The 56,528-nt window shown below is 70.6% G+C and carries 55 protein-coding genes and 1 tRNA gene (1 of these 56 only partly in view); 36 read left to right on the top strand and 20 right to left on the bottom strand.

The window, feature by feature from the left end; genetic code table 11:
- Positions 1–13: 13 nt before the first annotated feature.
- Positions 14–1,123: a ferritin-like domain-containing protein gene (locus IE277_RS31540; protein WP_189957115.1), complete on the top strand. Its 1,110-nt coding sequence runs from the start codon at positions 14–16 to the stop codon at positions 1,121–1,123.
- Between the two features lie 49 nt (positions 1,124–1,172).
- A complete protein-coding gene (locus IE277_RS31535; RefSeq protein ID WP_308433438.1) occupies positions 1,173–2,006 on the top strand; it encodes a hypothetical protein in 834 nt (277 codons plus the stop codon).
- Here IE277_RS31535 and IE277_RS31530 read toward each other — a convergent pair.
- The 5 genes from IE277_RS31530 to IE277_RS31510 form a co-directional block, all read right to left on the bottom strand.
- On the bottom strand, positions 1,990–2,487 hold the full coding sequence (locus IE277_RS31530; protein ID WP_189957113.1) for a DUF3291 domain-containing protein: 498 nt from the start codon (positions 2,485–2,487) through the stop codon (positions 1,990–1,992). The genes IE277_RS31535 and IE277_RS31530 overlap by 17 nt on opposite strands.
- A gap of 44 nt (positions 2,488–2,531) precedes the next feature.
- Positions 2,532–3,989, bottom strand: a complete 1,458-nt coding sequence (locus tag IE277_RS31525; protein ID WP_189957139.1) for a penicillin-binding transpeptidase domain-containing protein — start codon at positions 3,987–3,989, stop codon at positions 2,532–2,534.
- 23 nt (positions 3,990–4,012) lie between these two features.
- Complete coding sequence (locus IE277_RS31520; RefSeq protein ID WP_189957112.1) at positions 4,013–5,374, bottom strand: FtsW/RodA/SpoVE family cell cycle protein; 1,362 nt, start codon at positions 5,372–5,374, stop codon at positions 4,013–4,015.
- 119 nt (positions 5,375–5,493) lie between these two features.
- Positions 5,494–6,744 carry an ATP-binding protein gene (locus IE277_RS31515; RefSeq protein ID WP_189957111.1) on the bottom strand — a complete coding sequence of 417 codons (1,251 nt, stop codon included), beginning with the start codon at positions 6,742–6,744 and terminating at the stop codon, positions 5,494–5,496.
- On the bottom strand, positions 6,741–7,487 hold the full coding sequence (locus tag IE277_RS31510) for a hypothetical protein (protein ID WP_189957110.1): 747 nt from the start codon (positions 7,485–7,487) through the stop codon (positions 6,741–6,743). Before IE277_RS31510 ends, IE277_RS31515 begins: the two co-directional genes overlap by 4 nt.
- A gap of 206 nt (positions 7,488–7,693) precedes the next feature.
- Here IE277_RS31510 and IE277_RS31505 point away from each other — a divergent pair, with 206 nt between their 5' ends.
- The gene (locus tag IE277_RS31505) at positions 7,694–8,497 is read left to right on the top strand and encodes an NERD domain-containing protein (protein ID WP_189957109.1); all 804 of its coding nucleotides are present in this window, start codon (positions 7,694–7,696) and stop codon (positions 8,495–8,497) included.
- 74 nt (positions 8,498–8,571) lie between these two features.
- Here the strand turns inward: IE277_RS31505 and ligD are convergent, their stop codons facing one another.
- A complete protein-coding gene (gene ligD / locus IE277_RS31500; protein WP_189957108.1) occupies positions 8,572–9,453 on the bottom strand; it encodes a non-homologous end-joining DNA ligase in 882 nt (293 codons plus the stop codon).
- A 72-nt stretch (positions 9,454–9,525) separates the two neighbouring features.
- On the opposite strand from ligD, the gene ku reads away from it, so the two are divergent.
- Positions 9,526–10,524, top strand: coding sequence for a non-homologous end joining protein Ku (gene ku, locus IE277_RS31495; RefSeq protein ID WP_444544849.1), 999 nt, complete (start codon positions 9,526–9,528; stop codon positions 10,522–10,524).
- 303 nt (positions 10,525–10,827) lie between these two features.
- On the opposite strand, the gene IE277_RS31490 is transcribed toward ku, so the two are convergent.
- A tRNA-Arg gene (locus IE277_RS31490) sits at positions 10,828–10,899 on the bottom strand.
- 151 nt (positions 10,900–11,050) lie between these two features.
- On the opposite strand from IE277_RS31490, the gene IE277_RS31485 reads away from it, so the two are divergent.
- The 25 genes from IE277_RS31485 (at position 11,051) to IE277_RS31365 (ending at position 37,318) form a co-directional block, all read left to right on the top strand.
- Entirely contained in the window at positions 11,051–11,617 is a 567-nt protein-coding gene (locus IE277_RS31485) for a response regulator (protein WP_189957138.1), read from the top strand.
- Between the two features lie 162 nt (positions 11,618–11,779).
- Positions 11,780–12,817 carry an ArgS-related anticodon-binding protein NrtL gene (gene nrtL, locus IE277_RS31480; protein WP_189957106.1) on the top strand — a complete coding sequence of 346 codons (1,038 nt, stop codon included), beginning with the start codon at positions 11,780–11,782 and terminating at the stop codon, positions 12,815–12,817.
- Between the two features lie 54 nt (positions 12,818–12,871).
- A complete protein-coding gene (gene lysA / locus IE277_RS31475; protein ID WP_189957105.1) occupies positions 12,872–14,263 on the top strand; it encodes a diaminopimelate decarboxylase in 1,392 nt (463 codons plus the stop codon).
- Between the two features lie 168 nt (positions 14,264–14,431).
- Positions 14,432–15,724, top strand: a complete 1,293-nt coding sequence (locus IE277_RS31470; RefSeq protein ID WP_189957104.1) for a homoserine dehydrogenase — start codon at positions 14,432–14,434, stop codon at positions 15,722–15,724.
- A gap of 6 nt (positions 15,725–15,730) precedes the next feature.
- Positions 15,731–16,789 carry a threonine synthase gene (gene thrC, locus IE277_RS31465; RefSeq protein ID WP_189957103.1) on the top strand — a complete coding sequence of 353 codons (1,059 nt, stop codon included), beginning with the start codon at positions 15,731–15,733 and terminating at the stop codon, positions 16,787–16,789.
- Positions 16,790–17,042: 253 nt separating this feature from the next.
- Positions 17,043–17,960 carry a homoserine kinase gene (gene thrB / locus IE277_RS31460; protein WP_189957102.1) on the top strand — a complete coding sequence of 306 codons (918 nt, stop codon included), beginning with the start codon at positions 17,043–17,045 and terminating at the stop codon, positions 17,958–17,960.
- Between the two features lie 406 nt (positions 17,961–18,366).
- A complete protein-coding gene (gene rho / locus IE277_RS31455) occupies positions 18,367–20,370 on the top strand; it encodes a transcription termination factor Rho (protein ID WP_189957101.1) in 2,004 nt (667 codons plus the stop codon).
- Between the two features lie 424 nt (positions 20,371–20,794).
- Positions 20,795–21,928, top strand: a complete 1,134-nt coding sequence (locus IE277_RS31450; RefSeq protein WP_189957137.1) for an LCP family protein — start codon at positions 20,795–20,797, stop codon at positions 21,926–21,928.
- A gap of 171 nt (positions 21,929–22,099) precedes the next feature.
- A complete protein-coding gene (gene rpmE, locus IE277_RS31445; protein ID WP_014675000.1) occupies positions 22,100–22,324 on the top strand; it encodes a 50S ribosomal protein L31 in 225 nt (74 codons plus the stop codon).
- A 106-nt stretch (positions 22,325–22,430) separates the two neighbouring features.
- Entirely contained in the window at positions 22,431–23,507 is a 1,077-nt protein-coding gene (prfA, locus tag IE277_RS31440) for a peptide chain release factor 1 (protein ID WP_189957100.1), read from the top strand.
- A 39-nt stretch (positions 23,508–23,546) separates the two neighbouring features.
- The gene (prmC, locus tag IE277_RS31435) at positions 23,547–24,392 is read left to right on the top strand and encodes a peptide chain release factor N(5)-glutamine methyltransferase (protein ID WP_189957099.1); all 846 of its coding nucleotides are present in this window, start codon (positions 23,547–23,549) and stop codon (positions 24,390–24,392) included.
- Between the two features lie 52 nt (positions 24,393–24,444).
- Positions 24,445–25,092 (top strand): L-threonylcarbamoyladenylate synthase, encoded by a 648-nt coding sequence (locus tag IE277_RS31430; protein ID WP_189957098.1) that lies wholly within the window; start codon positions 24,445–24,447, stop codon positions 25,090–25,092.
- Positions 25,089–25,766, top strand: a complete 678-nt coding sequence (locus IE277_RS31425) for an arsenate reductase/protein-tyrosine-phosphatase family protein (RefSeq protein WP_189957097.1) — start codon at positions 25,089–25,091, stop codon at positions 25,764–25,766. Before IE277_RS31430 ends, IE277_RS31425 begins: the two co-directional genes overlap by 4 nt.
- A gap of 115 nt (positions 25,767–25,881) precedes the next feature.
- Entirely contained in the window at positions 25,882–27,120 is a 1,239-nt protein-coding gene (glyA, locus tag IE277_RS31420; RefSeq protein ID WP_189957096.1) for a serine hydroxymethyltransferase, read from the top strand.
- Positions 27,121–27,270: 150 nt separating this feature from the next.
- Positions 27,271–28,602: an MraY family glycosyltransferase gene (locus IE277_RS31415; RefSeq protein WP_189957095.1), complete on the top strand. Its 1,332-nt coding sequence runs from the start codon at positions 27,271–27,273 to the stop codon at positions 28,600–28,602.
- 303 nt (positions 28,603–28,905) lie between these two features.
- A complete protein-coding gene (locus tag IE277_RS31410) occupies positions 28,906–29,343 on the top strand; it encodes a Cg1360 family ATP-synthase-associated protein (RefSeq protein WP_189957094.1) in 438 nt (145 codons plus the stop codon).
- A gap of 207 nt (positions 29,344–29,550) precedes the next feature.
- Positions 29,551–30,387 (top strand): F0F1 ATP synthase subunit A, encoded by an 837-nt coding sequence (gene atpB, locus IE277_RS31405; RefSeq protein WP_506005347.1) that lies wholly within the window; start codon positions 29,551–29,553, stop codon positions 30,385–30,387.
- A gap of 76 nt (positions 30,388–30,463) precedes the next feature.
- Positions 30,464–30,712 (top strand): ATP synthase F0 subunit C, encoded by a 249-nt coding sequence (gene atpE / locus IE277_RS31400; protein WP_069778692.1) that lies wholly within the window; start codon positions 30,464–30,466, stop codon positions 30,710–30,712.
- A 39-nt stretch (positions 30,713–30,751) separates the two neighbouring features.
- Positions 30,752–31,303 carry a F0F1 ATP synthase subunit B gene (locus IE277_RS31395; RefSeq protein WP_189957093.1) on the top strand — a complete coding sequence of 184 codons (552 nt, stop codon included), beginning with the start codon at positions 30,752–30,754 and terminating at the stop codon, positions 31,301–31,303.
- Positions 31,300–32,115, top strand: a complete 816-nt coding sequence (locus tag IE277_RS31390) for a F0F1 ATP synthase subunit delta (RefSeq protein ID WP_189957092.1) — start codon at positions 31,300–31,302, stop codon at positions 32,113–32,115. The genes IE277_RS31395 and IE277_RS31390 overlap by 4 nt, the downstream gene beginning before the upstream one ends.
- Before the next feature lie 133 nt (positions 32,116–32,248).
- Entirely contained in the window at positions 32,249–33,841 is a 1,593-nt protein-coding gene (gene atpA, locus IE277_RS31385) for a F0F1 ATP synthase subunit alpha (RefSeq protein WP_189957091.1), read from the top strand.
- Between the two features lie 21 nt (positions 33,842–33,862).
- Positions 33,863–34,780 (top strand): F0F1 ATP synthase subunit gamma, encoded by a 918-nt coding sequence (locus IE277_RS31380; RefSeq protein WP_189957090.1) that lies wholly within the window; start codon positions 33,863–33,865, stop codon positions 34,778–34,780.
- A complete protein-coding gene (gene atpD, locus IE277_RS31375) occupies positions 34,780–36,216 on the top strand; it encodes a F0F1 ATP synthase subunit beta (RefSeq protein ID WP_189957089.1) in 1,437 nt (478 codons plus the stop codon). Before IE277_RS31380 ends, atpD begins: the two co-directional genes overlap by 1 nt.
- Positions 36,217–36,345: 129 nt before the next feature.
- On the top strand, positions 36,346–36,720 hold the full coding sequence (locus IE277_RS31370; protein ID WP_189957088.1) for a F0F1 ATP synthase subunit epsilon: 375 nt from the start codon (positions 36,346–36,348) through the stop codon (positions 36,718–36,720).
- 151 nt (positions 36,721–36,871) lie between these two features.
- Positions 36,872–37,318 (top strand): DUF2550 domain-containing protein, encoded by a 447-nt coding sequence (locus IE277_RS31365; protein ID WP_189957087.1) that lies wholly within the window; start codon positions 36,872–36,874, stop codon positions 37,316–37,318.
- A gap of 18 nt (positions 37,319–37,336) precedes the next feature.
- Here the strand turns inward: IE277_RS31365 and IE277_RS31360 are convergent, their stop codons facing one another.
- The 3 genes from IE277_RS31360 to IE277_RS31350 form a co-directional block, all read right to left on the bottom strand.
- Positions 37,337–39,163 (bottom strand): glycoside hydrolase family 18 chitinase, encoded by a 1,827-nt coding sequence (locus tag IE277_RS31360; RefSeq protein WP_189957086.1) that lies wholly within the window; start codon positions 39,161–39,163, stop codon positions 37,337–37,339.
- A gap of 132 nt (positions 39,164–39,295) precedes the next feature.
- Complete coding sequence (locus IE277_RS31355; RefSeq protein WP_189957085.1) at positions 39,296–39,937, bottom strand: response regulator; 642 nt, start codon at positions 39,935–39,937, stop codon at positions 39,296–39,298.
- Positions 39,934–41,112 carry a sensor histidine kinase gene (locus IE277_RS31350; protein ID WP_189957084.1) on the bottom strand — a complete coding sequence of 393 codons (1,179 nt, stop codon included), beginning with the start codon at positions 41,110–41,112 and terminating at the stop codon, positions 39,934–39,936. The genes IE277_RS31355 and IE277_RS31350 overlap by 4 nt, the downstream gene beginning before the upstream one ends.
- A 152-nt stretch (positions 41,113–41,264) precedes the next feature.
- Between IE277_RS31350 and IE277_RS31345 the strand changes: the two genes are divergently transcribed.
- The gene (locus IE277_RS31345; protein WP_189957083.1) at positions 41,265–41,798 is read left to right on the top strand and encodes a hypothetical protein; all 534 of its coding nucleotides are present in this window, start codon (positions 41,265–41,267) and stop codon (positions 41,796–41,798) included.
- Positions 41,799–41,820: 22 nt separating this feature from the next.
- Here IE277_RS31345 and IE277_RS31340 read toward each other — a convergent pair whose 3' ends face one another.
- Genes IE277_RS31340 through IE277_RS31330 form a run of 3 tightly spaced genes read right to left on the bottom strand, consistent with a single transcriptional unit; the run spans position 41,821 to position 43,997 of the window.
- Complete coding sequence (locus tag IE277_RS31340; protein ID WP_189957082.1) at positions 41,821–42,393, bottom strand: cob(I)yrinic acid a,c-diamide adenosyltransferase; 573 nt, start codon at positions 42,391–42,393, stop codon at positions 41,821–41,823.
- A gap of 13 nt (positions 42,394–42,406) precedes the next feature.
- Positions 42,407–43,156, bottom strand: coding sequence for an ABC transporter permease (locus IE277_RS31335; protein WP_189957081.1), 750 nt, complete (start codon positions 43,154–43,156; stop codon positions 42,407–42,409).
- A 19-nt stretch (positions 43,157–43,175) separates the two neighbouring features.
- Positions 43,176–43,997: an ABC transporter ATP-binding protein gene (locus IE277_RS31330; protein WP_189957080.1), complete on the bottom strand. Its 822-nt coding sequence runs from the start codon at positions 43,995–43,997 to the stop codon at positions 43,176–43,178.
- A gap of 79 nt (positions 43,998–44,076) precedes the next feature.
- Between IE277_RS31330 and IE277_RS31325 the strand changes: the two genes are divergently transcribed.
- From IE277_RS31325 to IE277_RS31310, 4 genes are all read left to right on the top strand, one after another.
- The gene (locus IE277_RS31325) at positions 44,077–44,718 is read left to right on the top strand and encodes a TetR/AcrR family transcriptional regulator (protein ID WP_189957079.1); all 642 of its coding nucleotides are present in this window, start codon (positions 44,077–44,079) and stop codon (positions 44,716–44,718) included.
- Between the two features lie 124 nt (positions 44,719–44,842).
- Complete coding sequence (locus IE277_RS31320) at positions 44,843–45,691, top strand: 3-hydroxyacyl-CoA dehydrogenase family protein (RefSeq protein ID WP_189957078.1); 849 nt, start codon at positions 44,843–44,845, stop codon at positions 45,689–45,691.
- Between the two features lie 213 nt (positions 45,692–45,904).
- Complete coding sequence (locus tag IE277_RS31315) at positions 45,905–46,228, top strand: STAS domain-containing protein (RefSeq protein WP_189957135.1); 324 nt, start codon at positions 45,905–45,907, stop codon at positions 46,226–46,228.
- A gap of 306 nt (positions 46,229–46,534) precedes the next feature.
- Positions 46,535–49,000 carry a P-loop NTPase family protein gene (locus IE277_RS31310; RefSeq protein ID WP_189957077.1) on the top strand — a complete coding sequence of 822 codons (2,466 nt, stop codon included), beginning with the start codon at positions 46,535–46,537 and terminating at the stop codon, positions 48,998–49,000.
- 261 nt (positions 49,001–49,261) lie between these two features.
- Here the strand turns inward: IE277_RS31310 and nucS are convergent, their stop codons facing one another.
- Positions 49,262–49,933 carry an endonuclease NucS gene (nucS, locus tag IE277_RS31305; protein ID WP_189957076.1) on the bottom strand — a complete coding sequence of 224 codons (672 nt, stop codon included), beginning with the start codon at positions 49,931–49,933 and terminating at the stop codon, positions 49,262–49,264.
- A 276-nt stretch (positions 49,934–50,209) separates the two neighbouring features.
- Between nucS and IE277_RS31300 the strand changes: the two genes are divergently transcribed.
- Complete coding sequence (locus IE277_RS31300) at positions 50,210–50,602, top strand: SCO5389 family protein (RefSeq protein WP_189957075.1); 393 nt, start codon at positions 50,210–50,212, stop codon at positions 50,600–50,602.
- 140 nt (positions 50,603–50,742) lie between these two features.
- Here IE277_RS31300 and IE277_RS31295 read toward each other — a convergent pair whose 3' ends face one another.
- The gene (locus tag IE277_RS31295) at positions 50,743–51,771 is read right to left on the bottom strand and encodes an LLM class flavin-dependent oxidoreductase (RefSeq protein ID WP_189957074.1); all 1,029 of its coding nucleotides are present in this window, start codon (positions 51,769–51,771) and stop codon (positions 50,743–50,745) included.
- A gap of 219 nt (positions 51,772–51,990) precedes the next feature.
- Between IE277_RS31295 and IE277_RS31290 the strand changes: the two genes are divergently transcribed.
- Complete coding sequence (locus tag IE277_RS31290) at positions 51,991–52,323, top strand: Rv1322 family protein (RefSeq protein WP_189957073.1); 333 nt, start codon at positions 51,991–51,993, stop codon at positions 52,321–52,323.
- 14 nt (positions 52,324–52,337) lie between these two features.
- On the opposite strand, the gene IE277_RS31285 is transcribed toward IE277_RS31290, so the two are convergent.
- The 5 genes from IE277_RS31285 to IE277_RS31265 all read right to left on the bottom strand — a co-directional run.
- The gene (locus IE277_RS31285) at positions 52,338–53,222 is read right to left on the bottom strand and encodes an ABC transporter permease (protein ID WP_189957072.1); all 885 of its coding nucleotides are present in this window, start codon (positions 53,220–53,222) and stop codon (positions 52,338–52,340) included.
- On the bottom strand, positions 53,219–54,502 hold the full coding sequence (locus IE277_RS31280) for an ABC transporter ATP-binding protein (RefSeq protein ID WP_189957071.1): 1,284 nt from the start codon (positions 54,500–54,502) through the stop codon (positions 53,219–53,221). Before IE277_RS31280 ends, IE277_RS31285 begins: the two co-directional genes overlap by 4 nt.
- A 131-nt stretch (positions 54,503–54,633) precedes the next feature.
- Positions 54,634–55,407: an ABC transporter permease gene (locus IE277_RS31275; RefSeq protein ID WP_189957070.1), complete on the bottom strand. Its 774-nt coding sequence runs from the start codon at positions 55,405–55,407 to the stop codon at positions 54,634–54,636.
- Between the two features lie 3 nt (positions 55,408–55,410).
- Complete coding sequence (locus IE277_RS31270) at positions 55,411–56,364, bottom strand: ABC transporter ATP-binding protein (protein WP_189957069.1); 954 nt, start codon at positions 56,362–56,364, stop codon at positions 55,411–55,413.
- Between the two features lie 152 nt (positions 56,365–56,516).
- Positions 56,517–56,528, bottom strand: partial view of a coiled-coil domain-containing protein gene (locus IE277_RS31265; protein ID WP_189957068.1) — the final stretch only. It continues 924 nt past the right edge of the window; 12 of the gene's 936 nt are visible here — the last part of the coding sequence; its start codon lies beyond the right edge, outside the window; its stop codon occupies positions 56,517–56,519.

The raw sequence follows: 56,528 nt of genomic DNA, 5'->3' as shown, positions 1-56,528 counted from the left end.
GAGCCTGCGTGGTATGCCGACCCATGACCTGTACGCCAATGAGCCGGGAGCGTCCCCCTGGCAGGTTCCCGCGACCGGCGCGGCCCGGTTCAGCTGGGAGTACGACGACGGCCGCGACCGGCTGCTCGCCCTGTACCAGAAGGGCAAGGACAAACAGTGGGACGGGCAGCAGCGCATCGACTGGGACCTGGAGGTCGACCCGCACGACGCGCTCGGCACGCCCGACGAGTCGATGACCCTCTACGGCACCCGGTACTGGGACAAGCTCACCGACAAGGACAAGGGGGAACTGCGTCTGCACTACGCCTCCTGGCAGTTCAGCCAGTTCCTGCACGGTGAGCAGGGCGCCATGATCTGCGCGGCGCGGATCGTGGAGTCGGTGCCCGACCTGGACGCCAAGTTCTACTCCGCGACCCAGACGATGGACGAGGCCCGGCACGCCGAGATCTACGGCCGGTTCCTGCACGAGAAGATCGGGCTCGTCTATCCGGTCAACGACAATCTGCAGTCGCTGCTCGGCGACACCCTGCGCGACACCCGCTGGGACATGCCCTACCTGGGCATGCAGGTCCTCATCGAGGGGCTGGCGCTGGCCGCCTTCGGGATGATCCGGGACACCACGGACAAGCCGCTGCCCCAGCAGATCCTCACCTACGTCATGCAGGACGAGGCCCGGCACGTGGCCTTCGGCCGGCTGGCGCTGCGCGACTACTACAAGCAGCTCACCGACGCCGAACTGCGTGAGCGCGAGGAGTTCGTCATCGAGGGCTGCTATCTGATGCGCGACCGGCTGCGCGGTGTCGAGGTGCTGGAGAACTTCGGCATACCCAGGGCCGAGGCGGAGGTGTTCAGCGAGCGCTCGGAGTTTCTCCAGCTGTTCCGCAAACTGCTGTTCAGCCGGATCGTGCCCTGTGTGAAGGACATCGGGCTGTGGGGCAAGCGGCTCCAGCAGGCCTATGCGGACATGGGGGTGTTCGAGCTGGGCGACGCCAATCTGGACCTGCTCATGACCCAGGACGAGGAACTGGCCGAGCAGTTGGACGCACGGCGCTTCGCCGCCGAGGAGCGGGACCGGATCGCGGAGGTGCGCGAGACGATCGAGTCGGGGGCGGCGGAGAGCTGAGACGGTGGGCGGGCCGTTCACCGGAGTGCAGTAGATTCCGGTCGTGTCCATGCCTCCGCCACCGCAGCAGCCGTATCCGAACGGTCCCCAGCAGCAGCCGCCGTACCCGTACGGCCAGCAGCCCCCGCAGCCCGCCCCCGGCCCCTACGGATCCCCGTACGCTCCGCAGCCGTACCCGTCGGGGCAGCCCTACCCGCCCCAGCCGTACGGCCAGCAGCCGAACCCCTGGGGTGCGCCGCCCCTGGCCCCGCTCCCCAGGAAGCGGCGGGTCGGGCTGATCATCGGGATCGTGGCCGGCGCCGTCGTGGCGGTCGTCGTGGTGCTGGCCGTGATCGGGATGGCGGTCGGGGGCGGCTTCCCCGAGGCGAAGAACAAGCTCACCCTGCCGAGGACCCTCCTGGACGGGAAGTACCAGCTCGCCCAGGACCTCTCCGACACCGAGGGCAAGAAGATCGAGAACGAGGCCGACGGGGCCTGGGACGCCAAGGACCTCCACGGTGTGGTCGGTTCCTATGACGTCGGCGGCGACGCGACCAAGGGCACTCTGGTGATCTCGGGCATGTACGGCCGGTTCAAGAACGCCGACGCGTCCCGCAAGAACATGATGAAGGGTGCCGCCGAGGGCGCGAACGCCACGGTCGCCGTCCCCGCGAAGGACTTCGACCTGAGCGGTGTGACCATCACGTGCGAGGTGGTCGTCCAGGCGCAGATGGGCACGAAGATCACGGTGCCCATGTGCGCCTGGGCCGACGGCAACACGGGCGCCACGGTCGCCACCGTGGACACCCCGCTCGCCTCGAAGAGCCCCTCGGACATCGACCTGGAGGCGCTCGCGAAGCAGACCCTCCAGGTCAGGTCCGAGGCGGTCAAGCCGATCGGCTGACCGCACCCGCCTCCTCGGGCGTTCCCGGCGCCGGGAACGACGTCCGCAGCGTGAAGGCGTACGGCGTCGCGCCGTGCGCCCGCAGACGCAGCAGCCGGTCCTCCGCCTCGGCCACCGTCGGGCGGTGGCCGGCCGGCACCCACCACAGCGCGGTCACCGCCTCGTCGAGCTTCTCGAACCAGTCCCTGCGTCGGGCCAGCAACTCCCGGTGCAGGCCCTGGTACATGAAGGCCGTGAGTGCGGGCAGATCCCGCCAGGTCGACATGTTGATGATGAGCCACTCGTCACCGAGTACGGGGATGTCGGTGGCGTTCCCGGTGTCGCTCTTGAGCCGCCAGACGAAGCCGTCGGAGGCGTCCGCGACCGCGTTGACCGGGTCGAGCCCGTCGACGAAGTCCTTCAACTCGGGTGATTCCAGAGGGAACTTGAGGCGGGCGATGTTCACTTCGGCGAGTTCGTACGCCGCTGCCGTATCCGTCATGACCGAACGGTAGGTCGGCCCGCCGGGTGCCGGTACCCCCCGTCTCATCTGCCGAGAACCGCCCGCATCACGCCCCGCGCGATCGGCGCCGCGTCCCCGCCGCCGCTGATCTCGCCCCGGTTCGCCGAGGCGTCCTCCACCACCACCGCGACCGCCACCTCGGGCTGCGGCGAGTCGTCGCCCTGCGCCCAGGAGACGAACCAGGCGTACGGCACACCGGAGTTGCCGACCCCGTGCTGCGCGGTGCCGGTCTTGCCGCCGACCAGCGCGCCGGGGATGGCCGCGCGCCTGCCGGTGCCCTCCTGGACCACGCCCGTCATCAGCTCCTTCAGCCGTACCGCCGTCGAGGGGGCCATCACCTGCCGCAGCGGATGCGCCCCGCTCCCGGCGAGCGTCTCACCGCCCGGCCGGCTCGTCCGCTCCACCAGGTACGGGGTGCGCAGCTGCCCGCCGTCCGCGACGGCCGCCGCCACCATCGCCATCTGCAGCGGCGTGGCCCGCGTGTTGTACTGCCCGATCGACGACAGCGCCAGCTGCGCCCGGTCCACATGGGTGTCGAAGGTGCTGGGCGCGACCGCGAAGGGGATGCGCAGCCGGGCGTCGTCGAACCCGAAGGCGGTCGCCGTGGCCGCCATGTCCTTCGCCCCGACGTCCACGCCGAGCTTGGCGAACACCGTGTTGCAGGACCACTCGAACGCCGACCGCAGCGAGGCGTCCTCGCAGCTGTCGCCCTCGTTGGTCAGCCAGGTCGTGGTGCCGGGCAGCCGATAGGGGTCGGGGGAGTCGGTCTGCGCGTCCAGGTCGGTGACCACACCCGCGTCGAGCGCCGCCGCCGCGGTGACCACCTTGAACGTCGACCCCGGCGGATAGGTCTGCCGTACCGCCCGGTTGAGCATCGGCTTCTCCGGGTCGTGGTTGAGCCGCGCCCACGCCGAGGCCGCCGCCTCGCCGTTGCCGGACAGCTGCCCGGGGTCGTACGAGGGACTCGACACCAGCGCCAGGATCCGGCCGGTCGCCGGCTCGATCGCGGCCACCGCGCCCTTGCGCCCGGCCAGCCCCTGGTACGCCGCCTGCTGCGCGTTCCGGTTCAGCGTCGTGACGACGTTTCCGACCCGGCCGGGCGCGCGCGTCACACCGCTCCACAGCGGCAGCGGCGACAGCATCGGATCCGTGCCGGAGAGCACCCCGTCCCCGGCGTGCTCCAGGAACGTCGTGCCGTACGACTGCGAGGCGAAGCCGGTGACCGGGGCGTACAACGGGCCGTCCTTGTAGCCGCGTTCGTAGCGCAGCTGCTCGCCGGTGTCCACGGAACCGGTGACCGGCTCGTCGCCGACCAGGATGTCGCCGCGCGGCTGGCCGTACCGGGCGATCGCGGCGCGCCGGTTGGCCGGATTGCCGTCGTAGACCCCGGACCGCACCACCTGCACGCGGGCCGCGTTGACCAGCAGCGCCGCCAGCAGCAGCGCGCAGAACGCCGAGGCGTGCCGGATGTAGCGGGCCATCGGCCGCCCGCCGCCGTAGTCGCTCACGGTGCCTCCGTCCCGTCGTACCGGCTGCGCGCCGAGTCGCTCACCCGGATCAGCAGCGCCACGATCGCCCAGTTGGTGACCACCGAGGAGCCGCCCTGGGCGAGGAACGGCATCGCCATGCCGGTCAGCGGGATCAGCCCGGTGACCCCGCCCGCGATCACGAACACCTGCAGGGCCAGGAGCGAGGCGAGCCCGACCGCGAGCAGCCGGCCGAAGGGCTCGCGCAGGGCGCGCCCGGTCCGGTAGCCGCGCTCGACCAGCAGCGCGTACAGCAGGAAGATCGCCGCCAGCCCCGCGAGCCCGAGTTCCTCGCCCGCCGTGGCCAGGATGAAGTCCGACTTGGCGGCGAAGCCGATGAGGATGGAGTGCCCGAGCCCGAGCCCGGTGCCGAGCACGCCGCCCGCCGCGAACGCGAACAGTGACTGCGAGAGCTGGTTGGGGCCCCGGCCCGCGTCGATGGTGGCGAAGGGACGCAGCCAGTCCTGGATCCGCTGGTTCACATGCGGCTCCAGCCGTCCCACGGCCACCGCGCCGAGCACGGCGAGCACCAGCCCCACCGCGATCCAGCCGGTGCGCCCGGTGGCGACGTACAGCAGCACCACGAACAGCCCGAAGAACAGCAGCGAGGTGCCCAGGTCCCGCTCCAGGACCAGCACCCCGACGCTCAGCAGCCAGATGGTCACGATCGGGCCCAGCACCCGCCCGGTCGGGAACTGCAGGAACCACAGCCTGCGGCCCGTGTACGCGAGCGCGTTGCGGTTGGCGGCCAGATAGGCGGCGAAGAACACCGCGAGCAGCACCTTCGCGAACTCGCCCGGCTGGATGGAGAATCCGGCGAGCCGCAGCCAGATACGGGCGCCGTTGACCGCCGGGAACAGGATCGGCAGCGCGAGCAGTCCGAGCGCGGAGGTCACCCACACATAGGAGTACCGCTGCAGGACCCGGTGGTCGCGCAGCACCAGCACCACGGCGATGAACAGCCCGACCCCGAGCGTGGACCACACGAGCTGGGCCGGGGCCGCCTGGTCGTTCGGGGTCTCCAGGTCCAGCCGGTAGATCAGCACCAGCCCGAGCCCGTTGAGCAGCACGGCGATCGGCAGGAACAGCGGGTCGGCGTACGGCGCCCGGATGCGCACCGCGATATGCGCGCACAGCGCGAGCACGCCGAGTCCGGCGCCGTAGCCCGCGGCGCCGGGCGGGACGGTGCCGGTGCGGGCCAGACCCACCGCGCAGTACCCGTACACGGACAGCAGCACGGCCAGCACGATCAGGGCGAGTTCCATGCCACGGCGCCGGGGCAGGCGACCGGCGGGAGCACGGGCCTGCGCCGCCGCCACGGTGGTTCCGGCCTTGGTCATGCCCGGAACCTACCCAAATAGGGCGCCTTGTGCGCGGGGCCCGGCACCAGCGTGGCGCGGGCCCGAGACTGCCGGTGCAGCGCGCCGGGCCGACCGGGACGGCCCACGGCCCCCGGGCGCTACCGCCGCTCCACCACCGGCAGGACCAGCGTGGCCACGGCCCCGCCGTCGATCGCGTTGGCGAAGAACAGCCTGGCCCCCAGCACCTCCGCCTGCCCGAGCGCGATGGTCAGCCCAAGGCCGTGCCCGGTCGCCCCGCCCTCCGTCCGGAACCGCTGCGGCCCATGGGCCACCAGATACTGCGGATAGCCGCCGCCGTGATCCCGTACGGTCACCACGGCGCCGTTGACCGTCAGCACCACCGGAGGGCCCCCGTGCTTGTGCGCGTTGGCCACCAGATTCCCCAGCACCCGCTCCAGCCGGCGCCGGTCGGTCTCCACCCGCGTGTCGGAGAGCACGCGTACCTCCGTGTCGGTGCCCGAGGCCCGCACCACCCGCCGGGCCAGCGCCCCCAGCTCCTCGGTGTCCACCTCCAGCTTCTCCCGGCCGGTGTCCAGCCGGGAGATCTCCAGCAGATCCTCGGTGAGGGTGCGCAGCGCCGCCACCCGGTCCCGCACGAGCTCCGTGGGCCGGCCCGGCGGCAGCAACTCCGCCGCCGCGTGCAGCCCGGTCAGCGGCGTGCGCAGCTCGTGCGCCACGTCCGCGGTGAACCGCTGCTCGCTGAGCAGCTTGCTCTGCAGGGTCGACGCCATGATGTCCAGGGCCGCCGCCACCGCGGCCACCTCGTCCTGCGGCCGGGACGCGTCCTTCGTACGGGGGTCGTCGACGCGTGCGTCCAGGTCACCGCCGCTGATCCGCCGGGCCACCCGCGCCGTGGTGTGCAGCCGGCGGGTCACCCGGGTCACCCCGAACACACCGACCAGCACGGTCGCCCCGATCGCGAGCCCGGAGGACCACAGGATCGATTTGTCGAGTCCGGCGATGGTGCGGGCCTGCTGCGAGTAGTCGACCGCCACGGCCAGCGCCCGGTGCCCGGCCGCGGGCCCCGCCGCCCACATCGTCGGCCGCCCCTGGTACGAGGAGACCATCGTGCCGCGCTCACCGGCCGCCGCCAGCGCCCGCAGCGGCGCGGGCAGCCCCGTGAGGTCCACTCCCGCGCTCGGCAGCAGCGTGTCCCCGGCCTCGTACGCCTCGGTGGCGTCCGCGAGGCGGGACAGCGCCAGATCACGGGCCTGGCCGACCGTCTGGTTCGTCACCGAGACATGCACCAGGACGCCGAGCAGCGCGGCCAGCGCACAGCACATCACCGTGATGAACGTGGCCGCCCGCACGGCGAGCGGCCCGGCCCACCGCGGGAGCGTGACCCTCATCGCGCGCTCGCCGAGGGGGGAGCGGAGGGCGTGGCGGACGGGCTCGGCGAGGGCTTGGCCGAGTGCCGGCCGGCACCGGTGTGCAGATACTCGTCGCGGGAGAACACCATCGCGCGCTGCCCCGGATCCCACACCCACGTCGTCCGGTACTCATAGCCGGAGATGTCGGCCGGCGAGCGCTCGATCAGCGACCGGCCGGCCAGCTCCACGCCGAGGATCGCGTCGTTGTCGGCCAGCACCTGCACCAGTTTGTGCTTCTCGACCGTGTAGACCCGTACGGCCGTCTGATTGGTCGGATAGAGCCGGAAGCCGAGCGTCATATCGTCCCGGCCGTCACCCGTGAGATCCCGGTAGTACGGCGTCAGCAGCGGGCAGCGGACCTCGTCGCCACCGGACCGGCAGTCCTTGATCCGGTCCACGGTCGCGTGATACGCCCCCTTCGAGCCGTAGTCGTCGGGATGCGCCTTGATCTCGGCCTCGACCACGTCCACCGGGTCCACCTCGTGGATGTCGTCGCGGGGGACCGTGATCCCCTTGACGATCTCCCTGTGCGCCACGTCGTACGGGTAGGCGGGGCTGGACGCCGGGCGCAGATCGGGCCAGAGCCTGGCGGGGCTGACGGCGGTCGGGGTCGCGCCCGCGCCCTGCAGCCCGCCGGCGTCCCCGCAGGCCGCCGCGGTCGTCGCGAGCAGGGCGACGACGGCCGAGGCGAGGGCGGTGCGCACGGTACGGCGGGCTGGCACGGTACTCCTGGAGCGTCGGGGGCGGTCGGGGCCCCGTACACCTTATGCGTAGACGAAGAATTTCGTATGTAAGTCCTTTTTGCACCCGGCCTGGCGTCCGTCCTCCCATCTGTCGGGGTGACACCGGCGCAGAGGCTACCCGGCACCGTAACCGGTCTTGCCGCGGGAGCACCCCGCCTGGTCCCATGGTCGAGGGGTGATGGCGCATGAGCGCACTGCGGGTGGTGCCGGCGGGCCGGCACGGCCGGGATCGGCTGTACGTCTGCCGGCCCGACGGAAGCAATGTCGCCTGGTACGACCGCGAGACAGGCCGCGTCAACCTGCTCGGCGAGGACAGCAGGGATGACGTACTCCACGCCCTGAAACCCTTCCTGACCGGCCCGGTGACCGTGGGCCCGCCCCCGGTCCCGACCCCCGCCGAACTCGCCCGGCTGACCCTGCACCCCGACGACGACCTGGCACCCAACCGCCCCGGCGAAGCCCTGCTCGTCGCCCTCGACCGCGACCCCGGCCCCGCCCACCGGCTGCGTCCCGACCCGCGCCGCCGCGCCCTGACCGCGGAGGAGACCGTCGGCGCGGCCCTGGACACCCTGGAGGGCGCCGGCTGCCACACCCTGCACTCCGTCCCCCTGCCCGGCGGCGACCGCATCCACCATCTGCTGCTCGGCCCCGGCGGCCTGTTCGCCGTCCACGCCCTGTACGCCCGCAAGAGCCGCGTCCTGGTCGCCGACCCCATGGTCACCGTGGGCCGCCGCGCCCCCGAGCCCCTGCTCCGCCGGCTGCGGGCCCTCACCGACCGGGCCTCCTACGCCCTGACCGCGGAGGTGCACCCGGTCCTCGCCCTGGCGGGCCCGGCCGACCTGACGGTGACCGCCCGGCCGCGCGCCGTACGGATCCTCAAGGACACGGAACTGACCGTGCTGGCCCGGCTGGGCGGGGTGCTGAAGCCGGCGGACGTGGAGGCGCTGCACGCGATGGCGAGGGACCGGAACCTGTGGGGGAGGGTGTAGGTCCGGGCTGCCGGCGTGGGTCTGTGGGTCTGTGGGTCCGTGGGTCCGTGCGGGTCCGGACGGGTGTCCGCGGGTCAGGGCAGGGGCGCCGCCGCCTGCGGATCCAGCAGCCCGGCCAGCAGATCCCCGTACCGCCGAACCCGCGGATCGATGTCCGCGGCCAGGAACTCCAGCTGGGCCGGACTGCGGCACTGCGCCACCTCCTCCCAGGTCACCGGCGCCGACACCAGCGGGGCCGGGCGGGCCCGCAGCGTGTACGGCGTGGCCGTGGTCTTGCGCGCGGCGTTCTGGCTCCAGTCGACGAACACCTTCCCCGGCCTGAGGCTCTTCGTCATCCGGTGCACCACCAGCCGCGGCAGCGCCCGCTCGGCCTCCACGGCCAGCGTCTTTGCGTACTCGCTCGCCCGTTCGGGTGAACCCCCGCGCACCGCCGCCAGCAGATGCAGCCCCTTGGAACCGGCCGTCTTCGGGTACGCCGTGATGCCGTCGCGCGCGAGCCGCTCCCGCAGCCACAGCGCCACCTCGCAGCAGTGGACGACGGTCGCGGGCGCACCGGGATCGAGATCGAAGACCAGCCGGTCGGCCTCCTCCGGCGCCTGCACCAGCCACTGATGCGTATGGAACTCGCTGACGAGGTTCGCCGCCCAGACCAGGCTCGGCAGATCCTGTACGACGACCATCCGGGCCGGCCCCTCCGACCGCGGCACCTCGGCGGTCGTGACCCACTCGGGGGTACCCGGCGGCACGTTCTTGGTGAAGAACCGCTGCCCCTGCGGGCCGTCCGGATAGCGCAGGAAGGACACGGCCCTGTCCCGCAGGTGCGGCAGCAGCACCCCGGCGCTGGTCGCGTAGTAGTGCACCAGCTCCGCCTTGGTGAAACCGGTCTCCGGATACAGCACCTTCTCCAGATTGCTGAGCGCGACCCGCCGCCCCTCCACCTCTGTGATAGGCGTCATACGATGACAATCCCAGACAGTCAGGTGAAATCGGCGGAATTGGTAAGTGGTGAGTAAGGGAAGGTGCGGCACGTGCGATCCATATGGAACGGCGCCATCTCCTTCGGCCTCGTCAGCATCCCGATCAAGCTGGTGAACGCGACCGAGAGCCACTCGATCTCCTTCCGCCAGATCCACGCCGAGGACAACGGCCGCATCCGCTACCGCAAGGTGTGCGAGCTGGAGGACCGCGAGGTCAGCCAGTCGGAGATCGGCAAGGGGTACGAGGACGCGGACGGCACGATCATCCCGATCACCGACGAGGACCTGTCCCACCTGCCCCTCCCCACGGCCCGCACGATCGAGATCGTGGCCTTCGTCCCGGCCGACCGCATCGACCCGCTCCAGATGGACGCGGCGTACTACCTGGCCGCCGGTGGCGTGCCCGCCGCCAAGCCGTACGTCCTGCTCCGCGAGGCTCTGAAGCGCAGCAACAAGGTCGCCATAGCGAAGTACGCGCTGCGCGGCCGCGAACGCCTCGGCATGCTGCGGGTGGTGGGCGACGCCATCGCCATGCACGGCCTGCTCTGGCCGGACGAGGTCCGCGCTCCCGAGGGCGTCGCCCCCGACACGGAGGTCACCGTCCGGGACAAGGAACTCGACCTCGCGGACGCCCTGATGGACACCCTCGGCGAGGTCGACCTGGACGATCTGCACGACGAGTACCGGGAGGCGCTGGAGGAGGTCATCGCCGCGAAGGCCGCCGGCGAGGCACCGCCGCAGGCGCCCGCGCCGGCCGCCGGGGGCAAGGTGCTCGACCTGATGGCGGCCCTGGAGAACAGCGTCAAGGCGGCCCGTGCCTCCCGCGAGGCGCCGCCCGGCGGCGAGGCCGAGGTCAGACGACTGCCACGCAAGAAGAAGACGGCGTCCACGTCCACGCCTGCCGCCACGCCCGAGAAGACGACGCCGAAGAAGACGACCGCGAAGAAGACGACCGCGAAGAAGACAACGGCCAAGAAGACAACGGCCAAGAAGACAGCGGCCAAGAAGACAACGGCGAAGAAGGCGACATCCCGCAAGCGGTCGGCTTGAACGCTCGCTCCTCCGGCCTGCCGGACCTGCGCGCCATCCGGACCCCGCCGGAAGGCGGCAGAGCCGACACCCTCCGGATACGCAGCACCCCCGGCTCGGTCTTCGCCCTCGTCTCCCGGGTCACCCCACAGCCCCAGGTGGACAGCGTGACCGGCACCGTCCGAGTGGAGTGGCTCACGCGCTCCTCACACACAACCAGTGAGAGACAGCAAGAAAGGGCGGGAGTCAGTGAGACTGACTCCCGCCCTTTTCTGTCGGCATCCGCCCTGGTCAGACCACTGTTTTGGGTTTCTGACCGGCGAGTGCCCCCGGCAGGATTCGAACCTGCGCACACGGCTCCGGAGGCCGTTGCTCTATCCCCTGAGCTACGGGGGCGTGTCGGCTGCGGAGCTCTTTGCTCGCGGCGACGGGTAGAACATTAGCAGGTCCGGCGGGGTGATCAGGAACCCGTTTCCCGGGGTGCGGGCGGGGTGGGGCGGGACGGGGCCGCTTCGAGGGTGGGGTAGTTCCCCTGTACGGGGTGGAAGTGGGGAAAACCCGGACGCGGTGGCCGGTCCGGACCTACTCTCGACATGTGTCAGGCGCCTCGGGCCGGGTGCTTGTTGTCGACGACAACAAGGTCATTCGGCAGCTGATCAGGGTCAATCTTGAGCTGGAAGGGCTCGAGGTGGTGACCGCGGCCGATGGTGCCGAGTGCTTGGACGTGGTGCACCAGGTCCGGCCCGATGTCGTGACGCTCGACGTCGTCATGCCCCGGCTGGACGGCCTGCGCACCGCCGCCCGGCTGCGCTCCGATCCTCGTACCCATCATCTTCCCCTCGCCATCGTCAGCGCGTGTACGCAGTACGAGGTCGACACGGGCCTCGATGTCGGCGTGGACGCCTTTCTCGCCAAGCCCTTCGAACCCGCCGAACTCGTACGGCTCGTCAAGCAACTGATCGAGCGCGGGAACGGTGACGAGGGAGAGGGCGGCGAGGGGGGCGGGGAAGGGCTTGGGGGAGAGGGAGGCCACCGAGGGGGCGGCGGCGGTGGCAGCGGTGATGGCGACGGGGTCTCCGAGGGTGTACCGGGGCGGATCTCCTCCGGCGGCTAGCAGCGGTCAGCGGCGGTTGTCGGCCGTCATCGGTCGGCAGCGGTTCGTGGTCGTAGCTCCTCCGGTGTCTCGGCGCACCGCGTTCCTCCGCGCACCTCCCGTCCCGTCCCACACTGAGAACCACCTCGCCTACCCACACCCTTCCTCCCCTACGCTTGTCCTGTGACCCCCGTCGAGCTCTCCCGCACCGTGTTGCACGCGGTGCGTTGTGCTGTCGATGACGGTGAGCTGAAGGTGACCGTGCCCGAGCGGGTCGTGGTGACCGAGCCGGGGCCCGGGGGGTGCGGGGACTACGCCACGACCATCGCCCTGCAGCTCGCCCGGCCGGCCGGGCAGCCACCGCTGCGGGTCGCGGAGATCCTGCTTCCCCGGCTCGCCGGCGCCGACGGCATCCGGGACGTCGTCATCACCGGGCCGGGCTTTCTGAACATCAGCGTCGAGGCGCCGGCCGGCCTCGTCAGCGGGCTCGTGCGGGAGATCCGGGACCGCGGTGCCGCGTACGGGCACGGTGACGCCCTCGCCGGGCAGGTCATCGCGCTGCGGGTGCCGTACGAGGTCCGGGCCGAGGTGGTCGCCGACGCCGTCGTACGGATCGTCGCGACGCAAGGGGCGCGAGGGACCGTCGAGCATGCCGAGCCCGTGAACCTGCGGCCCGTGCCCGCGCCGGAGGACCCCGCGCCGCTCGGGCCCGACGCCGCCCAGTGGGCCCTGCTCCACCCCGCTGCGCACGACCGGCCCCGGATCACCGCCGATCACCTGGCGCAGCGGGAGAGCAATCCGCTGTTCCGGGTGCGCTACGCCCACGCCCGCATCCGGTCCGTCAGCCGCAACGCCGCCCGCCTCGGCTTCACCGCCGCGCCCGGCCCTCTCCGCCTCGGCGCGGGCGACGAGGCCCGCCGTCCGGACATCGCCGCCCTCGACACCGACACGAGCGATGTCGCGCATCCTCTCCTCACCCCCCTCGCCGACCACCCCCGCATCCTCGCCGCGGCCGCCACCCACCGCGCCCCGGACCGGCTTGCCCGGCATCTCGTCACCGTCGCCGATGCCGTACTGCCTTTTCTGCCCCGCGTGCTTCCGTGCGGTGAGGAGAAACCCTCGGCCGCCCACCGCGCCCGGCTCGCCCTCGCCGAAGCCGCCGGGACGGTGCTGGCCGGCGGCCTGTCCCTGCTCGGCATCGACGCACCCGAACACCTCTGAGGAGCCTCGCCAGAGGCGCCGCGGAGAGAGACAGAGAGACTGAGAGTCACCGTCATGAGCCGTTCCGCGCACCCCGCCGGGCCCCGTCACGCCGACGTCCTGCCCGAGGGGCACTACGCCGCGCCGCCCGCCGACCTCAACACCCTCGACCCGAAGGTCTGGGCCCAGACCGTCGCCCGCGACGCCGACGGAGTCCTCACCGTCGGCGGGATCACCGCCACCCGGCTCGCCGAGGAGTACGGCACCCCGGTCTACGTCCTCGACGAGGACGACTTCCGGTCCAGGGCGCGCGCCTGGCGCACCGCCTTCGGGGCCGGCGCCGATGTCTTCTACGCCGGGAAGGCGTTCCTGTCCCGGGCCGTCGTGCGCTGGCTGCACGAGGAGGGCCTCAATCTGGATGTGTGTTCCGGCGGGGAGCTGGCCACCGCCCTGTCCGCGGGGATGCCCGCCGAGCGCATCGCCTTCCACGGCAACAACAAGTCGGTGGACGAGATCACCCGGGCCGTGGAGGCCGGCGTCGGGCGGATCGTGCTCGACTCCTTCCAGGAGATCGTGCGGGTCGCCCATGTCGCGCGGTCCCTGGGCAAGCGGCAGAAGGTCCAGATCCGGATCACCGTCGGGGTCGAGGCGCACACGCACGAGTTCATCGCCACCGCGCACGAGGACCAGAAGTTCGGGATCCCGCTCGCCGGCGGGCAGGCCGCGGAGGCCGTGCGGCGGGCCCTTCAGCTCGACGGGCTCGAACTGATCGGGATCCACTCGCACATCGGGTCGCAGATCTTCGACATGTCGGGGTTCGAGGTCGCCGCGCACCGGGTCGTCGGACTGCTCAAGGACGTCCGGGACGAGCACGGGGTCGAGCTGCCCGAGATCGACCTCGGAGGCGGCCTCGGGATCGCGTACACCAGCGACGACGATCCGCGTGAGCCGCACGAGATCGCCAAGTCGCTGACCGAGATCGTCGGCCGGGAGTGCGAGGCCGCCAGGCTGCGCACACCGCGGATCTCCGTAGAGCCCGGCCGCGCCATCGTCGGTCCGACCGCCTTCACGCTCTACGAGGTCGGCACGGTCAAGCCGCTGGAGGGACTGCGGACGTATGTGTCCGTGGACGGCGGTATGTCCGACAACATCCGGACCGCGCTCTACGACGCCGAGTACAGCGTCGCCCTCGTCTCGCGCACCAGTGACGCGGAGCCGATGCTCGCGCGTGTCGTCGGCAAGCACTGCGAGAGCGGGGACATCGTGGTCAAGGACGCGTTCCTGCCCGCCGATCTGGCGCCGGGTGATCTCGTCGCCGTACCGGCCACGGGCGCGTACTGCCGGTCCATGGCCAGCAACTACAACCATGTGCTGCGGCCGCCGGTCGTCGCCGTGAAGGACGGCGAGGCCCGGGTGATCGTCCGGCGGGAGACGGAGGAGGATCTCCTGCGTCTCGATGTCGGCTGATCCGGCTGGTCCGGCTGATTCGGCCGGGAACACCGGGGGCGGAAGATCTGCGGTCCGCCACCCCCGTACAAATGAAATAGATGTCTCACGATCCGGACGAAGGGTAGAAACTCCCGTCCGGTGAGTGAGACTGGTCCAACCGTAGACGGTAAGAGGAAACGAGGTCGGATGATGCGTACGCGTCCGCTGAAGGTGGCGCTGCTGGGCTGTGGAGTGGTCGGCTCAGAGGTGACGCGCATCATGACGACGCACGCCGACGACCTCGCGCAGCGGATCGGCGCCCCCGTGGAACTGGCCGGGGTCGCCGTACGGCGTCCGTCCAAGGTGCGCGAGGGCATCGACCCGAGCCTCGTCACCACCGACGCCACCGCCCTCGTCAAACGCGGGGACATCGACGTCGTGGTCGAGGTGATCGGCGGGATCGAGCCCGCCCGGTCCCTCATCACCACCGCCTTCGAGCACGGGGCCTCCGTCGTCTCCGCCAACAAGGCCCTCCTCGCCCAGGACGGCGCCGCGCTGCACGCCGCCGCCGAGGAGCACGGCCGGGACCTGTACTACGAGGCCGCCGTCGCCGGCGCCATCCCGCTGATCCGGCCGCTGCGCGAATCCCTCGCCGGCGACAAGGTCAACCGGGTGCTCGGCATCGTCAACGGCACCACCAACTTCATCCTCGACAAGATGGACTCCACGGGCGCCGGCTATCAGGAGGCGCTCGACGAGGCCACCGCCCTCGGGTACGCGGAGGCCGACCCGACCGCCGACGTCGAGGGCTTCGACGCCGCCGCCAAGGCCGCCATCCTCGCCGGGATCGCCTTCCACACGCGCGTGCGCCTCGACGACGTCTACCGCGAGGGCATGGCCGAGGTCACCGCCGCCGACTTCCGCTCGGCGAAGGAGATGGGCTGCACCATCAAGCTGCTCGCCATCTGTGAGCGGGCGGCGGACGGGGAGTCCGTCACCGCGCGCGTGCACCCCGCGATGATTCCGCTGACCCATCCGCTCGCCTCCGTGCGCGGCGCGTACAACGCCGTCTTCGTGGAGTCCGACGCGGCCGGGCAGCTCATGTTCTACGGCCCCGGCGCGGGCGGCGCTCCCACCGCCTCCGCCGTGCTCGGCGACCTCGTCGCCGTGTGCCGCAACCGGCTCAACGGCGCAACGGGGCCCGGTGAGTCGTCGTACGCGGCCCTGCCCGTCTCGCCCATGGGTGAGGTGGTCACGCGCTACCACATCAGCCTCGACGTCGCGGACAAACCGGGTGTTCTCGCCCAGGTCGCGACCGTGTTCGCGGAGCACGGGGTGTCGATCGATACGGTGCGTCAGCAGGGCAAGGACGGCGAGGCCTCCCTCGTCGTCGTCACCCACCGCGCGTCCGACGCCTCCCTCACCGGGACCGTCGAGGCGCTGCGCAAGCTCGACACCGTGCGGGGTGTCGCCAGCATCATGCGGGTTGAAGGAGAGTAACCAGCAATGACCCACCAGTGGCGCGGAATCATCGAGGAGTACCGGGACCGACTGCCGGTTTCCGACACCACGCCGGTCGTGACGCTCCGCGAGGGCGGCACGCCCCTCGTGCCCGCGCAGGTGCTCTCCGAGCGCACGGGCTGTGAGGTCCACCTGAAGGTGGAGGGGGCCAACCCCACCGGATCCTTCAAGGACCGGGGCATGACCATGGCCATCTCCAAGGCCAAGGAGGAGGGGGCCAAGGCGGTCATCTGCGCCTCCACCGGCAACACGTCGGCCTCCGCCGCCGCATACGGCGTGCGCGCGGGGATGGTTTCGGCCGTTCTCGTGCCGCAGGGGAAGATCGCGCTCGGCAAGATGGGCCAGGCCCTCGTGCACGGCGCGAAGATCCTCCAGGTCGACGGCAACTTCGACGACTGCCTCACGCTCGCGCGGGCGCTGAGCGAGAACTACCCGGTGGCACTGGTCAATTCGGTGAATCCGGTGCGTATCGAGGGGCAGAAGACGGCCGCCTTCGAGATCGTGGACATGCTCGGCGACGCCCCCGACATCCACGTCCTGCCGGTGGGCAACGCGGGCAACATCACCGCCTACTGGAAGGGCTACAAGGAGTACGCCGCCGACGGCATCGCCTCCAGGACGCCCCGGATGTGGGGCTTCCAGGCCTCCGGCAGCGCCCCGATCGTGCGCGGCGAGGTCGTCAAGGACCCCTCGACCATCGCCACCGCGATCCGCATCGGCAACCCGGCCTCCTGGCAGTTCGCCCTCGCCGCGCGCGACGAGTCGGGCGGTGCCATCGACGAGGTGACGGACCGTGAAATCCTGCGCGCCTACCGGTTGTTGGCCGCACAGGAGGGCGTCTTCGTGGAGCCCGCCTCCGCCGCCTCCGTGGCCGGTCTGCTGAAGGCCGCCGAGCAGGGCAAGGTGGACCCGGGGCAGCGCATCGTGTGCACGGTCACCGGCAACGGTCTGAAGGACCCCGACTGGGCCGTCGCCGGCGCCCCGCAGCCGGTCACCGTGCCGGTCGACGCGGCCGCCGCCGCGGAGCGCCTCGGGCTCGCCTGAAAGCTCGCTGGAATCCCAGGAAAACCCTGACAGGATGCACAGGGGGCATACGACACGCATCGTGCGCCTCCTGTGCGCCCTATGTCGCCACAGAACCTTCCTTCGATAGGCTGTAGTGAACCCGCCCAGTGCATATGCCTGCGCAGATGGGTGACGTCGCGCCGTCTGCGCGGCCCTGAGGGTCTTCACGTACGTATCGAATGTCATCGAATTGTCTTCGACAGTCCCGCAGCTCAAGGAGAGTCAACGAGCGATGGCCGGTCCAGCGTTCCGCGCCGCCGCCGTCCGGGTGCGCGTTCCCGCCACCAGCGCCAATCTCGGCCCGGGCTTCGATGCCCTCGGTCTCGCGCTGGGGCTCTATGACGACGTGGTCGTCCGGGTGGCCGACTCCGGGCTGCACATCGACATCGCGGGGGAGGGCAGCGAGACCCTCCCGCGTGACGAGTCTCACCTTCTCGTCCGCTCCCTGCGCACCGCCTTCGATCTGCTGGGCGGACAGCCCCGCGGCCTGGAAATCGTCTGCGCCAACCGCATTCCGCACGGCCGGGGTCTCGGTTCCTCCTCCGCCGCCATCTGCGCCGGCATCGTCGCCGCCCGCGCGGTGACCATAGGCGGCGAGGCCCGCCTCGACGACGCGGCACTGCTGGAACTGGCCACGGAGATCGAGGGTCATCCGGACAATGTGGCCGCGTGTCTGCTCGGCGGATTCACCCTGTCCTGGATGGAGTCCGGTGCGGCGCGGGCGATCAGGATGGAGCCCACCGATTCCATCGTTCCGGTGGTTTTCGTGCCCGGAAAGCCGGTCCTGACCGAGACCGCGCGCGGCCTGCTGCCGCGCACCGTGCCGCACGTCGACGCCGCCGTCAACGCGGGCCGTGCCGCCCTGCTCGTCGAGGCCCTCACCCGGCGCCCCGAGCTGCTGCTGCCCGCCACCGAGGACCGCCTCCACCAGGAGTACCGCGCCCCGGCCATGCCGGAGAGCGCCGCGCTGGTGGAGCGGCTGCGCGCCGACGGTATCCCGGCCGTCATCTCGGGCGCGGGACCCACCGTCATGGCGCTGGCCGACGCCGACAGCGCCGACAAGGTCGCTCATCTCGCGGGCGCGGGCTGGGCGGCGAACCGGCTGGACCTGGATGTCCAGGGAGCGAGCGTGCTGCCGCTTGCGACCTGACACAACACGGTTGCCGGATTTCGAGAGGGGGAATGTTTGTTGGATCCGGTAGTGTTAATCTCAAGTCTGCACCCGACCCCACCATGGCGAGGTGCTTCGTGTCCCAGTCCGGGACAGACATTCTTCCGGGAGCCTCCCACGCCACTCCGTGTTCCGTGCGCCGTACCTGGGCAGTACGTCGTATGCGGGCATTGAGCGGGCCGCCGGGCACGCGCCGGAATCGGTGCTACCACGCCAAGTGACACTGGGTGCCACGGCTCGCGGAAGCGCCATCACCGCACATTTCCTCCGCCGCTTTGGCGGACCACCGCCCCGGCACGGTTCACGGAAGACAGAACCGTAGTCGGACAGCACAACCGGTCGCCGAGCCAGACAGGCCGACGTCCGCTCCAGGGAAGGACCCTTCGTGAGCGACACCACCGATCTGATGGGCGCACGTGTCGAGGAGACCGCTGCCGCGCCCGCCACGGACGCCTCCGCGCCTGCTGCCGGTGCCGGCTCCCGGCGGCGCCGTGGTACCGGCCTTGAGGGCATGGTGCTGGCCGAGCTGCAGCAGGTCGCCTCGGGCCTCGGCATCAGGGGCACCGCGCGGATGCGCAAGAGCCAGCTGATCGAGGTCATCAAGGAGGCGCAGGCCGCCGGTGGGGGTGCCCCCGCCGGGGGAGCCGCCGCCAAGGCCGAGCCGGCCACCGAGACCAAGCCCAAGCGCCGCGCCACCTCCAAGGCCCGTACGGGTGAGGCCGCCGACGGCGAGAAGAAGGCCGAGGCTCCCGCCGAGCGAGCCGTGGCCCAGCAGCAGATCGAGATCCCCGGCCAGCCGGCCTCCGACGACGCCCCGACCGAGCGCCGTCGCCGCCGTGCCACCGCCGAGGCCGGCAGCCCCACCGCGAGCGGCGCCGAGACGGTCGCCGCCGAGGCGAAGGGCGAGGCCAAGGCCGAGGCGCCCGCCCAGCAGCCGCAGGGCGAGGCCAAGGGCGACGCCGGTGACGGCGAGGGCCGTGGCCGCCGCGACCGCCGCGAGCGCGGCCGTGACCGTGACCGTGACCGCCGCGGCAAGGGCGAGGAGCAGCAGGGCCAGGGCGGCCGGCAGGACCGTCAGCAGCAGGGTGGCCAGCAGCAGGGCGGCGGCCGACAGGACCGCCAGCGTGACAACGGCCCGCAGGACGACGACGACTTCGAGGGCGGCCGCCGTGGCCGTCGCGGCCGCTACCGCGACCGCCGTGGCCGCCGTGGCCGTGACGAGGTCGCCGAGCCGCAGCTCGCCGAGGACGACGTCCTGATCCCCGTCGCGGGCATCCTGGACATCCTCGACAACTACGCCTTCATCCGGACCTCCGGCTACCTGCCGGGCCCGAACGACGTGTACGTCTCCCTCGCCCAGGTCCGCAAGAACGGCCTGCGCAAGGGCGACCACGTCACCGGTGCGGTCCGCCAGCCGAAGGATGGCGAGCGCCGCGAGAAGTTCAACGCGCTGGTCCGCCTCGACTCCGTCAACGGCATGGCGCCCGAACACGGCCGTGGCCGCCCGGAGTTCAACAAGCTGACCCCGCTCTACCCGCAGGACCGCCTCCGCCTGGAGACGGACCCGGGCGTGCTCACCACCCGCATCATCGACCTGGTCTCGCCCATCGGTAAGGGCCAGCGCGGTCTGATCGTGGCCCCGCCGAAGACCGGTAAGACCATGATCATGCAGGCGATCGCCAACGCGATCACGCACAACAACCCCGAGTGCCACCTGATGGTCGTCCTCGTCGACGAGCGTCCGGAAGAGGTCACCGACATGCAGCGGTCGGTCAAGGGCGAGGTCATCTCCTCGACCTTCGACCGCCCGGCCGAGGACCACACCACGGTCGCCGAGCTGGCCATCGAGCGTGCCAAGCGGCTCGTCGAGCTGGGCCACGACGTCGTCGTCCTGCTCGACTCCATCACGCGTCTGGGCCGTGCCTACAACCTGGCGGCGCCGGCCTCCGGCCGCATCCTGTCCGGTGGTGTCGACTCGACCGCGCTGTACCCGCCGAAGCGGTTCTTCGGCGCGGCGCGCAACATCGAGGACGGCGGTTCGCTGACCATCCTGGCCACGGCTCTTGTGGACACCGGGTCCCGTATGGACGAGGTGATCTTTGAGGAGTTCAAGGGCACCGGCAACATGGAGCTGAAGCTCGACCGGAAGCTCGCCGACAAGCGCATCTTCCCGGCGGTGGACGTGGACGCGTCCGGCACCCGTAAGGAAGAGATCCTGCTCGGCAACGAGGAGCTGTCCGTCGTCTGGAAGCTGCGGAGGGTGCTGCACGCGCTGGACCAGCAGCAGGCGATCGAGCTGCTGCTCGACAAGATGAAGCAGACGAAGTCGAACGTCGAGTTCCTGATGCAGATTCAGAAGACGACGCCCACTCCGGGCAACGGTGACTGAGCGCCGTTGAGTCGCCCCTCAGGGAGTTGAGAAGCCCGCCCCTCGTCCATCGGTGACGGGGGGCGGGCTTTTTGGTGCCGGGTGCCGGGTGCCTCCCCCCTGCTGCCACAGCGCCGTGCCACCGCGGCCGGGGCAGGCCGACAGAGATCGGCAAAGGCGACAAGCGAGATCTATGCCACAAAGATCTCCGCGGGTAACGGATTCCAGGCGTACGGCATCCGGGGCTGAAACCGCAGGTGAGCGGGGTGCCCTCGGTCGATGCGGCTACGCAGCGTGCCCATCGCCGTACGCGGTGGGCACGCTGCGTTGTGCAACTCTTTCCCGAGTTTCTCCGTCTGACCATGCGGAGCGACGATGGAGCGGTACTGACCGCGCCCGACCCTGAAAGCAGGGGGTAATCGACCGCCGAGACCGAGGAGCGATGTTGTCCGCCCAGAGCACGCCGGAGCCCGTCATACCCGAGCCGGGCGAGACCGGCCCCCGCCAGCGTGGCAAGGGCCGCCGCCGCAAGGCCCCCAGCAAGGGCCGCAAGGCTCTGCGTATGACGGCCTGGACCGTCGCGGGCGTGGTGGTCCTGGGCGGCGCCGGCGTCGGGTACGTGTACTTCAAGCTCAACGGCAACCTCAAGAGCGTCGACATCGACCAGGCCCTCGGCAACGACCGGCCCAGGAAGATCGACAACGGCTCCCAGAACATCCTGGTCCTCGGCTCGGACAGCCGCTCCGGCTCGAACAAGAACCTCGGCGGCGGCGTCGACGACGGCAGTGCCCGCTCCGACACGGCGATGATCGTCCACGTCTACAAGGGCCACAAGAAGGCCGGCGTCGTCTCCATCCCGCGGGACACCCTGATCGACCGCCCGGCCTGCACCGACACCAAGGGCACCGCCCACCCCGCCGAGTCCGGCGCGATGTTCAACGAGTCCTACGGCACCGGCGGCGCGGCCTGCGCCGTCAAGACCGTGGAGTCGATCACCGGCATCCGCATGGACCACTATCTGGAGGTCGACTTCGAGGGCTTCCAGAAGCTCATCGACGACCTCGGCGGGGTCCAGGTCACCACGACGAAGACCATCGCCGACCCGCAGAGCCATCTGAACCTCAGGTCCGGCACCCACACCCTGAGCGGCAAGCAGGCCCTGGGCCTGGTGCGCACCCGGCACGGCGTCGGCGACGGCTCCGACCTGGGCCGCATCCAGCTCCAGCAGGCCTTCGTCAAGGCGCTGCTCAACCAGGTCAAGCACGTCGGGATCTTCACCGACCCGAAGAAGCTGTACGACCTCGCCGACACCGCCACCAAGACCGTCACCACCGACTCCGACCTCGGCTCGGTCAACTCCCTCGTCGACTTCACCGACGGTCTCAAGGGCATCAGCTCCCAGCACATGACCATGGTCACGATGCCGGTCCAGTACGACCCGGCCAACCCCAACCGGGTCCTTCTGGAGAAGGCCAAGGCCCAGCAGGTCTGGGACGCCCTGAAGAACGACCGCCCGATCCCGCGGTCGGCGACCGAAGGCACGGCGACCGGTGAGGCCAAGGGTGTCGTGAGCGGCTGAGGGGCATCCCCTCACCCTTGAGGGGCACCCCCTCACCCTCAGGAATAGAACATCCGCACCCCCGGTTTGGGTGGATGGCCCCAGTCCTGGCAGACTGGTACGTCGGCTCCGGTTCACGCTTGCGCATCCCGCGTCAGCGACCCGGCGCCCTCCCGAAATCTAGGAGACACCTTGAAGCGCGACATCCACCCCGCGTACGTCGAGACGCAGGTCAGCTGCACCTGCGGCGCGTCGTTCACCACCCGTAGCACCATCGAGTCCGGCACCATCCGGGCCGAGGTCTGCTCCGAGTGCCACCCGTTCTACACGGGTAAGCAGAAGATCCTCGACACCGGTGGCCGTGTGGCCCGCTTCGAGGCCCGCTTCGGCAAGGCTGCCGCCGGCTCCAAGAAGTAGCGAGCCCCATTTCGCCGGTCCACGGTCACGCCCTCGCGGGGGTGTGCCCGGGACCGGCGTTTTTGGTCGCCCGCCAGCCCTCCCCCCGCAGTATCAGGAGCCCAAGATGTTCGAGGCCGTCGAGGAACTCGTCGCCGAGCACGCCGATCTGGAGAAGAAGCTCGCCGATCCGTCGGTCCACGCCGACCAGGCGAACGCGCGCAAGCTCAACAAGCGCTATGCCGAGCTGACCCCGATCGTCGCCACGTACCGCTCCTGGAAGCAGGCCGGCGACGACATCGGGACCGCGCGCGAGCTGGCCGCCGACGACCCCGACTTCGCGGCCGAGGTCAAGGACCTGGAGAAGCAGCGCGAGGAGCTGACCGAGAAGCTGCGGCTGCTGCTCGTCCCGCGTGACCCGAGCGACGACAAGGACGTCATCCTGGAGATCAAGGCGGGTGCGGGCGGCGACGAGTCGGCCCTGTTCGCGGGCGATCTGCTGCGCATGTATCTGCGCTACGCCGAGCGGATCGGCTGGAAGACGGAGATCATCGACGCCACCGAGTCCGAGCTCGGCGGCTACAAGGACGTCCAGGTCGCCGTGAAGACCAAGGGCGGCCAGGGCGCCACCGAACCCGGCCAGGGTGTGTGGGCGCGGCTGAAGTACGAGGGCGGTGTGCACCGCGTGCAGCGCGTGCCGGCGACCGAGTCCCAGGGCCGTATCCACACCAGCGCGGCCGGTGTCCTCGTCACCCCCGAGGCCGAGGAGGTCGATGTCGAGATCAACCCGAACGACCTCCGGATCGACGTCTACCGCTCCTCCGGCCCCGGCGGCCAGTCCGTCAACACCACCGACTCCGCGGTGCGCATCACACACCTGCCGACCGGAGTCGTCGCCTCCTGCCAGAACGAGAAGAGCCAGCTGCAGAACAAGCAGCAGGCTCTGCGTATCCTGCGCTCCAGGCTGCTCGCCGCGGCGCAGGAGGAGGCCGAGCGGGAGGCCGCCGACGCCCGCCGCAGCCAGGTCCGCACCGTCGACCGCTCCGAGAAGATCCGCACCTACAACTTCCCGGAGAACCGCATCTCGGACCACCGCGTCGGCTTCAAGGCGTACAACCTGGACCAGGTCCTGGACGGCGACCTCGACTCGGTCATCCAGGCCTGCGTCGACGCCGACTCGGCGGCGAAGCTCGCGGCCGCGTAAGACACGCACGCACGTACGAGCACGACACGGAGGACTCGCGTGAACCTGCTGCTCGCCGAGGTGGCGCAGGCCACCCAGCGGCTGGCCGACGCCGGTGTGCCCTCGCCGCGCAACGACGCGGAGGAGCTGGCCGCGTTCGTGCACGGCGTGAAGCGCGGCGCACTGCACTCCGTGAAGGACGCCGACTTCGACGCCCGGTACTGGGAGGTCATCGCCCGGCGCGAACAGCGCGAGCCGCTGCAGCACATCACCGGGCGGGCCTACTTCCGCTACCTGGAGCTGCAGGTCGGGCCGGGCGTCTTCGTGCCCCGCCCGGAGACCGAGTCCGTGGTCGGCTGGGCCATAGACGCCGTGCGCGCGATGGACGTCGTCGAGCCCTGCATCGTCGACCTGTGCACCGGTTCCGGCGCCATCGCGCTCGCCCTCGCCCAGGAGGTCCCGCGCTCCCGGGTGCACGCCGTGGAGCTGTCCGAGGAAGCGCTGGTGTGGACCCGTAAGAACGTGGCGGGATCCAGGGTGGACCTGCGCCAGGGCGACGCCCTGACCGCCTTCCCCGACCTCGACGGCCAGGTCGACCTGGTCATCTCCAACCCGCCGTACATCCCGCTGACCGAGTGGGAGTACGTCGCCATCGAGGCCCGTGACTACGACCCGGAGCTGGCCCTGTTCTCCGGCGAGGACGGCCTGGACCTCATCCGCGGCCTGGAGCGCACCGCGCACCGGCTGCTGCGCCCCGGCGGGGTCGTCGTGATCGAGCACGCCGACACCCAGGGCGGCCAGGTGCCATGGATCTTCACCGAGGAGCGGGGCTGGGCCGACGCGGCCGACCACCCCGACCTCAACAACCGCCCCCGGTTCGCGACCGCCCGCAAGGCGCTGCCGTGAGCACCGCCCCGACTTCCATCCCGCAGTACGTGTACGAGGAGGCCCGCTAGACATGGCACGGCGATACGACACCAACGACGCGACCGACCGCACGACGGGTCTGCGCGAGGCCGCGTCCGCCGTCCGCCGGGGCGAGCTGGTGGTGCTGCCGACCGACACGGTGTACGGCATCGGCGCCGACGCCTTCTCTTCCGAGGCCGTCGCCGAACTGCTGGCCGCCAAGGGCCGGGGCCGCAATATGCCCACCCCTGTCCTCATCGGCTCGCCGAACACCCTGCACGGCCTCGTCACGGACTTCTCCGAGATGGCCTGGGAGCTGGTCGACGCCTTCTGGCCGGGTGCCCTGACCCTGGTCGCCAAGCACCAGCCGTCCCTGCAGTGGGACCTCGGCGACACCCGCGGCACGGTCGCCGTCCGTATGCCGCTGCACCCCGTCGCGATCGAGCTGCTCACCGAGGTCGGCCCGATGGCCGTCTCCTCCGCCAACCTCACCGGCCACCCGGCGCCGGAGGACTGCGACGCCGCTCAGGAGATGCTCGGCGACTCCGTCTCCGTCTACCTCGACGGCGGCCCGACCCCAGGCAACGTCCCGTCCTCCATCGTCGACGTCTCCGGCCGGGTGCCGGTGCTGCTGCGTGAGGGCGCGCTGTCGCCGGAGGAGCTGCGCAAGGTCGTACCCGACCTCGAGGTGGCGAATTGACGGCCCCTGAAGCGGGGCGTGGCATAGGCATCGGGGAGCGTCACGCGGAGCAGACGACGACGTTCGGCCTTCCGCGCGACACCTTCCGCATCCTCCATGTCAGCACCGGCAATGTGTGCCGCTCGCCCATCACCGAGCGGCTGACCCGCCATTTCGTGGCGGAGCGGCTCGGCGTGCTCGGCGGCGGGCTGATCGTGGAGAGCGCGGGCACCTGGGGGCACGAGGGTGCGCCGATGGAGGCCAACGCGGAGACCGTGCTGGGCGAGTTCGGCGCGGACGCCACCGGCTTCACCGGCCGGGAGCTGCTGGACGAACACGTCATCCGGGCCGACCTGGTCCTCACCGCGACCCGCGACCACCGCGCCCAGGTCATCTCCATGGGCCATTCGGCGGGCCTGCGCACCTTCACCCTGAAGGAGTTCACCCGGCTGGTCCGCGCCATAGACCCCGCCACGCTGCCGCCCCTGGACGACGGCGTCGTCATGCGCGCCCGCGCCCTGGTCCGCGCGGCCGCGGCCCTGCGCGGCTGGCTGCTCGCGCCCACCGCCGAGGCGGACGAGGTGTACGACCCGTACGGGGCACCCCTGACGTTCTTCCGGTCCATCGGCGACGAGATACATCAGGCACTGGACCCCGTGGTGACAGCCCTGACCGGCGTCGCGACCCGGACCTAGGGACCTCCCGCGGCCGGAGCGGCGCCGGCCGTCGGCCGGGTGTCGACACCGGGCGTCACAGACGTCCCGGGCCTACATTGGGGATACGTCACCGTCGACCGCCAGGGAGCCCGCCATGTCGGTCACCCATACCCTCGAGACCGACGTCCTGCGGCGGCAGGACCCGCAGCTCGCCGAGATCCTGCTGGGCGAGTTGGCACGCCAGTCGACGACCCTGCAGCTGATCGCCGCCGAGAACTTCACCTCGCCCGCCGTACTGGCCGCGCTCGGCTCGCCGCTCGCCAACAAGTACGCCGAGGGCTACCCCGGCGCCCGGCACCACGGCGGCTGCGAACTCGTCGACGTGGCCGAGCGGCTCGCCGTCGAGCGGGCCAAGGCGCTCTTCGGCGCCGAGCACGCCAATGTCCAGGCCCACTCCGGCTCTTCGGCCGTCCTGGCCGCCTACGCCGCCCTGCTGCGCCCCGGCGACACCGTCCTCGCCCTCGGCCTGCACTACGGCGGTCACCTCACCCATGGCTCGCCCGCGAACTTCTCCGGGCGCTGGTTCGACTTCGTCGGGTACGGGGTGGACGCGGAGACCGGGCTCATCGACCACGACCAGGTCCGCCACCTCGCCCTGGGCCACCGGCCGAAGGCGATCGTGTGCGGTTCCATCGCCTACCCCCGCCATATCGACTACGCCTTCTTCCGCGAGGTCGCCGACGAGGTCGGGGCCTATCTGATCGCCGACGCCGCGCATCCGATCGGGCTGGTCGCCGGCGGCGCGGCGCCGAACCCGGTGCCGTACGCCGACATCGTGTGCGCGACCACCCACAAGGTGCTCCGCGGGCCGCGCGGCGGGATGATCCTGTGCGGGAGCGAACTGGCCGAGCGCGTCGACCGGGCGGTGTTCCCGTTCACCCAGGGCGGCGCGCAGATGCACACGATCGCCGCGAAGGCCGTGGCGTTCGGCGAGGCGGCGACAGAGGCGTTCGGCGCGTACGCCCATCAGGTGGTCGCCAACGCGCGGGTGCTGGCCGGCCGGCTGGCCGTCGAGGGCCTCGCCGTCACCACCGGCGGCACGGACACTCACCTGATCACCGCCGACCCGGCCCCGCTCGGCGTGGACGGCCGCACGGCGCGCGGCCGGCTCGCCGCCGCCGGGATCGTCCTGGACTGCTGTGCGCTGCCGCACGGCGACGGCCGTGGCCTGCGCCTGGGCACGGCCGCGGTGACCACGCAGGGCATGGGGGAGCCGGAGATGGCGCGGATCGCGAAGCTGATGGCCGGCGTACTGCGCGGCGAGAGCGACCCTGCCCGGGTCCGGGACGAGGTGCGCGCGCTGACCGGCGATTTTCCGCCGTATCCGGCCTGAACCGGGGTACGCGGGTCCCATACGCCCCGAACTGTGCCGTGGCCCGCAGCCACGCGTGCAACCATCTTGGCTACCCGGAAGTCCCCATCCGTATACGTCCATCGCTAGGGTGTGGGGCTGTGATGGCCAGCGAGACCTGTGGGGAAGCCCGTGCGTGAATACCTGCTGACGCTCTGCATCACGGCCGCGGTGACGTACCTGCTGACAGGGCCGGTACGGAAATTCGCGATCGTGGCCGGAGCCATGCCGGAGATCCGGGCACGTGATGTGCACCGGGAGCCCACTCCGCGCCTCGGCGGTATCGCCATGTTCTTCGGCCTGTGCGCGGGCCTGCTGGTCGCGGACCACCTGACCAACCTCAACGAGGTCTTCGAGAAGTCGAACGAACCGCGCGCCCTGCTCTCCGGCGCCGCCCTGATCTGGCTGATCGGCGTCCTGGACGACAAGTTCGAGATCGACGCGCTGATCAAGCTGGGCGGCCAGATGATCGCCGCGGGCGTCATGGTCATGCAGGGTCTGACGATCCTGTGGCTGCCCATCCCGGGCGTCGGCAATGTGGCCCTGACCCAGTGGCAGGGCACCCTGCTGACCGTCGCGCTCGTAGTCATCACGATCAACGCGGTGAACTTCGTGGACGGCCTGGACGGCCTCGCCGCCGGCATGGTCTGCATCGCGGCGGCCGCGTTCTTCCTGTACGCCTACCGGATCTGGCTGTCGTACGGCATCGAGGCCGCCGCCCCCGCCACGCTGTTCGCGGCGATCCTGATGGGCATGTGCCTGGGCTTCCTGCCGCACAACATGCACCCGGCGCGGATCTTCATGGGCGACTCGGGCTCGATGCTGATCGGCCTGGTGCTGTCGGCGGGCGCGATCTCGATCACGGGCCAGCTCGACCCGGACGCCCTCGCGCTGTTCACGGGTTCCGAGAAGGCGGCGGTGCACCAGACGGTGCCGGTCTACATCCCGCTGCTGCTGCCGCTGACGATCATCGCGGTGCCGGCCGCGGACCTGGTCCTCGCGATCGTCCGGCGCACCTGGCGCGGCCAGTCGCCGTTCGCCGCGGACCGCGGGCATCTGCACCACCGGCTGCTGGAGATCGGCCACTCGCACAGCCGGGCGGTGCTGATCATGTACTTCTGGTCGGCCCTGATCGCCTTCGGCGCCCTTGCCTACTCGGTCAACTCGGCCTCGATGTGGATCGTGCTCGGTGTGGTGTTCCTCAGCGCGGTGGGTCTGGTCCTGCTGCTGCTCCCGCGCTTCACGCCGCGGGTGCCCCTGTGGGCGCAGCGGTTCGTACCGCCGCGCTACCGCCGTCGGCGCCGTACGGCCGAGGCCGCTGTGGCCATGGAGGCCGGTGCGGCGCAGGAGGCGCGCGAGACCGCCCAGGAGACCGGGGAACGCGCTCCTGTGACCGCCGGGATCTCGGGCGTCAACGGCGCGACCGCGATCGGCCCTCGTTCGCGTTTCGTTGATCGCCGATAGAAACACGCAAGGTAAGAATCTAACGAGAGCATTGCCATCTCGTGGGGGAGCAAAGTCCCCTAATACCAGACAACTGGGTCCGGTTTTTGCACAGACGGGCACTGTCACTCTCATGTGTGACAGCAAGCACACCGAGCAGGTAAAGACCTCATCAAATAGTTTGTGATACGGTTCACGAGAACCCCGGATAGAGCCGAAGGACCCTAGTGCGACGGTCCATTGGTGTGAGGTCTCGATCACTCAGCCCGGGACTACGCTCGTCCATGACGACACCCTGCCCCCTGTGAAAGCGGAGTTGCCGCCATGCCGTCCAATGACGCCCGGAACCTTCTGCAGATCGCTGTGCCCACAGCGATCGCAGGTGCGATCGCTGTCGCCGTGAGCGCAGCGGTCGCGGGGGGTAAAGGTGCGCTCGGCGCGGCCGTCGGCACGGTCCTGGCCATCCTGTTCATGGGACTCGGCCTGTATGTGCTGCAGTGGACGGCGAAAACGCTCCCCCAGCTGTTCCAGATGATGGGCCTGCTGCTCTATGTGGCCCAGCTGCTCCTCCTCCTGATCTTCGTCGCTGTTTTCAAGGACACCTCTCTCTTCAACGCGAAGACGTTCGCCGTGTCGCTCGTCGTCGCGACCGTCGTGTGGATGGCCGCGCAGGCTCGCGCGCATATGAAGGCCAAGATCTTCTACATCGACCCGGACGCCGAGAAGAGCGAGAAGCCCGAGAAGACAGGGCCGTCGTCGTGAGGGGTAGGGGCGGGATAAAGGCTTGTGAGATCTCCTGCTATCGTCCGGTGCCAACTGCGGCATCGCGGGCGCGGGCATCCGAGCTGACGCCTGCTCAATGGCGAGGCTCGACGCCCCCCAGCCGCCCCCACATCCGTAACACCAGTCCGGTGCCGATCCGCGGCCGTGTGCCGCGCCGACACAACGAGGTTGCCGTACCCATGCGTCATGCCGAAGGAGCCCGCGGTGAGTGCTGACCAGACCCAGCTCGCCTTTGACTGGAGTTGTCGGATCATGTCCGACAACGGGTGCGGCTTCCCGGCCCCGGGCCTGAACTCCTTCCTGTTCAAGCCGCTCTTCACGGTCGGGGGCTTCGAGTTCAACAAGGTGATGCTGCTCGCGCTCGTCACCACGCTGCTCGTCGTCACCTTCTTCTCGGCGGCCTTCGGCAAGGCCAAGGTCGTCCCGGGCAAGCTGCAGATGGTCGGCGAGGCCGGCTACGACTTCGTGCGCCGCGGCATCGTGTACGAGACCCTCGGCAAGCGCGAGGGCGAGAAGTGGGTGCCGCTCATGGTGTCCCTCTTCTTCTTCGTCTGGCTCATGAACATCTGGTCCGTGATCCCGCTGGCCCAGTTCCCGGTGTCCTCGGTGATCGCCTTCCCGATGGTGCTGGCCGCGATCGTCTACATCACCTGGGTCGCGCTCACCTTCAAGAAGCACGGCTTCGTCGGCTTCTTCAAGAACGTCACGGGCTACGACAAGTCGCTCGGTGCGGTGCTGCCGCTCGTCATGGTCATCGAGTTCTTCTCGAACCTGCTGGTCCGCCCCTTCACCCACGCGGTGCGACTGTTCGCCAACATGTTCGCCGGTCACCTGATGCTGGTCATGTTCACCGTGGCCTCCTGGTACCTGATGAACAGCTGGATGGTCCCGGCGGCGGGCGTGTCGTTCATCATGACGCTCGCCATGATCCTCTTCGAGCTCTTCGTCCAGGCCGTCCAGGCGTACGTGTTCGTGCTGCTGGCCTGCTCCTACATTCAGGGCGCTCTCGCCGAGCACCACTGAGCCGTACCACCCCGCCAATCCCCAGACGTCCGGTGGCCAACCCCCACCGGTCCATGAAAGAGAAGGAAGAACCGGCATGTCCGCTGCTCTTGAGACCCTCGCCGCCACCGCTGGTGTCCACGGCTCCGTCGGCTCGATCGGCTACGGCCTCGCTGCGATCGGCCCCGGCATCGGCGTCGGCATCATCTTCGGTAACGGCACGCAGGCCCTGGCCCGCCAGCCCGAGGCCGCCGGTCTGATCCGCGCCAACCAGATCCTGGGCTTCGCCTTCTGTGAGGCGCTCGCCCTCATCGGCATCGTTATGCCGTTCGTGTTCGGTCGCTAATCACCCCCTGACCGACACGTTTCGACGAAAGGCACTGATGTGATCGCCAACCTGGCACAGCTGGCGGCCGAGGAGACCGAGCAGAACCCGCTCGTCCCCGCCGGCCCCGAGCTGCTCGTCGGCACCATCGCCTTCGCCATCGTGTTCTTCTTCTTCTGGAAGAAGCTGCTTCCGAACATCAACAAGGTTCTGGAGGAGCGCCGCGCGGCGATCGAAGGCGGTATCGAAGAGGCCGACGCCATGAAGGTCGAGGCCCAGAGCGTCCTTGAGCAGTACAAGGCTCAGCTCGCCGAGGCCCGGCACGAGGCCGCGCGCCTGCGCCAGGAGGCGCAGGAGCAGGGTGCCGCGCTCATCGCCGAGATGCGGGCCGAGGGTCAGCGGCAGCGCGAGGAGATCGTCGCCGCCGGCCACACCCAGATCGAGGCCGACCGCAAGGCCGCCGCGTCCGCGCTGCGTCAGGACGTCGGCAAGCTCGCCACCGAACTGGCCGGCAAGCTCGTCGGCGAGTCCCTTGAGGACCACGCCCGTCAGAGCCGTGTGATCGACCGCTTCCTCGACGAGCTCGAGGAGAAGGCCGAGGCCACGCGATGAACGGAGCGAGCCGCGAGGCCCTGGCAGCCGCACGTGAGCGTCTCGACGCGCTGACGGACTCCACGTCCGTGGACGCCGCGCAGCTCGCGGACGAGCTGGCGGCCGTCACCGCGCTGCTCGACCGCGAGGCCGGCCTGCGCCGGGCCCTCACCGACCCGGCGCAGCCCGCGGAGGCCAAGGCGGAACTGGTCCAGCGTCTGATCGGCGCCCAGGTCAGCGGTGCCACCGCCGACCTGGTGGCCGGGATGGCGCGCACCCGCTGGTCGCAGCCCCGCGACCTGGTGGACGCGCTGGAGGAGCTGGCGGACATCGCCGACCTCACGGCCGCGGAGAAGACGGGCGCCCTCGACGACGTCGAGGACGAGCTGTTCCGGTTCGGCCGGATCGTCTCCTCCAGCACCGAGCTGCGCGCCGCGCTGACCGACCGCGCCGCCGGCATCGCCGCCAAGACCGAGCTGCTGCACCGGCTGCTCGGCGGACGCGCCAAGCCGGCCACCGAGCGACTGGTCACGCGCCTTGTGACCGTGCCGCGTGGACGTAGCCTGGAAGCGGGACTGGAGTCCCTGTCCAAGCTCGCGGCCGAGCGCCGGGACCGCATGGTCGCCGTCGTCACCTCGGCGGTGCCGCTGAGTGACGGCCAGAAGCAGCGCCTCGGCGCCGCCCTCGCCAAGCTCTACGGCCGTCGGATGCACCTCAACCTGGACGTGGACCCCGAGGTCGTCGGCGGTATCCGGGTGAAGGTCGGTGACGAGGTCATCAACGGCTCCCTCGTGGACCGACTGGACGAGGCCGCCCGCCGCATGGCGAGCTGAGTGACGCTCGGTATTCGAGAACAGCAGTAGTACTCAGAACGGCCCTGGTTGGGCCGTGCAGAAGAATCCTGGGGGTCGCCCCCAGACCCCCAAAGTGAAACTTCGGGCCCAACAAGGAGAGCAGGGAACCCAGATGGCGGAGCTCACGATCCGGCCGGAGGAGATCCGGGACGCGCTGGAGAACTTCGTCCAGTCGTACAAGCCGGACGCGGCCTCGCGCGAGGAGGTCGGTACGGTCACCCTTGCCGGCGACGGCATCGCGAAGATCGAGGGTCTTCCCTCGGCCATGGCCAACGAACTGCTGAAGTTCGAGGACGGCACCCTCGGCCTCGCGCTCAACCTGGAAGAGCGCGAGATCGGTGCCATCGTCCTCGGTGAGTTCAGCGGCATCGAGGAGGGTCAGCCGGTGCAGCGCACCGGTGAGGTGCTCTCCGTGGCGGTCGGCGAGGGCTACCTCGGCCGTGTCGTCGACCCGCTCGGCAACCCGATCGACGGCCTCGGCGAGATCGAGACGTCCGGCCGCCGCGCGCTTGAGCTGCAGGCCCCCACGGTCATGCAGCGCAAGTCGGTGCACGAGCCGATGGAGACCGGCTACAAGGCCGTCGACGCGATGACCCCGATCGGCCGTGGTCAGCGTCAGCTGATCATCGGTGACCGCCAGACCGGCAAGACCGCCCTGGCCGTCGACACGATCATCAACCAGCGCGACAACTGGCGCACCGGCGACCCGAAGAAGCAGGTCCGCTGCATCTACGTCGCCATCGGCCAGAAGGGCTCCACCATCGCCGGCGTGCGCCGCGCGCTGGAGGAGAACGGCGCCCTGGAGTACACGACCATCGTCGCCGCCCCGGCGTCCGACCCGGCCGGCTTCAAGTACCTGGCGCCGTACACCGGTTCGGCCATCGGTCAGCAGTGGATGTACGAGGGCAAGCACGTCCTCATCATCTTCGACGACCTCTCGAAGCAGGCCGACGCCTACCGCGCCGTGTCGCTGCTGCTGCGCCGCCCGCCGGGCCGTGAGGCCTACCCGGGTGACGTCTTCTACCTGCACTCCCGCCTGCTGGAGCGCTGCGCCAAGCTCTCCGACGACATGGGTGCCGGTTCGATGACCGGTCTGCCGATCGTCGAGACCAAGGCCAACGACGTCTCGGCGTTCATCCCGACCAACGTCATCTCCATCACCGACGGCCAGTGCTTCCTGGAGTCGGACCTGTTCAACGCCGGTCAGCGTCCCGCGCTGAACGTCGGTATCTCCGTCTCCCGAGTCGGTGGCAGCGCGCAGCACAAGGCGATGCGCCAGGTCTCCGGCCGCCTCCGTGTGGACCTCGCCCAGTTCCGTGAGCTGGAGGCGTTCGCCGCCTTCGGTTCCGACCTGGACGCGGCCTCGAAGGCCCAGCTGGAGCGCGGTCAGCGCATGGTCGAGCTGCTGAAGCAGGACCAGTACCAGCCGATGGCCACCGAGGACCAGGTCGTCTCCGTCTGGGCCGGCACCAACGGCCGTATGGACGACGTCCCGGTCGTCGACATCCGCCGCTTCGAGAAGGAACTGATCGACTTCCTGCACCGGAAGCACCAGGGCCTCATGACCTCCATCAAGGAGGGCGCCAAGATGTCGAACGACACGATCCAGGCGATCGACGACGCGGTGGCCGAGTTCAAGAAGCAGTTCGAGACCTCGGACGGCAAGCTGCTCGGCGAGGACACCCCTGCCGCTGCCGCCAAGTGACGTAAGGAAGGGACCTGACTCATGGGAGCCCAGCTCCGGGTCTACAAGCGTCGCATCCGATCCGTCAGCGCGACCAAGAAGATCACCAAGGCGATGGAGATGATCGCCGCCTCGCGTGTCGTCAAGGCACAGCGCAAGGTGGCGGCCTCCACGCCGTACGCGACCGAGCTGACGCGCGCGGTCACGGCGGTCGGCACCGGCTCGAACACCAAGCACCCGCTGACCACCGAGGCGGAGAACCCGGCCCGTGCCGCGGTCCTGCTCCTCACGAGCGACCGTGGTCTGGCAGGCGCCTTCAACTCCAACGCCATCAAGGCGGCGGAGCAGCTGACCGGGCGCCTGGAGCGCGACGGCAAGCAGGTCGACACGTACATCGTCGGCCGCCGCGGTGTCGCGCACTACAACTTCCGTGAGCGCAAGGTCACGGAGTCGTGGACCGGCTTCACCGACGAGCCGTCGTACGCGGACGCCAAGAAGGTCGCGGCACCGCTGATCGAGGCCATCGAGAAGGACACGGCCGACGGGGGTGTGGACGAACTCCACATCGTCTTCACCGAGTTCGTCTCGATGATGACGCAGACGGCGCTGGACGCGCGCCTGCTGCCGCTGCGCCTCGAAGAGGTCGCGCAGGAGGCCGCCCCCAAGGGCGAGATCCTTCCGCTCTACGACTTCGAGCCCTCGGCGGAGGACGTCCTCGACGCCCTGCTGCCGCGCTATGTGGAAAGCCGTATCTACAACGCGCTGCTTCAGTCGGCCGCTTCGAAGCACGCCGCCACGCGGCGCGCGATGAAGTCGGCCACCGACAACGCGGGTGAGCTGATCAACACGCTCTCCCGTCTTGCCAACGCGGCCCGCCAGGCCGAAATCACCCAGGAAATCAGCGAGATCGTCGGTGGCGCGAGCGCCCTGGCCGACGCGACCGCGGGGAGTGACCGATAATGACCACCACTGTTGAGACCGCGACGGCTACGGGCCGCGTCGCCCGGGTCATCGGCCCGGTCGTCGACGTGGAGTTCCCCGTCGACGCGATGCCGGACATCTACAACGCCCTTCACGTCGAGGTGGCCGACCCGGCCAACGCCAGCGAGAAGAAGACGCTGACCCTGGAGGTCGCCCAGCACCTGGGTGACGGCCTGGTCCGCACCATCTCCATGCAGCCCACCGACGGTCTGGTCCGCCAGGCCGCGGTCACCGACACCGGCAACTCCATCACGGTGCCCGTCGGTGACTTCACCAAGGGCAAGGTGTTCAACACCCTCGGTGAGGTGCTGAACGTCGACGAGAGCTACGAGGGCGAGCGCTGGGGCATCCACCGCAAGGCCCCGAACTTCGACGAGCTCGAGTCGAAGACCGAGATGTTCGAGACCGGCGTCAAGGTCATCGACCTGCTGACCCCGTACGTCAAGGGCGGCAAGATCGGTCTGTTCGGCGGTGCCGGCGTCGGCAAGACGGTGCTCATCCAGGAGATGATCTACCGTGTCGCCAACAACCACGACGGTGTCTCCGTGTTCGCCGGTGTCGGTGAGCGCACCCGTGAGGGCAACGACCTGATCGAGGAGATGTCGGACTCCGGCGTCATCGACAAGACCGCGCTGGTCTTCGGCCAGATGGACGAGCCCCCGGGCACCCGTCTGCGCGTCGCGCTGGCCGGCCTCACCATGGCCGAGTACTTCCGTGACGTCCAGAAGCAGGACGTGCTGTTCTTCATCGACAACATCTTCCGCTTCACGCAGGCCGGTTCCGAGGTCTCCACGCTGCTCGGCCGTATGCCGTCCGCGGTGGGTTACCAGCCGAACCTGGCCGACGAGATGGGCCTCCTCCAGGAGCGCATCACCTCGACCCGCGGTCACTCGATCACCTCGATGCAGGCGATCTACGTCCCCGCGGACGACCTGACCGACCCGGCCCCGGCCACCACCTTCGCCCACCTCGACGCGACGACGGTTCTGTCCCGTCCGATCTCCGAGAAGGGCATCTACCCGGCCGTGGACCCGCTGGACTCCACGTCCCGGATCCTGGACCCGCGCTACATCGCGGCGGACCACTACAACGCGGCCATGCGCGTGAAGACGGTCCTCCAGAAGTACAAGGACCTCCAGGACATCATCGCGATCCTCGGTATCGACGAGCTGGGCGAGGAGGACAAGCTCGTCGTCCACCGTGCCCGTCGCGTGGAGCGCTTCCTGTCCCAGAACACCCACGTCGCCAAGCAGTTCACCGGCGTCGACGGTTCGGACGTCCCGCTGGACGAGTCGATCGCGGCCTTCAACGCGATCATCGACGGTGAGTACGACCACTTCCCGGAGCAGGCGTTCTTCATGTGCGGTGGCCTGGAGGACCTCAAGGCCAACGCCAAGGAGCTGGGCGTCTCCTGAACTCCCTGAGTTCGTGAGAGGGGCGCGGACCCACCCCTTCGGGGGTGCGTCCAGCCCCTCTCTCCACGCCCACTAGAATTGACCCCAACACCCGGCAGAACCGCCGGGTGGTGACCCGAGGAGCCACCCTTGGCTGCTGAGCTGCATGTCGAGCTGGTCGCCGCCGACCGCCAGGTCTGGTCCGGCGAGGCCACCCTGGTCGTCGCGCGCACCACGTCCGGCGACATCGGCGTCATGCCCGGTCACCAGCCGCTGCTCGGTGTGCTGGAGTCGGGCCCGGTGACCATCCGTACGAGTGAAGGTGGAACGGTCGTCGCCGCGGTGCACGGCGGTTTCATCTCGTTCGCGGACGACAAGCTGTCGCTGCTGGCCGAGATCGCCGAGCTGTCGGACGAGATCGATGTCCAGCGCACGGAGCGGGAACTGGAGCGTGCGAAGGCGGAGGGCGACGCCGCCGCCGAGCGCCGCGCCGACGTCCGCCTGCGTGCGGCGGCGGCTCGCTGACCCCAGCGAGAAGTATGACGTCACTCAGCCGCGGCCGGCCCGGAGCAATCCGGTGCCGGTCGCGGCTGAGGCAGATGTGGGTGTTTTTCCGGTTTCATTACTCAGTGACAGTTGCAGTTCCAGTGCCTAGGAGACGAGGAGGTCGGTGCCGATGGTCCTCGCTCTGACTGTGTCCGGGATCGTGGTCGCGCTCGTGGTGGCGGGCCTGTTCCTGTTCGGGCTACGCCGCAGACTCATCCAGCGCTCCGGCGGCACCTTCGACTGTTCCCTGCGCTGGGACGTGGCCGAGAAACCGGACGCGGGCGGCAAGGGCTGGAGCTATGGCGTCGCCCGCTACAACGGCGACCGCATCGAGTGGTACCGGGTCTTCTCCTACGCCCCCCGCCCCCGCCGCACGCTGGAGCGCGCGCAGATCGAGGTGGCCGGCCGCCGGCTGCCCGAGGGCGAGGAGGAGATGGCGCTGCTCTCGGACGCGGTGGTCCTCGCCTGTACGCATCGGGGCACGCGCCTCGAACTCGCCATGAGCGAAGACGCGCTGACCGGATTCCTCGCGTGGCTGGAGGCAGCCCCGCCCGGTCAGCGCGTCAACGTCGCTTAGGCCCTTTTTCCGTACGTCCTACAGGTTGCTGCTGATCGCGTTCACCAGTTCACCGTTGCTGGTGTCGCCGCTGAACTCCCAGAAGAACGCGCCGCCGAGGCCCTGTGACTTGGCCCAGCTCATCTTTCCGGCGATGGTCGACGGAGTGTCGTACGACCACCAGTTGCTGCCGCAGTGGGCGTACGCCGTGCCGGCGACGGTGCCGGTGACGGGGCAGGATGTCTTGAGCACCTTGTAGTCCTCGATGCCCTGTTCATAGGTGCCGGCCGCCGGGCCCGTGGCGGTGCCGCCGGGGGTGTCCTGGGTGACGCCGGTCCAGCCGCGGCCGTAGAGGCCGATGCCGAGGAGCAGCTTGGCGGCGGGCACGCCGATCGACTTGTACGTGGCGATCGCGTCGGCCGTGTCGAACCCGGCCTTCGGCATGCCGGAGTACGAGGTCAGCGGGGAGTGCGGGGCGGTCGGGCCCTGGGCGTCCCAGGCGCCGAAGAAGTCGTACGACATCACGTTGAACCAGTTGGCGTACTGCGCGGCGCCCGCGTAGTCGGCGGCCTCGATCTTGCCGCCGGAGGAGCCGTCGGCGGTGACCGCGGCGGTGACCAGCTTGCTCGAACCGAACTTGGCGCGCAGCGCGGCCAGCACGTTCTTGAAGGCCGCGGCTCCGCTGGTGTCACAGGACAGACCGCAGGCGTTCGGGTACTCCCAGTCGATGTCGATGCCGTCGAAGACATCGGCCCAGCGCGGGTCGTTGACCAGGCTGTAGCAGGAGTCGGCGAACGCGGCCGGGTTGGCGGCCGCCTGCGCGAACCCGCCGGACCAGGTCCAGCCGCCGAAGGACCACAGCACCTTGAGGTTCGGGTACTTGGCCTTCAGCTCGCGCAGCTGGTTGAAGTTGCCGCGCAGCGGCTGGTCCCAGGTGTCGGCGACGCCGCTCACCGACTGGTCGGCGGTGAAGGCCTTGTCGTAGTCGGCGTAGGAGTCGCCGATGGCGCACTGGCCGCCCGTCACGTTGCCGAAGGCGTAGTTGATGTGCGTGATCTTCGCGGCCGAGCCGGACGTCACCAGGTTCTTGACGTTGTAGTTGCGGCCGTAGATGCCCCACTCGGTGAAGTAGCCGAGTTTGACCTTGTCGCCGGTGGGCGGGGGATTGGTGCCGCCGCCGGTGGTGTGCACCCGGGTCGCGCCGCTGACCGGGCCGGTCTGGTCGGCGGTGTCGCGGGCCTGCACGGTGTAGGAGTAGTCGGTGCCGGCGGTGAGGCCGGTGTCCGTGTACGACGTCGTCGTCACCGTGCCGACGACCTTGCCGTCGCGCAGGACGTCGTAGTTCTTGACGCCCTTGTCGTCGGTGGCCGCGCCCCAGGAGAGCTTGACGGAGGTGTCGGTGACGCCCGAGGCGGTCGGGGTGCCGGGGGCGGAGGGCGCCGCGTCACCGGGGGCCGTCGTACCGTCGCAGCTGTCGCCGTTCAGCTTGCAGTTGGCCGGGGAGCCGGGGCCCGCGCCGTTGAAGCCGAAGGAGACGGAGGCGCCGGGGGCGATGCTGCCGTTGTAGGACTTGTTCTTGGCGGTCCAGTGGTTGCCGGAGCTGGTGACGTCCGCGTCCCAGGCGGAGGTCACGGACGTACCGGAGGGGAAGTCCCACTCGACGGTCCAGGAGCTGATGCTGGAGGAACCGGTGTTCTTGATGGTCCACTGGCCGCCGAAGCCGGTTCCCCAGTCGCTGGTCTTGGTGAAGCTCGCCGTGGAGTTGGCCGCGGCCTGGGCGGGGCCCGCGAGAGCGACCAGGCCGGCCAGGGGGAGCAGCAGGGTCGCGAGACCTGCCGCGGCTCTGTGTCTGAGTCTGAAGCGCATGTGCGCCTCCTCGATAGGGGAAATGTCAGGAGCGTCAGGGGCATGACTGAGCCTTCACGCCCGTGGTGCTGCGAGAGTAGAAAGGTCTGGACCACCGGTCAATAGGTCTGGACCACTCCGCCTCGTGGTTGACTAGATCCCCAACTCCTGCGCCAGTACGGCCGCTTGCACCCGGCTGCGCAGCTGCAGCTTGGCCAGCAGCCGGCTCACATGCGTCTTCACCGTGCCCTCGGCCATCCGCAGCCGCCCGGCGATCTCGGCGTTCGACATCCCCTGCCCGACACAGGACAGCACCTCCCGCTCGCGCCGGGTCAGCGTCTCCAGCACGGCCGGATCGGCCTTCGGCTCCCGCACCGGACCGGCCGCGAACTCGGAGATCAGCCGTCGGGTCACCGCCGGTGCGACGATGCCCTCCCCGCGCGCCACCGTCCGCACGGCCTCCAGCAGGTCCCGCGCCTCGGTGTTCTTCAGCAGAAAGCCGGCCGCCCCCGCGCGCAGCGCCCCGAACACATACTCGTCCAGGTCGAAGGTGGTCAGCACCAGCACGTCCGCGAGCCGCTCCGCGACGATCTGCCGGGTCGCCGACACCCCGTCCAGGCGCGGCATCTGTACGTCCATCAGCACGAGGTCCGGCCGCAGTTCCCGGGCCGCCTCCACCGCCCGCTCGCCGTCCGCCGCCTCGCCGACCACATCGATGTCGGGCGCGCTGCGCAGGATCAGCACGAGTCCGGCGCGCACGGCTGACTGGTCCTCGGCGACCAGGACACGGATCACGAGAGGTCTCCTTCGGTTTCGGTGAGGGGAAGTGTGGCGCGTACGGACCACAGGCCGGCCTCGGGTGCGGCCGTGAAGCCGCCGCCGAGCAGGGCCGCCCGCTCCCGCATCCCGGTCAGGCCCGAGCCCGAGCCGGGGGCGCGCGGGGTGTCGCCGGGCCGGTAGGGGCTGGTGACCGTGACCTGCAGGGTGCCGTCGGCCTGCCGCAGCCGCACCAGGACGGGTCCCGGCGCCGCGTGCTTGAGGGCGTTGGTCAGCGACTCCTGCACGATGCGGTACGCGGCCAGCTCCACCGGGACCGGTACCCGGCCGTGGTCGGCCTCCAGGCGGACGTCCAGGCCGTTGGCGCACGCGCCCTTGACCAGGGCGGCGAGACCGTCGAGCGTCGGTGTCGCGGCCGGTTCCAGGTCGCCGCTGCTGTCCCGCAGGATGCCGATCAGCCGCCGCATCTCGGCCAGCCCGTCCACGCTGTTCTGCCGGATCACGCTCAGCGCGTCCCGGGAGGTCTGCGGGTTGTCGAGGGACAGCGCGGCCGTGGAGTGGATCGCGATCGCGGACAGATGGTTGGCCACCATGTCGTGCAACTCCCGTGCCATCCGCGCCCGTTCGGCCATGACCGCCTGAGTTCGGTCCACCTCGGCGAGCAGCGCGGTCTGTTCGGCGCGCAGCCGGGCGGCCTCGGCCGCGTCGCGGTGGTTGCGCACCACCCAGCCGGTCGCGGCGGGCGCGAACGCGACCACGCCGATGCCCACACCGATCAGCAGACCCTGGGGGTCGCGCCAGATCGCGGCGGGCACGACCCCGCCGACCACCGTCAGCATCCCGGTGGTCCAGGGGATACGGCGGGCCGAGGCGGGGCTGCTGTACAGGACGGCCGCGTACATCAGGTCGGTGTACATGACGATGGTGACGACGTTGCCCAACGTCACCGTGTCCAGGGTCAGCGCGAGTGTGCCGACGGCCACGCCGATACGGGGCCGGATGCGGCGCAGAGGCTCGCACGCGGCCATCGCCACCAGCGGCAGCAGCGGGGCCCAGGGCGCGTGCCACAGCACCAGCGGGTCCGAGGGCACGCGTGGATGGATCCCGAGCAGCCACAGCAGCATCCCGCCGAACAGCCCGCCCAGCGCGATCCGTAGGTCGTCACGGTGGGGGCGGGGGAGCGCGAGGGTCATGCCCTCATCCAACACGGCCCGTGAGCGGCCCGCGTGCTCCCCCGGCAGGGTCTTGGACTGCAACTTTCGCTTACGCCGGGTTTCGCCCGCGCCGACGACGAACCGCGCTGCGGCGGCCGGGAGCCTGGAAGGACGAACGAAGGGAGTGGACCGTGGTCGTCGGGTGGATCATCGCTTGCGAGGTGGCGTTCTGGGTGCTGCTGGCGGCCGGACTGACCTTCCGCTACGGCCTGCGGATGCCCCGGACCGGACTGGCGCTGCTGCTGTGCGAGCCGCTGCTGGAGGTCGTGCTGTTCGCCGTGACCGCGATCGATCTGAAGAACGGCGCCCATCCGGACTGGCGGCACGGTCTGGCCGCCGTCTACATCGGCTTCACGGTCGGGCTCGGCCACTCCACGATCAAGTGGGCCGACGCCCGGGTCGCCCACCGCTTCGCCGGCGGCCCGCCCCCGGTGAAACCGCCCCGGTACGGCACGGCCCGCGCCGTCCACGAATGGAAGGTCGCGGGCCGCTGGGTGCTGGCCTCCCTGGTCGCCCTCGCCCTGCTCCAGGCCGCCGTCTGGTACGTGGGCTCCGCCGGCGACACCAGTTCCCTGCGCCAGTGGCAGCTGCGGATGCTCTGGCTGATCGGCATCAATGTGATCATCGCCGGGAGCTACACGCTGTTTCCCAAGCGGGGGCGCTGACGCCGTTGCGGAAGCGCGGGCGCTATCGCTCCCCGCCGGGCACCCAGAGGACATCGCCCACTTCCTTGTTGGCCGTCCGGGCCAGGATGAACAGCAGGTCGGAGAGGCGGTTGAGGTAGGTGGCCGTCAGGGGGTTCATCGTCTCGCCGTGGGCCTCCAGGGCCGCCCAGGTGGAGCGCTCGGCGCGGCGGACGACCGTGCAGGCCTGGTGCAGCAGGGCCGCGCCGGGGGTGCCGCCGGGCAGGATGAAGGAGCGCAGCTTCTCCAGGCGTTCGTTGAAGCGGTCGCAGTCCGCCTCCAGCTTGTCGATGTAGAACTGCTCCACCCTCAGCGGCGGGAACTCCGGGTGCTCCACGACCGGCGTCGACAGGTCCGCACCCACGTCGAACAGGTCGTTCTGGACGCGGGTGAGGACGGTGACGACCTCCGCGTCCAGACCGCCCAGCGCGATCGCCGTGCCGATCACCGCGTTGGCCTCGTTGGCGTCGGCGTACGCCGAGATCCTGAGGTCGGTCTTGGCGACCCGGCTCATGTCACCGAGGGCCGTGGTGCCCTTGTCGCCGGTCCTCGTGTAGATGCGCGTCAGATTGACCATGCCGCCAGCGTAGTTACGCCCCGGCCGTCCGGAACACTCGTGTGCCCACCGTCACCGTCAGCGCCGCGAAGCCGACGGCGACGAGGGCGCCGTAGAGCATGTGCGCGGTGGCGTAGTGGCCGACGTAGGCGTCGCGGACCGCGTCCACCAGATAGCGGAACGGGACGAAGTGCGAGAGCACGTCCAGCCAGGCGGGCGCGAGGGTCATCGGCAGCATCAGACCGGACAGCAGCATCGACGGCATCGACACCATGTTGATCAGCGGGCCGAACTCCTGCGGGGTGCGGACCCGCATACCGAGCGCGTACGACAGCGAGGCCAGCGACAGCGTGAGCAGGGCGACGAACGCGAAGCCGATGAAAATGCCCGCGAGCGGTGCGCGCAGGCCCATGACCAGCGCGGCCAGCACCAGCAGCACCGCCTGGAAGACGAAGACCGTGGCATCGCGCAGCACCCGGCCGAGGAGGAGGGCGAGCCGGCTGACGGGGGTCACACGCATCCGCTCCACCACCCCCTGGCCCTTCTCGACGATCACCATGAAGCCCGCGAACAGGGCGCCGAACAGGCCGAGTTGGAGCAGCAGTCCGGGCACGAGCACCTGCCAGGAGCTGCCCGTGCCGCCGAGCGGCAGACGGGTGAGCAGCGGGCCGAAGAAGAGGAGATAGAGGAGCGGGGTGAGCACGCCGAAGAGCAGCGCGAAGCGCGAGCGAAGGGACTGGCGCAGATAGCGGCCGTAGAGGAGGGCCGTGTCGTGCAGAAGCATCTTCTGTGGATCCCTGTCCCTATACGGCTACGGGGGTGGAGTCGGCCGATGGGGGTCCCCCCGGTCGAGTCTGTTCGAGACTGGGGGAGGGGCCGCGGCCGGTGATGGCGAGGAAGGTGTCCTGGAGGGTGGCGTCGAGGGAGCCGCCGTGCCGCAGCTTGAGCGCGTGCGGCGTGCCCTCGGCGGCGACCTCGCCCCGGTCCACGATCGCCAGGCGGTCGGCGAGGGCGTCGGCCTCGTCCAGGTAGTGGGTGGTCAGGAAGACGGTCGTGCCGTGCTCGTCGCGCAGCCGGCGGACCAGGTCCCACAGATCGGCGCGGCTGCCCGGGTCGAGGCCGGTCGTCGGCTCGTCCAGGAACAGCACCTTCGGCCGGTGCGTGAGCGCCATCGCGATGTCCAGCCGGCGCCGCTGCCCGCCGGAGAGCGCGCCGGCCTTGCGGTCGAGGAAGCCGCCGAGATCCAGCTCCCGCGCCAGCTCCTGCGCCCGCGTGACCGCCTCGGACTTCGACAGCCGGTACATCCGGCCCTGGGTGACCAGCTCCTCTCGCACGGAGATCTGCGGATCGACGCCGCCGGACTGGGCGACGTACCCGCTCACGGCGCGCACCCCGGCCGGGTCCGCCGCCAGGTCGTGCCCGGCGACGGTGGCCGCGCCGCCGGTCGGCCTCAGCAGGGTGGTGAGCATCCGCAGGGTGGTGGTCTTGCCGGCGCCGTTGGGTCCGAGGAAGCCGAGGATCTCGCCCTCCCGGACGGCGAGGTCGATACCGCGAACGGCCTCCACCGGCCCGGCCTTGGTCTGGAAGGTGCGGGCGAGTCCCGCCGCGCTGATGACTGCTGCCATGCCCCCAGAAAAACAGAGTCCCTCAATTTTTGCAATGCCACCAAGTTTTCACCAGCCCCAGCGAAGCTAGGATGCGGACATGGCAGAGGGGCTCAGGGAGCGGAAGAAGCGGCAGACCCGGCAGTACATCTCGGATGTCGCCACGGGACTGTTCGTCGAGCGCGGCTTCGACGCGGTGACGGTCGCGGAGATCGCCGAGGCGGCGAACGTCTCCGTCAACACCGTCTACAACTACTTTCCGGCCAAGGAGGACCTCTTCTTCGACCGCTCCGCCGGCATGATCGACCGCCTCGCCCGCTGGGTGCGGGGCCGGCCCGAGGGCGAGTCGGCCGCCGTCGCCGTCCTGCGCGAGCTGCGCGAGGAGGTCGAGGCGGTCTCCCCGCGGGTCGGCCTGCTCTCCGGCTACGCGGCCTTCATGAAGGTCATCGAGGAGGCCCCCGCCCTGCGCTCCCGCCTCTGGGCCCTCGCCCAGGAGGTCCAGGCCAACCTGGAACAGGTGCTGCGCGAGGAGACCGGCGCGGGCGAAGCGGACGAACTGCCCTATCTGATGGCCGGTCAGATCGGCTGGATCCACAGCACGGTCATGGCGGTCATCGGCCGCGAGATGGTCAAGGGCCGCGAACCACGCGAAGTGTCCCGAGAGGCGCTCGTACTCCTGGACGACATCGAGGAGCTGTTGAGCGAACCGGTCCTGAACTACGCCGTCCGGGCCGCCGTCTGACCCCTGCCGGTGTGATGTCCGTCAATTGAGACGTGACGCGCGTTACTTACCGGTCACACGGCAGCTCCGGAGCGCTATGGTCCGCCGGAGAAGCAGACTTGGAGTGCGTTCAAGGGAGTCGTCAGTGGCAGGCAAGCTCGCCGTCATCGGGGCCGGTCTCATGGGGTCCGGTATCGCTCAGGTCGCCGCGCAGGCGGGCTGGGACGTCGTCATGCGTGACGTCACCGACGAGGCGCTCAAGCGTGGCACCGACGGCATCAAGGCCTCGTACGACAAATTCGTGAGCAAGGGCAGGATGGAGGCGCGCGACGCCGACGCCGCCCTGGGCCGGATCGCCGTGACCACCGACCTGGACGCCGCCGCCGACGCGGACATCGTGGTCGAGGCCGTCTTCGAGAAGCTGGAAGTGAAGCACGAGATCTTCCGCGCGCTCGACAAGATCGTGCGCCCGGACGCCGTCCTCGCCTCGAACACCTCCGCCATCCCGATCACCAAGATCGCGGCGGCCACCGAGCACCCCGAGCGGGTCGTCGGCGTCCACTTCTTCTCGCCGGTGCCGATGATGCAGCTCGTCGAGCTGGTCCGCGGCTACAAGACGAGTGACGAAACCCTCGCCACCGCACGGGAGTTCGCCGAGTCCGTCGGCAAGACCTGCATCGTCGTCAACCGGGACGTGGCCGGCTTCGTGACCACCCGGCTGATCTCCGCCCTCGTGGTCGAGGCGACCAAGCTCTACGAGTCCGGTGTCGCGACCGCCGAGGACATCGACCTCGCCTGCAAGCTCGGCTTCGGCCACGCCATGGGCCCGCTCGCCACCGCCGACCTCACCGGCGTCGACATCCTGCTGCACGCGACCGGCAACATCTACACCGAGTCCCAGGACGAGAAGTTCGCGCCGCCGGAGCTGATGCGCCGGATGGTGGATGCCGGTGACATCGGCCGCAAGAGCGGGCAGGGCTTCTACAAGTACTGAGCACCACCCCGCACGCCACCCCCCACACCACTCCGCACACCTCCCGTACGCACACACGCCGGACATTCACCCCGGGAACATCACCCCCCGGGGTGAATTCGGTCTCGGTTCGCTTACAAGCAGCAACCGCACCACTACTCACGCAGTCAGACGGTGCACAGCATCGTCACCATCGTCACCGAGTACGCCAACCGCATTCAACGGGGAGCGCATATGCACATCAGGGGCGACCATGCCGAGCTGGTCGTCGGGGGCCGCCTCGACGTCCGCAGCGCGGCGGACGCCCGTACGGCCCTGCACTCGGCCGTCGACGACGGAGTCGGCGACCTCGTGCTCGACCTGTCCGAACTGGACTCCTGGGACGCCACCGGGCTCGGGGTGATCATGGGTGCCCATCGGCGGGCCGGCCGCTGCGGTCGCCGTCTGGTGCTGCGCGGCGTCCCCCCGCAGATGCAGCGCCTGCTGGTGGCCACCCGGCTGCATCGCATCCTCGCCATCGAAGGCGGCATCGGGCTGGAGTCGCTGCCCCGGGCATGACCGGCCGGCCGGGCCGCCGGCGCGCGGTGAGCGGGGCGCGGTGAGCAGGGGGACACGCGCGACGGGGGAGATGCGGACGCGGCCACCGAAGCGCACGTCGGGGGCAATCCTCACCGGACTGTGATGTCTCGGGCCGTACGGCACCCCGCCCTGTCGGAGATACTGTGCGAAGGTTTAGGGTTCGGTCGCCCGCCGCCTCGCAACCCTCGACCGAGCGGGCCCGGACCAGAAGCGACAGCGCGGTGTGCGACAAGGCCGGGAGGGGCCGCATCACAGGCACACGACGCTTTTGGGGGGCTTGGACCTATGGACCCGATCAGCCCGGGACCCGAGGAGCACGGCCAGGCGCACAGCCGCCGCACGCCCCGGGAATCCCTCACCTCCGACTTCGGTCAGAGCACGCCCGCGCTCGCCCGGACGGCGCAACTCGTCTGCGGGGATCTGCTGCTGACCGTCAACCCCGTCGACGGCAGCGAGATAGAGCCCTGCCCGCCGGCCGAACGACCGCACAGCCCCCGCAAGCGCACCGCTGCCGACCGCGCCGAGGCCGAGCGGGCCGCCCGGCCGCCCGTCCCGCCCGGCCCCGCCCAGCCGGCGCTCCCCCTGCTGGAACGCCAGGACGAACGCGAGCGGCTGGTCCGGCTGCTGGCCCGCGGCCGCACCGTCCGGCTCACCGGACCCGGCGGCTCCGGTCGCACCGCCCTGCTGGACCTCGTCGCCGAGGACTGCCTTGACCTCGCCCCCGACGGCGTGGTCCGGCTCTCCGGCCTCCATCGCACCACCGCCGACGTTCTGCACGACCTCTTCCACACCGTCTACGACGCCCCGCGCCACCGCCTCGAACCGGACGAACTGCGCGCACTCGTCCGCGAGATCGGCGCGGTCGTCGTCCTGGACGACATCGAGTTCGGCGGCGCCGCCCTCGACGAGCTGCTCGACGCCACCCCCGAGTGCGCCTTCCTGCTCGGCGCCACCCCCGAGGTGCCCGCGCCCTCCGCCGAGTCCGCCGTCGAGGAGGTCTTCCTCAGCGGCCTCGACCGCGCCGCCGGCGTGGAGATCCTGGAGCGGACCGTCGGCCGCGTCCTCACCGAGGATGAGGCCAACTGGGCCGGCGACCTGTGGTTCGAGTCCGAGGGACTGCCGCTGCGGTTCATCCAGGCCGGCGCCCTGCTCCGGCAGCGTGACGAGCTGCGGGCCGGTGCCGGTGCCGTCGACGAGTACGGCGTCTTCGAGGACGTACTGCGGGAACCGGCCGAGCCGTCCCTGGAGCCGGCGCAGGAGGTCCCGCTGCCCTCCCTCGGCGAGGCCGCCGCGCCCGCCCCGCTGCTCGCCTCCCGGCTCAGCGCCTCCGCCCGCGCCACCCTGCGCTTCGCCGTCGCCCTCGGCGGCGAGGTCCCGCACCAGGCGCATCTGCCGGCGCTGATCGGCGACACCCACGCGGATGCCGCCCTCGGCGAGCTGACGGCCTGCGGGCTGGTCTCCCCGGCCGGCGCCCGCTACCGCCTCGCGGCCGGCGTGCGGACCCAGCTGGAGGCCGCCGGGTACGGCGACGACGCCGCGGACTCGGCGCTGACCGCCGCCGAGCACTACGCCTGGTGGGCCGGGCATCCCTCGGTCACCCCCGAGCGGGTGGGCGCGGAGGCCGACGCGGTGCTGGCCGCGCTCACCGCGGTCGTCCCCCGGACGGCCCCGTCCGCCGAAGGGGAGACGAGCTGCGCGGTACGGCTCGCCCGCACGGCCGCGCCCGCGTTCGCCGCCGGGCTCGACTGGGGCGCCTGGGAGCGGGCCCTGCGCTCGGGCGCGGAGGCCTCCCGGCTCTCCGGCGAGGTGCACGAACAGGTCTACTTCCACCATGAGTTGGGTGTCCTCGCGGTGTGCGCGGGGCAGCTCGACCGGGCCCGCGCCGAGCTGGAGGCGTCCATCGGGCTGCGCGGCGCGCTCGCCGACAAGCGGGGCATCGTCGCCGGCCGACGGGCCCTCGCGCTGGTCGCCGACCGCTCCGGCGAGCTGCCCGGCATCGCGGCGACGGCGGGGGAGGAGCCGCCGGAGACGCGGCACGAGGAGTCTTCGCCGCCGCCGTTCGTGCCGCTCGACGACCCGCTGGTCACGCGGCGGCTGCCGGCCGCCACCTCGCGCGGCGAGGGCCTGCGGCGGCTGGCCCGCCGCAACCTCGTGGCGGTCGGTTCCGGGGCGCTGCTCGCCGCCGTGCTGGGTACGGTCGTCACGCTCGGCATGACGTCCAACGAGAACGCCGACAAGAACCCGGCCGGCAAGGTCGACGTCAATCCGTCGGCGAGCCAGGGCACGGGCGACGGCAACCTCGGCGCCGACCCGAAGCAGGACCCGGCGGCGGGCGCCGGCTCGGTCCCGAGCCACACCCGCCCGACGAATCCGGGCCCCGACGGCACCTACGGCACCGCGGACGACCCGACGCCGTCGCAGCCGGCCGCGACGCCCTCGGCCGACCCGAGCGGCACCCGGAGCACGGGCGGAGGGGGAGACACGTCCCCGACGCCGTCCAAGTCCCACACGACCAAGCCGGGTTCCCCTTCGCCGACGAAGACACCGCCCCCTACGGGCAGTCCGACGCCGCCCCCGAGCAACACTCCCACTCCGACCCCGCCGACCCCGACCCCGACTCCGACCCAGACGGGTACGACCCCGACCACGACGGACTCGGCGAGCGGCCCGACGACCCCACGAAGCTCAGCGACCACCCAGAGCCCGGGAACCTCGCAGAGCGCATCGCAGTCGTCGGACGCGCTGATCTAGTTCCTGCCGGCGCCGGAAGAAGGGGCGCGGCGGGAAAGGGGGCGGGCGGTGCCGGCAGCCGGGGTGCCTGGCTAGTGCCCCAACAGGCAACGTTCGCCCCGTCGCGACGCCCGGCACGCCCTCTCGCCGCACCGGCCGAAAGCCCACGTACGCCCAGTACGAGGACTTCCGGCCGACACTCCCCCAGCCTCCGGCCGGGGGGACCCCCAGAGCACGCACCGGACGCCGCTCCTTGACGGGCAAACGTTGCCTGCCGGGGCACTAGAACAGGCGGAGCTTGTCGTCCTCGATGCCGCGCAGGGCGTCGTAGTCGAGGATCTGGCAGTTGATGCCGCGGTCGGTGGCGAGGACGCGGGCCTGGGGCTTGATCTCCTGGGCGGCGAACACGCCTCGGACGGGCGCCAGATGCGGGTCGCGGTTCAACAGCTCCAGATAGCGGGTGAGTTGCTCCACACCGTCGATCTCGCCCCGGCGCTTGATCTCGACCGCGACCGTCCGGCCGTCCGCGTCGCGGCACAGGATGTCCACCGGCCCGATGGCCGTCATGTACTCGCGGCGGATGAGCGAGTACCCCTCGCCGAGCGTCTCGATGCGGTCGGCGAGCAGCTCCTGCAGATGGGCTTCCACGCCGTCCTTGATCAGACCCGGGTCCACGCCGAGTTCGTGCGAGGAGTCATGGAGGATCTCCTCCATCGTGATGATCAGTTTCTCGCCCGCCTTGTTGATGACGGTCCACACGCCCTCGTCCTCGCCGGTCCCCTCCTTCAGCGTGCAGGGCGGCGACATCCAGTTCAGGGGCTTGTAGGCCCGGTCGTCGGCGTGGATGGAGACGCTGCCGTCCGCCTTGACCAGGATCAGGCGGGGCGCCGAGGGGAGGTGGGCGGTGAGCCGGCCGGCGTAGTCGACCGAGCACCGGGCAATGACGAGACGCATGGTCGGCAACGCTACTCGACGCGCGCCGGTGCACGCGATTCGCCCATCATGCTCCCCGGGTAACGCCCCAATTGTCCCTGGAAACTCTTGTTCATCCCTGGCCGATTGTGCCCGTAACGGGACCGTTCCATATACGCATTCTGCTGGTGTGGTCACCGACGGTTGCCTACCGTAGGGAACGGGAGGTCGCCGCATATGTACGCAGCGTGTTCGATATCGCGAACTCCCTTATCTGTCCGGCAACCCCTGCTCTTCGGGGGTGCGAGAGGAGAACCCATGTCGCTCGACGTCTCACCGGCCCTACTCGAACAGGCCGAGCGAGGCGAGGTCGACGAAGCAGAATTCGTCGACTGCGTCCGGACCTCCCTGCCCTACGCATGGGAGATGATCAGCTCCCTGGTGGCTCAGCTGAAGGTCGACGGCGGAGCGTTCGCCGACAACCAGACGCCCCCGCCGGACGAGCAGGCACGCGGCCAGCTGCTGCGTGCGCTCGCGAGTGACGCCATCCGCGGCGCCCTGCAGCGGCACTTCGGCGTGCGGCTGGCCTTCCAGAACTGCCACCGGGTGGCGGTGTTCCCGACGGACACCTCGGCAGACGCGACACTGGCCCGCTTCACCTCGGTCCGCAGTCAGTTGCTGAACCAGTCGCCGGAGTTTCGGGACTGCTGACGGGCGGAACCGGTACGGCTGACGGGCAGAACCGGTACGGCACAGGCGCTGAGCCGTTCGCTTGCCGCTCCACCCGCGGGGAGGTGCGTGCACCACTGGGGCGGCAAGCCCCCGAGACGGAAGGGGAGTTGTGGGTGCGCTCAGCGCAGCTGGGGCAGCACCTCGGCGCCGAGGCGCCGCAGGTTCTCCTCCGTCGCGGCGAGGTCGCCCGAGCCCTCCACGAGGAGGGCGAAGCGGGAGATGCCGGTGCGCTCGGAGGTGGCCGCGAGCCGGTCGGCGGCGAGCCGTGGGGTGCCGACCGGATGCAGTCCGCAGAGCAGCTCGGTGTAGGCGTGCGGGTCGCGCATCGTGCGCGCCCGGCCGTCGACCGTCACATGTGCCTCCAGGCCCTGCTTCAGCCAGCCCGGCATCGCCTTCATCAGCGTCTCCGCCGCGTCCGTGCGCCGGTCCGCGAGCTGGCACACGCCGGCCGAGACATGCGCGGCACCCGCGATCTCCTCGGCCGGCCGGCCCGCCGCCTCGGCGCAGCGCCGCCACAGGGCGACCATCTCGGCCTTCTCCTCGTCCCCGACGTGCATGCCGAGCAGCATCGGCAGCCCGCGCCCGGCGGCCAGCCGTACGCTCGCCGGGGAGGTGCAGGCGACGACGACCTCGGGCCCCGGGGTCTCCGTCAGTGCCTCCGACGGGCGGGGTACGACCGTCACCTCACGGAAGGAGAACCGCTCGCCGTCGGCCGCCACGGCCGGCTCGCGCAGCCAGCGCAGCAGCAGATCGAGCGACTCCGGGAACCCCTGCTCGTATGCCGCGAGGCCGGTGCCGAAGACCTCCAGGTCCACCCAGGGGCCGCCGCGGCCCACGCCCAGCGTGAACCGTCCGCCGCTCGTCAGGTGCAGCAGCGCGGCCTGTTCGCCGAGCGCGACCGGATGCGCGGTGGGCAGCACGCTGACCGCCGTGCCGACCCGGATACGGCGGGTGCGGCCGAGCAGTAACGCGGCCAGGGTGACCGCGGACGGGCATGCGCCGTACGGCACGAAGTGGTGCTCGGCCAGCCATACGGCGTCCAGCCCGGCTTCCTCCGTGACCTCCGCCGAGCGGACCGCCCGGTGCAGGGCCTCCCCGGGGCCCTGGCCCGGGAACTGGGCGCCCAGCACAAAACTTCCTACGTACATCCTGATTCCTGCTTCCTCGGCTCCGACCCGGAGCTCCCCCACCCGCATAACCGTCTGACACGTGCCCAGGACACGGCCTGGCGGAGGGATTTGCGGATTGTCTGCAGAATGGCCGGTCCGGAGGGGGACTTGGGCCGGTTGGTTCCGTACGCGTACCCCGCTCGGCGGCGCGTAGGCTGGATGGAGCAGTGCTTCCTGTATAGCCCCGAGAGGTGTCCCGTGTCCCCGCGTCGCAACCGACCGAAGGCAGCCGGATCGTCGGGCCAGAGCGCCGAGGACGACCATGCCGGCCGGTACGGCGGCTGGCAGTCGACCGAGGACTGGCAGGGCGAGGAGTGGAGCGTGCGCCATGTCGCCGGGGCGAGCGCGCAGGGCAAGACGTATCGCTGTCCGGGCTGCGACCAGATGATCCCCTCCGGTGTCCCGCACGTGGTGGCCTGGCCCGAGCACGCGGGGGTCGACGACCGCCGGCACTGGCACAAGGCGTGCTGGAACGCGAAGGACCGCCGCACCACGCGGGTGCGGCGGTCCCGTAACGCGCCGAGGTTCTGAGCGGTCCCGGACTCTCAGACGTCCCGCTGCTGCAGGAGCGCGCAGGCACCGGCGAACGCGGCCGCCGCCAGCCCCAGCATGATCCACAGCGGGTCCCAGCCCGTGGGCCCCGAGCTGCTCAGGGAGTTGTCGTAGAAGACGCTCATCTGGCTCGGGATGGAGTACTCCAGCAGCCACTCGCGGACCTTGTTCAGCGACTGTGTGGCCATGAACAGCGCGATCACCAGCGGGGCCAGCACGGCGCCGATCATGATGGTGATCGCGCCCGCGGAGTGCCGGATGATCGAGCCGATGAGCAGTGAGAACAGCCCGAGCAGCGCGATGTAGAGGCTGATCCCGAGGGTCGCCTTGAGCCAGTCGCCGCCGGAGGGGGTCTTGGCCCCGCCGACGCCGTCGAGCATGGACGTCTGCACCATGGCCACGAAGCCGGACGCGGCCAGGGCGACGACGAAGGCGACGACGAAGAACACGATCGCCTTGGCGGTGAGCACCCGGAGCCGGCTCGGGCACGCGGTCATCGTCGTACGGACCATGCCGGTGCCGTACTCCGAGGCCGTGGTCAGCACGCCGAGCGTGATGATGCACATGCTGCCGAGGAGCAGGCCGAAGAAGCCGAGCTGGAGCGGGGTCTGGCCCGACAGGCTCTCCGACCCGGAGTGGGCCTTGACCAGCGCGGCGGCCATCATGCCGATACCGAGGACGAGGACCACGAACACGCCGAGGGTCCACATCGTCGACCGCACCGACTTTATCTTCGTCCACTCGGAGGCCAGCGCGTGCCCGAGATGGGTGCGCACGACCGGGATCGGCGAGGTGTAACCGGGATACGCGCCGCCGGGCGCCGCCTGCCAGTCGGGCGCTGCGGGGGCCTGCGGCATCGGGGGCTGCTGGGTGCTCATCGGGGGTCCTCGGGCTTGGTCAGGTCGGCGGGGGCGGCGACGGGCGCCTGCTGCGGCGCGGGCGGGGGCACGGCGGCGGCCGGGGCCGGGGCCTGGCCCTGCGGGGCCTGGGGCGCCTGGGAGGCCGGCTGGGCGTACGGGTTGGGCGCGCCGGCGCTCGGGCCGCCGGGAGCGCCGTGGCCGCCCGCCTGGGCGCCGTCGTACGGCCCGGCGGGCGCGGCACCGGGGGCCGGCATCGCGAACGGCTGCCCGCCCTGCTGGGGCGGCGGCGGGGCGTACCAGCCGGGCTGGCCCTGGCCGGGCACCGGCATGGGCGGCTGGGCGCCGGGCGGCAGCGGCTGCTGCAGGCCCGCCTTCTGGTCGGCCGTGGAGCGGTAGTCCACCGCGCCCTGCGTCATCCGCATGTACGCCTCCTCCAGCGAGGCCTGGTGCGGCGACAGCTCCCACAGCCGGACGCCCGCCTCATGGGCGACGTCGCTGATCCGGGGCAGCGCCAGCCCGGTCACCCGCAGCGCGCCGTCCTGCTCCGGCAGCACATGGCCGCCCGCCTCGGCGAGCGCGCTGCCCAGTTTCTCGCGCAGCTGCGGCTCGGTGTCGGGGGTGCGCACGCGCGCGAAGTCGGCGGAGTTGGCCGAAATGAAGTCCCTCACGCTCATGTCGGCGAGCAGCTGGCCGCGTCCGATCACTATGAGGTGGTCGGCGGTCAGCGCCATCTCGCTCATCAGGTGCGAGGAGACGAAGACCGTACGGCCCTCGGCGGCGAGCGCCTTCATCAGGTTGCGGACCCAGAGGATGCCCTCGGGGTCGAGGCCGTTGACCGGCTCGTCGAACAGCAGCACCTGCGGGTCGCCGAGCAGCGCTGCGGCGATGCCGAGGCGCTGGCCCATGCCGAGCGAGAAGCCCTTGGATCGTTTCTTCGCCACCTCCTGCAGGCCGACCACGCCCAGCACCTCGTCCACCCGCCGGGCCGGGATGCCCGAGAGTTGGGCGAGGCTCAGCAGGTGGTTGCGGGCGCTGCGGCCGCCGTGCACGGCCTTGGCGTCGAGCAGCGCGCCGACCTGGCGGGGGGCGTTGGGGAGCTTGCGGTAGGGGTAGCCGCCGATCGTCACCGCCCCGGCCGTCGGGTTGTCCAACCCGAGGATCATGCGCATCGTCGTCGACTTGCCCGAGCCGTTCGGCCCGAGGAAGCCGGTGACGGCGCCGGGCCGCACCTGGAAGGAAAGGTTGTAGACGGCAGTCTTGTCGCCGTAGCGCTTGGTCAGGCCGACAGCCTCGATCATGCTCCGCACCCATCGAAAGGTTCAGGACAGCGGGGCGCACGCCCCCGTAAGGGTTAGGAGGATATCGGGGCGCTGACGGTTCCGCCCAAAAGAAAGTAAAGCCGGAACACTACCGTGCGTGACACCCGCCCCTACTGCGCGTCCCTGCGCCGGAGCAGGAGGTACCCGCCGGCGAGCGCGGCGATCACCCACAGCACCATGATCCCGAGCCCGCCCCAGGGCCCGTACGGGGTGTCGTCACCGAGTCCCGGCACCACCCGCATGATCCGGCTGCCCGCCTGGTCCGGCAGGAATCGGCCGATCTTCTTCGTGGCGTCGACATTGCCGAGAATGTTCGAGATCAGGAAGAAGAACGGCATCAGGATGCCGAGCGACAGCATCGGTGAGCGCAGCATCGCAGCGACGCCCATGGAGAACACCGCGATCAGCGTCATGTACAGCCCCCCGCCGAGCACCGCGCGCAGCACACCGGGATCGCCGATCCGCGCCGCGTGGGGGCCGAGCATCGCCTGCCCGAGGAAGAACGCGGCGAAGCTCATGCACATGCCGACCGCCAGCGCGAGCGCGGCGGCCACCGCGATCTTGCTGAACAGGAAGGTGGCGCGGCGCGGTACGGCGGCCAGCGAGACCCGGATCATGCCGGTGCTGTACTCGTTGGAGACCACCAGCACCCCGAACACGATCATGGCGAGCTGCCCGAGGCTCATGCCCGCGAAGGACACGAAGGTCGGATCGAACGCCAGCCGGTCCCGCACCGGCATCGAGTCGAACTGATTCCGTGACAGCGCGGAGATCAGCATGCCGAGGGCGACCGTGACGACCACGGCCAGCGACAGCGTCCACACCGTGGAGGCCACCGACCGGATCTTGGTCCATTCGGACCGGATGATCTGTACGGCCGTCATCGCTCACGCCCCCTTCCAGCCGGTGCCCCACTCCCGCGCGGCGGCCCCGGGGTCGGCATGCGCGTGGTACTCCACGGACTCGGCCGTCAGCTGCATGAACGCCTCCTCCAGCGAGGCCTGCTGCGGGCTCAGTTCATGCAGCACGATCCCGTGCCGCGCGGCCAGCTCGCCGATCTGCTCGGCCTTGCCGCCGTCCACCTCCAGCACCCCGCCGCCCGCCTCCACGACGGTGATCCCGGCCTCGTGCAGCACATCGAGCAGCCGCTCGCGCTGCGGGGAGCTGATCCGCACATACGACCGCGAGTTCTCCCGGATGAAGTCGGGCATGGAGGTGTCCGCCAGCAGCCGGCCCTGCCCGATGACCACGAGGTGGTCGGCGGTCAGTGCCATCTCGCTCATCAGATGACTGGACACGAACACCGTCCGCCCCTGCGCGGCCAGCGATTTCATCAGGTTCCGGATCCAGTGGATGCCCTCCGGGTCGAGCCCGTTCACCGGCTCGTCGAACATCAGGATCCGTGGGTCCCCGAGCAGTGCCCCGGCGATCCCGAGCCGCTGTCCCATGCCCAGCGAGAACCCCTTGGCCTTCTTGCGCGCCACCGCGGTGAGCCCGACGGTGTCCAGGACCTCCGCCACCCGGCGCTTCGGGATCCCGTTGCTCTGCGCGAGACACAGCAGGTGGTTGTAGGCGCTGCGCCCGCCGTGCACGGCCTTGGCGTCCAGCAGCGCGCCGATGTACGTCAGCGGGTCCGTCAGTTGCGCGTAGTGCCTGCCGTCGATCCGGACGTCGCCGGCGGTGGGGTGGTCGAGACCCAGGATCATCCGCATCGTCGTGGACTTCCCGGCCCCGTTGGGCCCGAGGAAGCCGGTCACGATGCCGGGGCGCACGGCGAAGGTGAGGCGGTCGACCGCCACCTTGTCGCCGTACCGCTTGGTCAGCCCCGCCAGCTCGATCATGCGGCCACGCTAAGACGAGAAAAAGCCCCCTGCCACTTGAAGGCAGGGGGCTCAGAAGCGCCCCGAAGGGGCGCGAGGCCGCATCGGTATGCGGCTCGCCGCGTGGGCGCGACCAGCCACAACCGACCCGCGGTTCCCCGCACCCCGTTGGGTTACCGGGACTG

It is taken from the genome of Streptomyces alanosinicus (assembly GCF_014650595.1).
Lineage (GTDB): Bacteria > Actinomycetota > Actinomycetes > Streptomycetales > Streptomycetaceae > Streptomyces > Streptomyces alanosinicus.
This window is presented reverse-complemented; position numbering and strand designations above follow the sequence as displayed.

Coding starts and splice junctions, on each gene's coding strand:
- IE277_RS31540 (WP_189957115.1), top strand. CDS start 14: ATGCCGACCCATGACCTGTACGCCAATGAGCCGGGAGCGTCCCCCTGG.
- IE277_RS31535 (WP_308433438.1), top strand. CDS start 1,173: ATGCCTCCGCCACCGCAGCAGCCGTATCCGAACGGTCCCCAGCAGCAG.
- IE277_RS31530 (WP_189957113.1), bottom strand. CDS start 2,487: ATGACGGATACGGCAGCGGCGTACGAACTCGCCGAAGTGAACATCGCC.
- IE277_RS31525 (WP_189957139.1), bottom strand. CDS start 3,989: ATGGCCCGCTACATCCGGCACGCCTCGGCGTTCTGCGCGCTGCTGCTG.
- IE277_RS31520 (WP_189957112.1), bottom strand. CDS start 5,374: ATGACCAAGGCCGGAACCACCGTGGCGGCGGCGCAGGCCCGTGCTCCC.
- IE277_RS31515 (WP_189957111.1), bottom strand. CDS start 6,744: ATGAGGGTCACGCTCCCGCGGTGGGCCGGGCCGCTCGCCGTGCGGGCG.
- IE277_RS31505 (WP_189957109.1), top strand. CDS start 7,694: ATGAGCGCACTGCGGGTGGTGCCGGCGGGCCGGCACGGCCGGGATCGG.
- ligD (WP_189957108.1), bottom strand. CDS start 9,453: ATGACGCCTATCACAGAGGTGGAGGGGCGGCGGGTCGCGCTCAGCAAT.
- lysA (WP_189957105.1), top strand. CDS start 12,872: ATGAGCCGTTCCGCGCACCCCGCCGGGCCCCGTCACGCCGACGTCCTG.
- IE277_RS31470 (WP_189957104.1), top strand. CDS start 14,432: ATGATGCGTACGCGTCCGCTGAAGGTGGCGCTGCTGGGCTGTGGAGTG.
- thrC (WP_189957103.1), top strand. CDS start 15,731: ATGACCCACCAGTGGCGCGGAATCATCGAGGAGTACCGGGACCGACTG.
- thrB (WP_189957102.1), top strand. CDS start 17,043: ATGGCCGGTCCAGCGTTCCGCGCCGCCGCCGTCCGGGTGCGCGTTCCC.
- prfA (WP_189957100.1), top strand. CDS start 22,431: ATGTTCGAGGCCGTCGAGGAACTCGTCGCCGAGCACGCCGATCTGGAG.
- IE277_RS31430 (WP_189957098.1), top strand. CDS start 24,445: ATGGCACGGCGATACGACACCAACGACGCGACCGACCGCACGACGGGT.
- glyA (WP_189957096.1), top strand. CDS start 25,882: ATGTCGGTCACCCATACCCTCGAGACCGACGTCCTGCGGCGGCAGGAC.
- IE277_RS31410 (WP_189957094.1), top strand. CDS start 28,906: ATGCCGTCCAATGACGCCCGGAACCTTCTGCAGATCGCTGTGCCCACA.
- atpB (WP_506005347.1), top strand. CDS start 29,551: ATGCCGAAGGAGCCCGCGGTGAGTGCTGACCAGACCCAGCTCGCCTTT.
- atpE (WP_069778692.1), top strand. CDS start 30,464: ATGTCCGCTGCTCTTGAGACCCTCGCCGCCACCGCTGGTGTCCACGGC.
- IE277_RS31390 (WP_189957092.1), top strand. CDS start 31,300: ATGAACGGAGCGAGCCGCGAGGCCCTGGCAGCCGCACGTGAGCGTCTC.
- atpA (WP_189957091.1), top strand. CDS start 32,249: ATGGCGGAGCTCACGATCCGGCCGGAGGAGATCCGGGACGCGCTGGAG.
- IE277_RS31380 (WP_189957090.1), top strand. CDS start 33,863: ATGGGAGCCCAGCTCCGGGTCTACAAGCGTCGCATCCGATCCGTCAGC.
- atpD (WP_189957089.1), top strand. CDS start 34,780: ATGACCACCACTGTTGAGACCGCGACGGCTACGGGCCGCGTCGCCCGG.
- IE277_RS31365 (WP_189957087.1), top strand. CDS start 36,872: ATGGTCCTCGCTCTGACTGTGTCCGGGATCGTGGTCGCGCTCGTGGTG.
- IE277_RS31360 (WP_189957086.1), bottom strand. CDS start 39,163: ATGCGCTTCAGACTCAGACACAGAGCCGCGGCAGGTCTCGCGACCCTG.
- IE277_RS31350 (WP_189957084.1), bottom strand. CDS start 41,112: ATGACCCTCGCGCTCCCCCGCCCCCACCGTGACGACCTACGGATCGCG.
- IE277_RS31340 (WP_189957082.1), bottom strand. CDS start 42,393: ATGGTCAATCTGACGCGCATCTACACGAGGACCGGCGACAAGGGCACC.
- IE277_RS31335 (WP_189957081.1), bottom strand. CDS start 43,156: ATGCTTCTGCACGACACGGCCCTCCTCTACGGCCGCTATCTGCGCCAG.
- IE277_RS31330 (WP_189957080.1), bottom strand. CDS start 43,997: ATGGCAGCAGTCATCAGCGCGGCGGGACTCGCCCGCACCTTCCAGACC.
- IE277_RS31325 (WP_189957079.1), top strand. CDS start 44,077: ATGGCAGAGGGGCTCAGGGAGCGGAAGAAGCGGCAGACCCGGCAGTAC.
- IE277_RS31315 (WP_189957135.1), top strand. CDS start 45,905: ATGCACATCAGGGGCGACCATGCCGAGCTGGTCGTCGGGGGCCGCCTC.
- IE277_RS31310 (WP_189957077.1), top strand. CDS start 46,535: ATGGACCCGATCAGCCCGGGACCCGAGGAGCACGGCCAGGCGCACAGC.
- nucS (WP_189957076.1), bottom strand. CDS start 49,933: ATGCGTCTCGTCATTGCCCGGTGCTCGGTCGACTACGCCGGCCGGCTC.
- IE277_RS31300 (WP_189957075.1), top strand. CDS start 50,210: ATGTCGCTCGACGTCTCACCGGCCCTACTCGAACAGGCCGAGCGAGGC.
- IE277_RS31295 (WP_189957074.1), bottom strand. CDS start 51,771: ATGTACGTAGGAAGTTTTGTGCTGGGCGCCCAGTTCCCGGGCCAGGGC.
- IE277_RS31285 (WP_189957072.1), bottom strand. CDS start 53,222: ATGAGCACCCAGCAGCCCCCGATGCCGCAGGCCCCCGCAGCGCCCGAC.
- IE277_RS31280 (WP_189957071.1), bottom strand. CDS start 54,502: ATGATCGAGGCTGTCGGCCTGACCAAGCGCTACGGCGACAAGACTGCC.
- IE277_RS31275 (WP_189957070.1), bottom strand. CDS start 55,407: ATGACGGCCGTACAGATCATCCGGTCCGAATGGACCAAGATCCGGTCG.
- IE277_RS31270 (WP_189957069.1), bottom strand. CDS start 56,364: ATGATCGAGCTGGCGGGGCTGACCAAGCGGTACGGCGACAAGGTGGCG.